44 protein-coding genes, 4 tRNA genes, 3 rRNA genes and 1 riboswitch (2 of these 52 cut by a window edge) are annotated in these 57,671 nt (G+C 59.4%); of the genes, 14 read left to right on the forward strand and 37 right to left on the reverse strand.

Features of this window, described 5'->3' with window-relative positions; genetic code table 11:
• Together rho and trxA are read right to left on the reverse strand one after the other, a co-directional pair.
• Positions 1-369: the beginning of a transcription termination factor Rho gene (gene rho / locus C1N62_RS16695; RefSeq protein ID WP_137764678.1), read on the reverse strand. Its footprint begins 891 nt before the window's first position; 369 of the gene's 1,260 nt are visible here — the first part of the coding sequence; it begins with the start codon at positions 367-369; its stop codon lies off the left edge, out of view.
• A gap of 450 nt (positions 370-819) precedes the next feature.
• Positions 820-1,146 carry a thioredoxin TrxA gene (trxA, locus tag C1N62_RS16700; protein WP_137764679.1) on the reverse strand — a complete coding sequence of 109 codons (327 nt, stop codon included), beginning with the start codon at positions 1,144-1,146 and terminating at the stop codon, positions 820-822.
• A 118-nt stretch (positions 1,147-1,264) separates the two neighbouring features.
• On the opposite strand from trxA, the gene rhlB reads away from it, so the two are divergent.
• Together rhlB and gppA are read left to right on the forward strand one after the other, a co-directional pair.
• The gene (gene rhlB, locus C1N62_RS16705; protein ID WP_137764680.1) at positions 1,265-2,557 is read left to right on the forward strand and encodes an ATP-dependent RNA helicase RhlB; all 1,293 of its coding nucleotides are present in this window, start codon (positions 1,265-1,267) and stop codon (positions 2,555-2,557) included.
• 5 nt (positions 2,558-2,562) lie between these two features.
• On the forward strand, positions 2,563-4,050 hold the full coding sequence (gene gppA / locus C1N62_RS16710; RefSeq protein ID WP_137764681.1) for a guanosine-5'-triphosphate,3'-diphosphate diphosphatase: 1,488 nt from the start codon (positions 2,563-2,565) through the stop codon (positions 4,048-4,050).
• A gap of 49 nt (positions 4,051-4,099) precedes the next feature.
• Here gppA and rep read toward each other — a convergent pair whose 3' ends face one another.
• The gene (rep, locus tag C1N62_RS16715; RefSeq protein WP_137764682.1) at positions 4,100-6,121 is read right to left on the reverse strand and encodes a DNA helicase Rep; all 2,022 of its coding nucleotides are present in this window, start codon (positions 6,119-6,121) and stop codon (positions 4,100-4,102) included.
• A gap of 153 nt (positions 6,122-6,274) precedes the next feature.
• Here rep and ppiC point away from each other — a divergent pair, with 153 nt between their 5' ends.
• Positions 6,275-6,556, forward strand: coding sequence for a peptidylprolyl isomerase PpiC (ppiC, locus tag C1N62_RS16720; RefSeq protein WP_137764683.1), 282 nt, complete (start codon positions 6,275-6,277; stop codon positions 6,554-6,556).
• Positions 6,557-6,615: 59 nt separating this feature from the next.
• Here the strand turns inward: ppiC and ilvC are convergent, their stop codons facing one another.
• Entirely contained in the window at positions 6,616-8,094 is a 1,479-nt protein-coding gene (gene ilvC / locus C1N62_RS16725; protein WP_137764684.1) for a ketol-acid reductoisomerase, read from the reverse strand.
• A 173-nt stretch (positions 8,095-8,267) separates the two neighbouring features.
• Here ilvC and ilvY point away from each other — a divergent pair, with 173 nt between their 5' ends.
• Positions 8,268-9,149, forward strand: a complete 882-nt coding sequence (gene ilvY / locus C1N62_RS16730) for an HTH-type transcriptional activator IlvY (protein ID WP_137764685.1) — start codon at positions 8,268-8,270, stop codon at positions 9,147-9,149.
• A gap of 33 nt (positions 9,150-9,182) precedes the next feature.
• On the opposite strand, the gene ilvA is transcribed toward ilvY, so the two are convergent.
• From ilvA to C1N62_RS23205, 7 genes are all read right to left on the reverse strand, one after another.
• Positions 9,183-10,730 (reverse strand): threonine ammonia-lyase, biosynthetic, encoded by a 1,548-nt coding sequence (gene ilvA, locus C1N62_RS16735; RefSeq protein ID WP_206057793.1) that lies wholly within the window; start codon positions 10,728-10,730, stop codon positions 9,183-9,185.
• Between the two features lie 2 nt (positions 10,731-10,732).
• Positions 10,733-12,583: a dihydroxy-acid dehydratase gene (ilvD, locus tag C1N62_RS16740; protein ID WP_137764687.1), complete on the reverse strand. Its 1,851-nt coding sequence runs from the start codon at positions 12,581-12,583 to the stop codon at positions 10,733-10,735.
• A 63-nt stretch (positions 12,584-12,646) separates the two neighbouring features.
• Positions 12,647-13,576, reverse strand: coding sequence for a branched-chain amino acid transaminase (locus C1N62_RS16745; protein ID WP_137764688.1), 930 nt, complete (start codon positions 13,574-13,576; stop codon positions 12,647-12,649).
• Between the two features lie 22 nt (positions 13,577-13,598).
• Entirely contained in the window at positions 13,599-13,856 is a 258-nt protein-coding gene (ilvM, locus tag C1N62_RS16750) for an acetolactate synthase 2 small subunit (protein WP_137764689.1), read from the reverse strand.
• A complete protein-coding gene (gene ilvG, locus C1N62_RS16755) occupies positions 13,853-15,499 on the reverse strand; it encodes an acetolactate synthase 2 catalytic subunit (protein ID WP_137764690.1) in 1,647 nt (548 codons plus the stop codon). Before ilvG ends, ilvM begins: the two co-directional genes overlap by 4 nt.
• A gap of 150 nt (positions 15,500-15,649) precedes the next feature.
• Complete coding sequence (gene ilvL, locus C1N62_RS16760) at positions 15,650-15,748, reverse strand: ilv operon leader peptide (protein ID WP_072931242.1); 99 nt, start codon at positions 15,746-15,748, stop codon at positions 15,650-15,652.
• 131 nt (positions 15,749-15,879) lie between these two features.
• Positions 15,880-16,035: a hypothetical protein gene (locus C1N62_RS23205; protein ID WP_168195873.1), complete on the reverse strand. Its 156-nt coding sequence runs from the start codon at positions 16,033-16,035 to the stop codon at positions 15,880-15,882.
• Positions 16,036-16,459: 424 nt separating this feature from the next.
• On the opposite strand from C1N62_RS23205, the gene C1N62_RS16765 reads away from it, so the two are divergent.
• On the forward strand, positions 16,460-17,983 hold the full coding sequence (locus C1N62_RS16765; protein ID WP_137764691.1) for a YifB family Mg chelatase-like AAA ATPase: 1,524 nt from the start codon (positions 16,460-16,462) through the stop codon (positions 17,981-17,983).
• 29 nt (positions 17,984-18,012) lie between these two features.
• On the opposite strand, the gene C1N62_RS16770 is transcribed toward C1N62_RS16765, so the two are convergent.
• The gene (locus tag C1N62_RS16770; RefSeq protein ID WP_137764692.1) at positions 18,013-18,351 is read right to left on the reverse strand and encodes a DUF413 domain-containing protein; all 339 of its coding nucleotides are present in this window, start codon (positions 18,349-18,351) and stop codon (positions 18,013-18,015) included.
• 119 nt (positions 18,352-18,470) lie between these two features.
• Here C1N62_RS16770 and hdfR point away from each other — a divergent pair, with 119 nt between their 5' ends.
• Entirely contained in the window at positions 18,471-19,298 is an 828-nt protein-coding gene (gene hdfR / locus C1N62_RS16775) for an HTH-type transcriptional regulator HdfR (RefSeq protein ID WP_137764693.1), read from the forward strand.
• Here hdfR and yjfF read toward each other — a convergent pair.
• The 13 genes from yjfF to btuB form a co-directional block, all read right to left on the reverse strand.
• Positions 19,295-20,293: a galactofuranose ABC transporter, permease protein YjfF gene (yjfF, locus tag C1N62_RS16780; RefSeq protein ID WP_137764694.1), complete on the reverse strand. Its 999-nt coding sequence runs from the start codon at positions 20,291-20,293 to the stop codon at positions 19,295-19,297. The genes hdfR and yjfF overlap by 4 nt on opposite strands.
• Complete coding sequence (gene ytfT / locus C1N62_RS16785; RefSeq protein WP_137764695.1) at positions 20,293-21,312, reverse strand: galactofuranose ABC transporter, ATP-binding protein YtfT; 1,020 nt, start codon at positions 21,310-21,312, stop codon at positions 20,293-20,295. Before ytfT ends, yjfF begins: the two co-directional genes overlap by 1 nt.
• A gap of 10 nt (positions 21,313-21,322) precedes the next feature.
• Positions 21,323-22,828, reverse strand: coding sequence for a galactofuranose ABC transporter, ATP-binding protein YtfR (gene ytfR, locus C1N62_RS16790; protein WP_137764696.1), 1,506 nt, complete (start codon positions 22,826-22,828; stop codon positions 21,323-21,325).
• A 67-nt stretch (positions 22,829-22,895) separates the two neighbouring features.
• Positions 22,896-23,852, reverse strand: a complete 957-nt coding sequence (gene ytfQ, locus C1N62_RS16795) for a galactofuranose ABC transporter, galactofuranose-binding protein YtfQ (protein WP_137764697.1) — start codon at positions 23,850-23,852, stop codon at positions 22,896-22,898.
• 430 nt (positions 23,853-24,282) lie between these two features.
• Positions 24,283-24,358, reverse strand: a tRNA-Trp gene (locus C1N62_RS16800).
• A gap of 8 nt (positions 24,359-24,366) precedes the next feature.
• Positions 24,367-24,443: transfer RNA gene (locus C1N62_RS16805), tRNA-Asp, on the reverse strand.
• Positions 24,444-24,524: 81 nt separating this feature from the next.
• Positions 24,525-24,640, reverse strand: a 5S ribosomal RNA gene (rrf, locus tag C1N62_RS16810).
• A gap of 87 nt (positions 24,641-24,727) precedes the next feature.
• Positions 24,728-27,637 (reverse strand): 23S ribosomal RNA (locus C1N62_RS16815).
• A gap of 201 nt (positions 27,638-27,838) precedes the next feature.
• Positions 27,839-27,914 (reverse strand) — tRNA-Ala (locus C1N62_RS16820).
• A gap of 22 nt (positions 27,915-27,936) precedes the next feature.
• Positions 27,937-28,013, reverse strand: a tRNA-Ile gene (locus C1N62_RS16825).
• A 69-nt stretch (positions 28,014-28,082) separates the two neighbouring features.
• Positions 28,083-29,624 (reverse strand): 16S ribosomal RNA (locus tag C1N62_RS16830).
• The 16S, 23S and 5S rRNA genes sit together here with 4 tRNA genes alongside, the layout of an rRNA operon.
• A 396-nt stretch (positions 29,625-30,020) precedes the next feature.
• Positions 30,021-30,887, reverse strand: coding sequence for a glutamate racemase (gene murI / locus C1N62_RS16835; RefSeq protein ID WP_137764698.1), 867 nt, complete (start codon positions 30,885-30,887; stop codon positions 30,021-30,023).
• The gene (gene btuB / locus C1N62_RS16840; RefSeq protein ID WP_137764699.1) at positions 30,832-32,679 is read right to left on the reverse strand and encodes a TonB-dependent vitamin B12 receptor BtuB; all 1,848 of its coding nucleotides are present in this window, start codon (positions 32,677-32,679) and stop codon (positions 30,832-30,834) included. The genes murI and btuB overlap by 56 nt, the downstream gene beginning before the upstream one ends.
• A 67-nt stretch (positions 32,680-32,746) precedes the next feature.
• Positions 32,747-32,947, reverse strand: a riboswitch (cobalamin riboswitch).
• A 130-nt stretch (positions 32,948-33,077) separates the two neighbouring features.
• On the opposite strand from btuB, the gene trmA reads away from it, so the two are divergent.
• A complete protein-coding gene (gene trmA, locus C1N62_RS16845; RefSeq protein ID WP_137764700.1) occupies positions 33,078-34,184 on the forward strand; it encodes a tRNA (uridine(54)-C5)-methyltransferase TrmA in 1,107 nt (368 codons plus the stop codon).
• 55 nt (positions 34,185-34,239) lie between these two features.
• Here the strand turns inward: trmA and C1N62_RS16850 are convergent, their stop codons facing one another.
• Both C1N62_RS16850 and fabR read right to left on the reverse strand, forming a co-directional pair.
• Entirely contained in the window at positions 34,240-34,608 is a 369-nt protein-coding gene (locus C1N62_RS16850) for a YijD family membrane protein (protein ID WP_137764701.1), read from the reverse strand.
• Positions 34,609-34,662: 54 nt separating this feature from the next.
• Positions 34,663-35,295 (reverse strand): HTH-type transcriptional repressor FabR, encoded by a 633-nt coding sequence (gene fabR / locus C1N62_RS16855; protein WP_168195874.1) that lies wholly within the window; start codon positions 35,293-35,295, stop codon positions 34,663-34,665.
• A gap of 211 nt (positions 35,296-35,506) precedes the next feature.
• Here fabR and sthA point away from each other — a divergent pair, with 211 nt between their 5' ends.
• Positions 35,507-36,910 (forward strand): Si-specific NAD(P)(+) transhydrogenase, encoded by a 1,404-nt coding sequence (gene sthA, locus C1N62_RS16860; RefSeq protein ID WP_137764703.1) that lies wholly within the window; start codon positions 35,507-35,509, stop codon positions 36,908-36,910.
• On the opposite strand, the gene oxyR is transcribed toward sthA, so the two are convergent.
• On the reverse strand, positions 36,893-37,810 hold the full coding sequence (oxyR, locus tag C1N62_RS16865; protein WP_137764704.1) for a DNA-binding transcriptional regulator OxyR: 918 nt from the start codon (positions 37,808-37,810) through the stop codon (positions 36,893-36,895). The genes sthA and oxyR overlap by 18 nt on opposite strands.
• A 151-nt stretch (positions 37,811-37,961) precedes the next feature.
• Between oxyR and C1N62_RS16870 the strand changes: the two genes are divergently transcribed.
• From C1N62_RS16870 to C1N62_RS16880, 3 genes are all read left to right on the forward strand, one after another.
• On the forward strand, positions 37,962-38,693 hold the full coding sequence (locus tag C1N62_RS16870) for a glutathione peroxidase (protein WP_137764705.1): 732 nt from the start codon (positions 37,962-37,964) through the stop codon (positions 38,691-38,693).
• 137 nt (positions 38,694-38,830) lie between these two features.
• Positions 38,831-40,279 (forward strand): dihydrolipoyl dehydrogenase, encoded by a 1,449-nt coding sequence (locus tag C1N62_RS16875; RefSeq protein ID WP_137764706.1) that lies wholly within the window; start codon positions 38,831-38,833, stop codon positions 40,277-40,279.
• A gap of 335 nt (positions 40,280-40,614) precedes the next feature.
• Positions 40,615-42,711 (forward strand): carbohydrate-binding protein, encoded by a 2,097-nt coding sequence (locus C1N62_RS16880; protein WP_137764707.1) that lies wholly within the window; start codon positions 40,615-40,617, stop codon positions 42,709-42,711.
• A 382-nt stretch (positions 42,712-43,093) separates the two neighbouring features.
• On the opposite strand, the gene argH is transcribed toward C1N62_RS16880, so the two are convergent.
• The 4 genes from argH to argC form a co-directional block, all read right to left on the reverse strand.
• On the reverse strand, positions 43,094-44,467 hold the full coding sequence (argH, locus tag C1N62_RS16885; RefSeq protein ID WP_137764708.1) for an argininosuccinate lyase: 1,374 nt from the start codon (positions 44,465-44,467) through the stop codon (positions 43,094-43,096).
• Positions 44,468-44,562: 95 nt separating this feature from the next.
• Positions 44,563-45,777: an argininosuccinate synthase gene (locus C1N62_RS16890; RefSeq protein ID WP_137764709.1), complete on the reverse strand. Its 1,215-nt coding sequence runs from the start codon at positions 45,775-45,777 to the stop codon at positions 44,563-44,565.
• Between the two features lie 46 nt (positions 45,778-45,823).
• On the reverse strand, positions 45,824-46,597 hold the full coding sequence (gene argB / locus C1N62_RS16895; protein WP_137764710.1) for an acetylglutamate kinase: 774 nt from the start codon (positions 46,595-46,597) through the stop codon (positions 45,824-45,826).
• A gap of 72 nt (positions 46,598-46,669) precedes the next feature.
• Complete coding sequence (gene argC / locus C1N62_RS16900) at positions 46,670-47,674, reverse strand: N-acetyl-gamma-glutamyl-phosphate reductase (protein WP_137764711.1); 1,005 nt, start codon at positions 47,672-47,674, stop codon at positions 46,670-46,672.
• A 220-nt stretch (positions 47,675-47,894) separates the two neighbouring features.
• Here argC and argE point away from each other — a divergent pair, with 220 nt between their 5' ends.
• Complete coding sequence (gene argE / locus C1N62_RS16905; protein WP_137764712.1) at positions 47,895-49,046, forward strand: acetylornithine deacetylase; 1,152 nt, start codon at positions 47,895-47,897, stop codon at positions 49,044-49,046.
• A 221-nt stretch (positions 49,047-49,267) separates the two neighbouring features.
• The gene (gene ppc / locus C1N62_RS16910; protein WP_137764713.1) at positions 49,268-51,904 is read left to right on the forward strand and encodes a phosphoenolpyruvate carboxylase; all 2,637 of its coding nucleotides are present in this window, start codon (positions 49,268-49,270) and stop codon (positions 51,902-51,904) included.
• Positions 51,905-52,001: 97 nt separating this feature from the next.
• Here ppc and metF read toward each other — a convergent pair whose 3' ends face one another.
• The 4 genes from metF to C1N62_RS23625 all read right to left on the reverse strand — a co-directional run bounded on the left by metF (position 52,002) and on the right by C1N62_RS23625 (position 56,931).
• Entirely contained in the window at positions 52,002-52,907 is a 906-nt protein-coding gene (gene metF / locus C1N62_RS16915) for a methylenetetrahydrofolate reductase (RefSeq protein ID WP_137764714.1), read from the reverse strand.
• Positions 52,908-53,141: 234 nt separating this feature from the next.
• Positions 53,142-55,577, reverse strand: a complete 2,436-nt coding sequence (locus C1N62_RS16920; protein WP_137764715.1) for a bifunctional aspartate kinase/homoserine dehydrogenase II — start codon at positions 55,575-55,577, stop codon at positions 53,142-53,144.
• A gap of 2 nt (positions 55,578-55,579) precedes the next feature.
• The gene (gene metB, locus C1N62_RS16925; RefSeq protein WP_137764716.1) at positions 55,580-56,740 is read right to left on the reverse strand and encodes a cystathionine gamma-synthase; all 1,161 of its coding nucleotides are present in this window, start codon (positions 56,738-56,740) and stop codon (positions 55,580-55,582) included.
• Between the two features lie 131 nt (positions 56,741-56,871).
• Positions 56,872-56,931, reverse strand: coding sequence for a hypothetical protein (locus C1N62_RS23625; protein ID WP_370465602.1), 60 nt, complete (start codon positions 56,929-56,931; stop codon positions 56,872-56,874).
• Positions 56,932-57,054: 123 nt separating this feature from the next.
• On the opposite strand from C1N62_RS23625, the gene metJ reads away from it, so the two are divergent.
• A complete protein-coding gene (metJ, locus tag C1N62_RS16930; protein ID WP_137764717.1) occupies positions 57,055-57,372 on the forward strand; it encodes a met regulon transcriptional regulator MetJ in 318 nt (105 codons plus the stop codon).
• A gap of 98 nt (positions 57,373-57,470) precedes the next feature.
• Here metJ and rpmE read toward each other — a convergent pair whose 3' ends face one another.
• On the reverse strand, positions 57,471-57,671 hold the 3' portion of the coding sequence (rpmE, locus tag C1N62_RS16935; RefSeq protein WP_137764718.1) for a 50S ribosomal protein L31. The gene runs 15 nt beyond the window's last position; the window shows 201 of its 216 coding nt (coding positions 16-216); the start codon falls outside the window, past its right edge; the stop codon is at positions 57,471-57,473.

Raw genomic sequence — 57,671 nt, forward strand, 5'->3', positions numbered from 1 at the left:
CTTGTCGTAGTTGACTTCGTTGACTTTCAGCAGCGCAAAGTAACGCTCACCCTCTTTCGGGGGACGAATCTTACCGGAAATGGTGTCACCGGTACGAAGGTTGAAGCGGCGGATTTGGCTGGGGGAAACGTAGATGTCATCAGGACCGGCGAGGTAGGAGCTGTCTGCAGAGCGGAGGAAGCCGAAGCCATCCTGCAATATCTCCAGTACGCCATCGCCGAAGATATCCTCACCACTCTTCGCATGCTGCTTGAGAATGGAGAAGATGATATCTTGCTTGCGCATACGGGCCAGGTTTTCCAGCCCCATGTTTTCGCCGAGAGTAATCAGCTCAGAAACCGGCGTGTTCTTTAATTCGGTAAGATTCATAGTGGTGGGTTCTTAAACTCGGGGTATGTCTCGAACTTGTCGTGAATGGTATGGCAGCGTATTCCGTGCCTGTTTACTGGCATTCAATCTCAGTGCATTCATCAGAAGAGAGACCGTGAGCATTACGGTATTCATGAAAATTTGGCAGACTGAGAACGAAAATGCCTAAATGATTTTAGCAAAACCGTATGACTGTCAAACGCATCGTAAATCGTGCCGCTTGGAAAAATAACGTGCGGTGATTGTGCCGTGCAGGAAAGCGATGCTTTTAACACAGAGCGAAGCTGGAAGGGTATTCGCCAGGATTCACGCTGTTTTTAGGATTCAAACTACAGGTAAGTTCTATATGCAGTAGAGGTAAACTTAACACGCTTCGTGGCAGGCGTCTAGCGGCCAACGTGAATTTCACATTCCCCGCTAAACACCCGACTTATCGGACATCCGTGCCGATTACATATTGGCGGTCAGGAACTCTTTCAGCTGACCTTTAGACAGCGCGCCCACCTTGGTGGCAGCGACTTCACCGTTCTTGAACAGCAACAGAGTAGGGATACCGCGAATGCCATATTTCGGCGCGGTGCCCGGGTTGTCATCGATGTTCAGCTTAGTGATGGTCAGTTTGCCGTCAAATTCTTGCGCAATTTCATCCAGAATCGGAGCAATCATCTTACAAGGACCACACCACTCAGCCCAGAAGTCGACCAGCACTGGCCCTTCGGCTTTCAGTACATCGGTATCGAAACTGTCATCAGTCAGGTGAATAATTTTATCGCTCATGTTTTACTCCAAAGGATTATGTCTACCTAGTTGATGTAGCATTAACCAACATTAGGTTGACTTTATTTCACCGGATACGCTTTCGTAAAGCAATAGTTAGCTGATATTCTACCACACTATGAGCAAAACACACTTAACCGAACAGAAGTTTGCCGACTTCGCCCTGCACCCTCTCGTTATTGAAGCTCTTGAAAATAAAGGGTTTCATAACTGCACGCCTATTCAGGCATTAGCCCTGCCGATCACGGTCTCCGGACGGGATGTGGCGGGCCAGGCGCAAACCGGTACCGGCAAGACGCTGGCGTTTCTGGCGTCCACTTTCCACTATTTACTCTCCCACCCTGCTGACGCCAACCGCCAAATCAACCAGCCGCGCGCGCTGATCATGGCGCCAACCCGCGAGCTGGCCGTGCAGATCCATGCCGACGCGGAAGCGCTGTCACAGACGACCGGCCTGAAACTCGGCCTGGCCTACGGCGGTGACGGTTACGACAAACAGCTTAAAGTGCTGGAGAGCGGCGTTGATATCCTGATCGGCACCACTGGCCGTCTGATTGACTACGCCAAGCAGAACCACATTAACCTGGGCGCTATCCAGGTAGTGGTGCTGGATGAAGCCGACCGCATGTTCGATCTGGGCTTCATTAAAGACATCCGCTGGCTGTTCCGCCGGATGCCGCCAGCCGCCCAGCGCCTGAACATGCTGTTCTCCGCCACCCTCTCCTACCGCGTGAAGGAGCTGGCGTTCGAGCACATGAACAATGCCGAGTCCATTGAGGTGGAACCGGAGCAGAAGACTGGCCACCGTATTAAGGAAGAGCTGTTCTACCCCTCCAATGAAGAGAAGATGCGCCTGCTGCAGACGCTGCTCGAAGAGGAGTGGCCGGATCGCTGCATCATTTTCGCCAACACCAAGCACCGCTGCGAAGACATCTGGGGCCACCTGGCTGCCGATGGCCACCGCGTTGGCCTGCTGACCGGCGACGTGGCGCAGAAAAAACGCCTGCGCATCCTGGAGGATTTCACCCAGGGCAACCTGGACATCCTGGTGGCGACCGACGTGGCGGCCCGTGGCTTGCACATCCCGGCCGTGACCCACGTGTTCAACTATGACCTGCCGGATGACTGCGAAGACTACGTGCACCGCATTGGCCGTACTGGCCGTGCCGGTGCCAGCGGCCACTCCATCAGCCTGGCCTGTGAAGAGTACGCGCTGAACCTGCCGGCGATTGAGGCCTATACCGGCCACAGCATCCCGGTCAGCAAGTACAACAGCGACGCGCTGCTGAACGAGCTGCCGCCGCCGAAGCGTCTGGCCCGCACCCGCACCGGCAGTGGCCCGCGCCGCAATAGCTCCGCGCCGCGCCGCAACAGCGGGGCACCACGCACCAACCGCAAACGTTCAGGCTGATAACTATGCTCGGCTCCTCACTCTACGCCGCCATCGATCTTGGCTCCAACAGCTTCCATATGTTGGTGGTACGTGAGGTGGCCGGCAGTATTCAGACCCTGGCGCGCATCAAGCGCAAAGTCCGGCTGGCAGCCGGGCTGGACAAAGACAACCACCTGTCACACGAGGCGATGCAGCGCGGCTGGCAGTGCCTGCGGCTCTTTTCGGAGCGTTTGCAGGACATCCCGCGCGATCAGGTGCGGGTAGTGGCGACTGCCACCCTGCGGCTGGCCCGCAACAGCGATGAGTTCCTCGGCACGGCACAGGCGATCCTCGGCTGCCCTATCCAGGTGATCAGCGGTGAAGAGGAAGCGCGCCTGATCTACCACGGCGTGGCGCACACCACCGGCGGCCCTGACCAGCGGCTGGTAGTAGACATCGGCGGCGGCAGCACCGAACTGGTGACCGGCACCGGCGCGCAATCCACCGCGCTGTTCAGTTTGTCGATGGGCTGCGTCACCTGGCTGGAGCGCTACTTCACCGACCGCAACCTTGGCCAACAGAATTTTGACCAGGCAGAGCTGGCGGCGCGGGAGATGATCCGCCCGGTGGCCGCGGCGCTGATGGAGAAGGGCTGGCAGATCTGCGTGGGCGCCTCTGGCACCGTGCAGGCGTTGCAGGAGATCATGGTGGCGCAGGGCATGGATGAGCGCATCACCCTGCCGAAGCTGGAGCAGCTACGCCGCCGTGCCATCCAGTGCGGCAAGCTGGAGGAGCTGGAGATTGAGGGGCTGACGCTGGAGCGCGCGCTGGTCTTCCCGAGCGGGCTGTCGATCCTTATCGCCATCTTCAAAGAGCTACAGATTGAGGGCATGACGCTGGCGGGCGGCGCGCTGCGCGAAGGGCTGGTCTACGGTATGCTGCACCTGCCGGTCGAGCAGGAGATCCGCCATCGCACCCTGCGTAACCTGCAACGCCGCTATCTGCTGGATGGCGAGCAGGCGCAGCGCGTGGCGCAACTGGCCGAGGATTTCGCCGGGCAGGTGGCAGAGGTCTGGCAACTGGATGCCCTTAGCCGCGAACTGCTCAGCAGCGCCTGCCTGATCCATGAGATTGGCCTCAGCGTCGATTTCCGTCAGGCTCCCCAACACGCCGCCTATCTGGTGCGCCACCTGGATCTGCCCGGCTTTACCCCAGCGCAGAAAAAGCTGTTGGCGACCCTGCTGCAAAACCAGAACAACACCATTGATCTGGCGCTGCTCAGCCAACAGAACGCCCTGCCGCCCCGTCAGGCCCAACGTCTTTGCCGCCTGCTGCGTCTGGCGATCATCTTCGCCAGCCGCCGCCGCGACGACACCCTGCCAGCGGTACGGCTGCGTGCCAACGATGACGCGCTGACGGTGACGCTGCCGCCCGGCTGGCTGGAGCAGCACCCGCTGCGGGCCGAAGAGCTGGAGCACGAGAGCCACTGGCAGAGTTATGTCCACTGGCCGCTGGAAGTCGAAGAGGCGTAGCACCCAATAAAAAAGGCCGGTTTATAACCGGCCTTTTTTTATGCGCGCATCAACTGCCGCGCGCCTTCGCCAGCATCTCGCGGATGCTCGCCAGATTGCTCTGGCCCTTCTGCATCCGCTCCTGCGGGCTGACCACCTTGCGCTCCGTCTCCCACGCCAGATCGTCCTGCGGCAGTTCCAGCAGGAAGCGGCTCGGCTCCGGCCGCACCAACTCGCCATACTGGCGGCGCTCGCGGCAGAGGGTGAAGATCATCTCACGCTGGGCGCGGGTGATGCCAACGTAGGCCAGCCGACGCTCCTCCTCAATGTTGTCCTCATCAATGCTGCTCTGGTGCGGCAACAGCCCCTCCTCCATGCCAACCAGAAACACATAGGGGAACTCCAGACCTTTGGAGGCGTGCAGCGTCATCAGTTGCACCTGATCCAGCTCCTCCTCGCTCTCGCCGCGCTCCATCATGTCACGCAGCGTGAAGCGGGTGACCACCTGCGCCAGCGTCATCGGCTCGTCCAGATCGTTGCCCTCGAGCATCTCGGTCATCCAGCTGAACAGCTGGTTGACGTTCTTCATCCGCATCTCCGCCGCCTTGGCGCTCGGCGAGGTCTCATACAGCCAGCTCTCGTAGTCGATGCCGTGGATCAAGTCCCGCACCGCCGCCACCGGGTTGCGCTCCGCCAGATCGGCCACTCCTTTCAGCCAGTGGGTGAAGCGCTGCAACGCCTCCAGCCCACGGCCGGTCAGGTACTGGCTCAGCCCCAGATCAAAGCTGGCGGCAAACAGGCTTTTGTTGCGCTGGTTGGCCCACTCCCCCAGCTTTTGCAGCGTCGCCGGGCCGATTTCGCGCTTCGGCGTGTTGACGATGCGCAGGAAGGCGCTGTCATCCCCCTCGTTGGTCAGCACGCGCAGGTAGGCGAGCAGATCCTTGATCTCTGGCCGTGAGAAGAAAGAGGTGCCGCCGGAGATGCGGTACGGGATGCGGTTCTGCATCAGCATCTTCTCAAACAGGCGCGACTGGTGGTTGCCGCGGTAGAGGATGGCGTAGTCGCTGTACTGGGTCTTCTTCACGAAGCGGTGGGCGATCAGCTCGCCAACCACCCGCTCCGCCTCGTGGTCTTCGTTGTTGGCGGTCACCACTTTCAGCGCCTCGCCATAGCCCAGCTCGGAGAAGAGGCGCTTCTCAAACACGTGCGGGTTGTTGGCGATCAGGATGTTGGCGGCCTTCAGGATGCGGCCGGTGGAGCGGTAATTCTGCTCCAGCTTGATCACCTGCAACGCCGGGAAATCCTCTTTCAGCAGCACCAGATTCTGTGGCCGCGCGCCGCGCCAGGAGTAGATGGACTGGTCGTCATCGCCCACCACGGTAAAGCGCGCCCGCGCGCCGACCAGCAGCTTCACCAGTTCGTACTGGCTGGTGTTGGTGTCCTGATACTCATCCACCAGCAGGTAACGGATACGGTTCTGCCAGCGCTCGCGCACCTCGGCGTTGCGTTGCAGCAGCAGCGTCGGCAGCAGGATCAGGTCGTCAAAATCGAGCACGTTGCAGGCGCGCAGGTGGTCGTGGTACAGCCCGTAGCAGTGGGCGAACAGCTTCTCCCGCTCGGATCGCGCACGCGTTGCCGCGCCCTGTGGATCCACCAGATCGTTTTTCCAGTTTGAGATCGTCGAGATCAACTGCTGGAGCAGCGCCTTGTCATTCTCCAGCCACTTCTCCGTCAGCTCTTTCAGCAGCGCGAGCTGGTCCTGGTCATCGAACAGCGAGAAGTTGGACTTCATGCCGAGGGCGGCGTACTCGCGCTTGATGATATCCAGCCCCAGCGTGTGGAAGGTGGAGATCATCAGCCCCCGCGCCTCTTTGCGCCCCAGCGTCTGCGCCACGCGCTCCTTCATCTCACGCGCTGCCTTGTTGGTGAAGGTCACGGCGGCGATGTGGCGCGCCTGATAGCCGCACTGGCGGATCAGGTGGGCAATTTTGTTGGTGATGACGCGGGTCTTGCCCGATCCCGCCCCGGCCAGCACGAGGCAAGGCCCGGTAACGAATTCGACGGCGTGTTGTTGGCTGGGGTTTAATCGCATGGCGCTTTTTTGCTCACTGGGATGACGGGCGGCGATTGTATCAGAAAGGCGGACGGAGATTGACCGCCTTTACCTTTCAATTTGCCCTGCCGGGTCTACATCCGGCGCGCCGGGTGGTAGAGTAGCGCGGACACATTTATGAAGGGTTCTATTATGGCGAATACCGCATCGGCGCTGCATATCCTGGTGGATACCGAGCAGCAGGCCAAAGAGATTCTGGACAAACTGGCGAAGGGCGCTGATTTCCAGGAGATGGCACGCAAGCACTCCACGTGCCCCTCCAAGCGCTCCGGCGGCTCGCTGGGCGAGTTCCGCAAGGGCGACATGGTGCCGTCCTTTGACAAGGCTGTCTTCAGCTGTGAATTGCTGAAACCTTATGGGCCAGTGAAGACCCAGTTTGGCTACCACATCATCAAGGTGCTTTACCGCAACTGATGGCCGCCAGGCAGCAAAAAGGGCACCCCGTGGGGTGCCCTTCTTTTTATTCCGACCGGTTAGCCCGCAACCGCGATGCGTTTCATGTCGGTCATGTAGCCGCGCAGCTTGCGGCCCACCGCCTCAATCGGGTGGTTGCGGATCGCTTCGTTGACGTCACGCAGCTGGGCGTTGTCTACCGCCGTGCCGGTGGTGGCCTTGCCCAAGTCACCGGTTTGCAGCGAGGCCATGAAGGCTTCTTGCAGCAACGGCACCGCCGCATTGGCGAACAGGTAGTTGCCGTACTCCGCGGTGTCAGAGATGACCACGTTCATCTCGTACAGACGCTTACGGGCGATGGTGTTGGCGATCAGTGGCAGCTCATGCAGCGACTCGTAGTAGGCTGACTCTTCGATGATGCCGGAGTCCACCATGGTTTCGAACGCCAGTTCCACCCCGGCCTTCACCATCGCAATCATCAGCACGCCGTGGTCAAAGTACTCCTGCTCGGCGATTTTGCCCTCCTGCTGCGGCGCGTTCTCAAACGCGGTCGCGCCGGTCTCTTCACGCCAGGTCAGCAGTTTCACGTCATCCTCTGCCCAGTCAGCCATCATGCCGCTGGAGAAGGCGCCGGAGATGATGTCATCCATGTGTTTCTGGAACAGCGGTGCCATGATGCCTTTCAGCTGCTCGGAGAGCGCGTTGGCACGCAGTTTCGCCGGGTTGGAGAGGCGATCCATCATCAGGGTGATGCCGCCCTGCTTCAGCGCCTCGGTGATGGTCTCCCAGCCGAACTGGATCAGTTTTTCCGCGTAAGCCGGATCCGCGCCGTCAGCCACCAGCTTGTCGAAGCAGAGCAGCGAACCGGCCTGCAACATGCCGCACAGGATGGTCTGCTCGCCCATCAGGTCAGACTTCACCTCGGCCACGAACGAGGACTCCAGCACGCCAGCACGGTGGCCGCCGGTGGCCGCTGCCCATGCCTTGGCGATGGCCATGCCCTCACCCTTCGGATCGTTCTCCGGGTGTACCGCGATCAGCGTCGGTACGCCAAAGCCGCGTTTGTACTCTTCACGCACTTCGGTGCCCGGACATTTCGGCGCCACCATCACCACGGTGATGTCTTTGCGGATCTGCTCGCCCACTTCTACGATGTTGAAGCCGTGGGAGTAACCCAGCGCCGCGCCATCTTTCATCAGCGGCTGCACTGCCTGCACCACGGCGCTGTGCTGTTTGTCTGGGGTCAGGTTCACCACCAGATCCGCCTGCGGCACCAGCTCTTCGTAAGTGCCCACCTTGAAGCCGTTCTCGGTCGCCTTGCGCCAGGAGGCGCGTTTCTCGTCAATTGCCTCTTTGCGCAGCGCATAGGCGATGTCCAGGCCGGAGTCACGCATGTTCAGCCCTTGGTTCAGGCCCTGCGCGCCACAGCCGACAATCACCACCTTTTTCCCTTTCAGGTAGCCAGCTTCGTCAGCGAATTCGTCGCGGGACATGAAGCGACATTTGCCCAATTGTGCCAGCTGCTGGCGCAGGTTCAGGGTGTTGAAGTAGTTAGCCATGGTGGGACTCCGTCGATGTTGTGTTCGCTGTTATTTTCACTGCCCACCCTCTCTGGGGAGGCGTCGTTGAATCCACTATATGCTATGCGTGGCATTGCTTAAATTGATATATTGAGAATCTGTCATTGCATAAAATGCAATGTGAACCCCGTCATTGTTGAGAGCGCCGCCTGATGGATATCCGCGATCTGAAACTGTTCCTGCACCTGACCGAAAGCCGCCACTTTGGCCGCACCGCCAAGGCGATGCACGTCAGCCCCTCCACCCTGTCGCGCCAGATCCAGCGGCTGGAGGAGAGCATCGGCCAGCCGCTGTTTTTGCGCGACAACCGCACCGTGCAACTGACCGACGCTGGCGAGCAGGTGCGCGGCTTTGCCCAGCATACGCTGCTGCAATACCAGCAGTTGCGCCACGCGCTGGGGCAGAAGGGGCCGTCGCTGACCGGCGAACTGCGCCTGTTCTGTTCGGTGACGGCGGCCTACAGCCACCTGCCCGCCATCCTTGACCGCTTCCGCGCCCAGCATCCCTTGGTGGAGATCAAGCTGACCACCGGCGACGCGGCGGACGCGGTGCAGAAGGTGCAGTCCAACGAGGCGGATCTGGGCATCGCCGGGCGGCCGGAAGCCCTGCCGACCAGCATCGGCTTTACCAAAATCGGCGAGATCCCGCTGGTGCTGATCGCCCCGGCGCTGCCCTGCCCGGTACGCAGCCAGGCGATCGCGCCGCAGCCGGTCTGGTCTGACATTCCGTTTATCTTGCCCGAGCACGGCCCGACGCGGCGGCGCATCGACGCCTGGTTCCGCCGCCACCGCATCAGCAACCCGCAGATCTACGCCACCGTCTCCGGCCATGAGGCGATTGTTTCGATGGTGGCGCTGGGGTGCGGCATCGCGCTGATTCCGGGGGTGGTGCTGGAGAACAGCCCCGAGTCGATGCGTAGCCGCATCTCGGTGCTGGATCACATCTCGCTGGTCGCGCCGTTTGAACTGGGGGTGTGCGTGCAGAAGAAGCGCCTGAGCGAGACGCTGATTGAGGCATTTTGGAGTTTACTGTAGCGAAAGCAGGGGCCGCCGCGGCGGCCCCACAGGTCAGCCGGCGAGGAAGAAGCGGAACGCCGGGTTGTCGGTTTCGTCATGGCAGACGTAGCCGAGCGCCGTCAGGTGGCGGTCGAACTCTGGCTCACGCTCGCCCAACTCAAACGCCGCCAGCACCCGGCCATAGTCAGTGCCGTGGCTGCGGTAGTGGAACAGCGAGATGTTCCAGTGGGTGCCGAGGGTGTGCAGGAACTTGAGCAGCGCGCCCGGCGACTCCGGGAACTCAAAGCTGAACAGCCGCTCGCGCAGTGGCTTGCTGGGACGGCCACCCACCATGTAGCGCACGTGCAGCTTGGCCATCTCATCATCAGAGAGATCCATCACCTGATAGCCACCGGCCACCAGTTCGTCGATGATCTCGCGCCGCTCGCTGTGGCCGCGCGTCAGCCGCACGCCGACAAAGATATTGGCGTTGTCGGCATCGGCGTAGCGGTAGTTGAACTCCGTTACCGCACGGCCGCCCAGCAACTGGCAGAAGGTCAGGAAGCTGCCCTTCTGCTCCGGGATGGTGACCGCCAGCAGCGCCTCACGCTGCTCGCCCAGCTCGCAGCGCTCCGAAACGTAACGCAACCCGTGGAAGTTGAGGTTGGCGCCGGAGAGCACGTGCGCCAGCCGCTCGCCACGAAGGTTATGCTGCTGCACATACTTCTTCATGCCCGCCAGCGCCAGCGCGCCGGAGGGTTCGGCGATCGCCCGCACATCCTCAAACAGATCCTTGACCGCGGCGCAGATGGCATCGCTGTCGACGGTAATCACATCATCCAGGTACTCACGGCAGAGGCGGAAGGTCTCGTTGCCGATGCGCTTCACCGCCACGCCCTCAGCGAACAGCCCGACGCGCGGCAGGTCAACCGGCTCGCCAGCATCCAGCGCCGCGCGCAGGCAGGCGGAGTCCTCCGCCTCCACGCCAATCACCTTGATCTGCGGCATCAGCTGCTTGATCAGCACCGCCACCCCGGCCGCCAGCCCGCCGCCGCCCACCGGCACGAACACCCGGTCAAGGTGCGCGTCCTGTTGCAACAGCTCCAGCGCCAGCGTGCCCTGCCCGGCGATCACCGCCGGGTGGTCGAAAGGCGGCACGAAGGTCATGCCCTGCTGTTCAGACAGCTCGATCGCCCGCGCTTTGGCCTCATCAAAGTTCGCACCATGCAGCAGCACCTCGCCGCCAAAGTTGCGCACCGCGTCCACCTTGATGTCGGCGGTTGCCACTGGCATCACGATCAGCGACTTGATGTTGCCGCGCGTGGCGGAGAGCGCCACCCCCTGCGCGTGGTTGCCCGCCGAGGCGGTTACCACGCCACGGGCTTTCTGCTCCTCGGTGAGGCTGGCGATCATCGCGTAGGCCCCGCGCAGCTTGAAGCTGTGCACCGGCTGGCGATCCTCGCGTTTCACCAGCACGGTATTGCCCAGCCGGGCAGAGAGTTTGTCCATCGCCTGCAACGGGGTGACCTGTGCCACCTCGTAGACCGGCGCACGCAGCACCGCCCGTAGGTACTCGGCACCGCACGGGGTGCCGGAAAGGGGTTGTGATTCCGCCATCAGCCTTAGCCTCCCAGCTTGCTCTTGTCGCGTACCGCGCCCTTGTCAGCGCTGGTGGCCAGTGTGGCGTAAGCGCGCAGCGCGAAGGAGACCTGACGCTCACGCGCCTGTGGCGTCCAGGCCTGATCGCCCCGTGCCTGCTCGGTTTCACGGCGGGCGGCCAGCTCGCTGTCAGCCACATCCAGCACGATGCCACGGTTCGGGATGTTGATGTCGATGATGTCGCCATCCTTCACCAGACCGATCAGGCCACCGTTGGCCGCCTCTGGTGAGACGTGGCCGATGGAGAGGCCGGAGGTGCCGCCGGAGAAGCGGCCATCGGTGATCAGCGCGCAGCTCTTGCCGAGGCCCATCGACTTCAGGTAGGTAGTCGGGTAGAGCATCTCCTGCATCCCCGGCCCGCCTTTCGGCCCCTCGTAGCGGATCACTACCACGTCGCCCGCCACCACTTTGCCGCCGAGGATCGCCTCAACCGCATCGTCCTGGCTCTCGTAGACCTTGGCCGGGCCACGGAAGGTCAGGCTCTCCTTGTCCACGCCAGCGGTTTTGACGATGCAGCCATCTTCCGCCACGTTGCCGTAGAGCACCGCCAGCCCGCCATCCTGACTGTAGGCGTGCTCACGGGTGCGGATGCAACCCTCCTGGCGGTCGGTGTCCAGCGACTCCCAGCGGCAATCCTGGGAGAAGGCCTGCGTAGTGCGGATGCCCGCTGGGCCTGCGGAGAACATCTTTTTCACCGCGTCGTTGTCGGTGACCATCACGTCATACTCCGCCAGCGTCTGCGGCAGGGTCTGCATCAGGACGTTGTTCACCTCGCGGTTCAGCAGGCCAGCGCGATCCAGCTCGCCGAGGATGCCAATCACGCCGCCAGCGCGGTGCACATCCTCCATATGGTACTTCTGGGTGCTCGGCGCGACCTTGCAGAGGTGCGGCACCTTGCGCGACAGGCGATCGATGTCGGACATGGTGAAGTCCACCTCGCCCTCCTGCGCCGCCGCCAGCAAGTGCAGCACGGTGTTGGTGGAGCCGCCCATCGCGATATCCAGCGTCATGGCGTTCTCAAACGCCGCCTTGTTGGCGATGTTGCGCGGCAGCACGCTCTCATCGTCCTGTTCGTAATAGCGTTTCGCCAGACCGACGATGCGTTTGCCCGCGTTGATGAACAGATCCTTGCGGTCGGCGTGGGTCGCCAGCAGCGAGCCGTTGCCCGGCTGGGAGAGGCCGAGCGCCTCGGTCAGGCAGTTCATTGAGTTGGCGGTAAACATCCCGGAGCAGGAGCCGCAGGTCGGGCAGGCGGAACGCTCAATCTGGTTGCTCTCCTCATCGGACACCTTCGGGTTGGCACCCTGGATCATGGCGTCGATCAGGTCGAGCTTGATGATTTTGTCGGAGAGCTTGGTTTTCCCGGCTTCCATCGGGCCGCCCGACACAAAGATCACTGGGATGTTGAGGCGCAGTGAGGCCATCAGCATTCCGGGGGTGATCTTGTCGCAGTTGGAGATACAGACCATGGCGTCGGCGCAGTGCGCGTTCACCATGTACTCCACGGAGTCAGCGATCAACTCACGTGAAGGCAGCGAGTAGAGCATACCACCGTGGCCCATGGCGATGCCGTCATCAACGGCGATGGTGTTGAACTCTTTCGCCACGCCGCCGGCGGCTTCAATCTGTTCCGCCACCAGCTTGCCCAAATCGCGCAGGTGCACGTGGCCCGGCACAAACTGCGTGAAGGAGTTGACCACCGCGATGATCGGCTTGCCGAAATCGTCGTCGGTCATCCCGGTGGCGCGCCACAGCGCGCGGGCGCCGGCCATGTTGCGGCCGTGGGTGGTGGTAGCGGAACGGTACTTAGGCATGCTCATTTACTCCAATTATGCTGAAAAGCAGGCGGGGAACGGCCGCCTGCCGTGTCTGTCTGCTTATTGTGGGTTCACTGGATCCAGCCAGCCGTATTTGTCTTCTGTCTCGCCGGTGAACAGGCCGAAGAACGCTTGCTGGATGCGCTTGGTGACCGGGCCACACTTGCCGATGCCCACCTGGATGTCATCCACGCTGCGTACCGGGGTGATCTCTGCCGCGGTGCCGGACATGAACACTTCGTCCGCCAGGTAGAGGGATTCGCGTGACAGCACCTGCTCACGCACTTCGATGCCCAGATCTTTCGCCAGCTTGATGATGGCGTCACGGGTGATGCCCGGCAGCGCGGAGGAGGTGAATGGCGGGGTGAACAGGATGCCGTCTTTCACTTCGAACAGGTTTTCGCCCGCGCCTTCAGAAACATAGCCGTGGACGTCCAGCGCGATGCCCTCTTGGTAGCCCTGACGGCGCGCTTCGCTGCCCACCAGCAGGGAGGAGAGGTAGTTACCGCCCGCTTTCGCGCCGGTCGGGATGGTGTTGGCCGCCACGCGGTTCCAGGAGGAGACCATGGCGTCGATGCCCTGCTCCAGCGCCTCTTCACCCAGGTATGCGCCCCACGGGAAGGCGGCGATGATAACGTCAGTGGTGTAACCGGCCGGCGGGTTGACGCCCATGCCCACGTCGCCCACGAACACCAGCGGACGGATGTAGGCGCTGGTCAGGTTGTTTTTGCGCAGGGTTTCGCGGCAGGCTTCCATCAGCTCATCCACGCTCTGGGAGACCGGGAAACGGTAGATTTTGGCGGAGTCACGCAGACGCTGCATGTGCTCGCGGTGGCGGAACACCACCGGGCCGAGGTGGGACTGGTAGCAACGCACACCCTCAAAGACGGAGGTGCCGTAGTGCAGCGCGTGGGACATCACGTGAACCTTGGCCTCTTCCCACTTCACCATCTCGCCATTGAACCAAATATAATCCGCTTTCTTCGTCATGCTTCTCTTCCTTTCGTACGCCTTAGGCGCGTATTTGTTGTGATGTGTGTTGTTGGATCTCGACGCAGGCGACATCCATCAGTTTGCTTAACTGACTAGACAGTAAATCCACCGGCCGTTGGCTGGCAACGGTCAATTCAATATTAATGTTGTCGCTGTTCGCGCTCTGGTCCATGTTCATCGCGCAAACCTGAAAACCGCGGTGGCGCACCACGCGCAGGACACGTTCTAACATCTCTGGGCGGAAGCGGGCTTGGATGGAAACCTGATGCTGCATCATGACATTTTCTCCAACATGGATTCGTTGCCTGCGCCCGGCGGCACCAGCGGCCAGACGTTCTCGTTTTCGTCGATGGAAACCTGGAGCAGATAGGGGCCGGTGCTCTGGTAGAGGGCATCCAGGGCGGCATCGACCTCCTCTTTACGGCTGATACGCTGCCCCGGAATGCCGAAGGCAGAGGCCAGCGTCAGGAAATCAGGGTTGTCGGACAGGTTGGTCTCGCTGAAGCGGCCATCAAAGAACAGCTCCTGCCACTGGCGCACCATGCCGAGGCGCTGGTTGTCCAGCAGCACGATCTTCAGCGGCAACTGCTTGCGCTTGATGGTGCCCAGCTCCTGCACGTTCATCATGAAGGAGCCGTCGCCAGAGACGCAGATTGCCATGTCATCCGGGCGCGCCACCTGAGCGCCCACCGCCGCTGGCACACCGAAACCCATGGTGCCGAGGCCGCTGGAGGTAATGAAGTTCTCCGGGCGGTCGAAGGTCATGTGCTGGGCTGTCCACATCTGGTGCTGGCCGACGTCAGTGGTCACCACGGTGTTGGCTGGCATCCGGTCGGAGAGCTGCTTCAGGAACAGCGGCGCGTAGATCGCCTCGCCGGGGTGGTCATAGCGCCAGCCGTTGGCCGCTTTCAGCGCCATCACCTCGTGCCGCCAGCCGTCGATCGCCAGCGGCTGTTGCAGTGCTGGCAGCAGGGTTTTCAGGTCGCCCTGCAACGCCACATGCGCCTGACGCAGCTTGTTCATCTCCGCCGGGTCGATGTCCATGTGGATCACCTTGGCGTGGGGAGCGAAAGCGTTCAGCTTGCCGGTCACCCGGTCATCAAAGCGCGCGCCGACGGCAATCAGCAGGTCGCAGGACTGCACCGCCAGATTGGCGGCCTTGGTGCCGTGCATCCCCAGCATCCCCAGATAGCAGGGGTGGGCGGCATCCGGCGCGCCCAGCCCTTTCAGGGTGGCAACGGTAGGGATATCAGTCGTGGCGATGAAATCACGCAGCGCTGGCACGGCCTGCGCCATGCCCACGCCGCCACCCACGTAGAGGATCGGCTGGCGCGCCTGCGCCAACAGCGCGCGCGCCTGCTCCAGCTCGGCGGCCGGATGGGCGGTCTGCTCTTCTACCGGCACCAAGTGCGGGGCCAGATCACCTACCGCCAGCTGGATATCTTTCGGGATGTCGATCAGAACCGGGCCGGGGCGGCCGCTGGCGGCGATAGCAAAGGCCTCGGCCATGATGCCGGGCAATGCCTCCAGCGACTCCACCAGGAAGCTGTGTTTGGTGCAGGCCAGTGACAGGCCGAGGACGTCAATCTCCTGGAAGGCGTCAGTGCCGATCAGCGCTGAACCGACCTGGCCGGTGATAGCGACGATCGGCACTGAATCCAACAGGGCATCCGCCAGGCCGGTGATCAGGTTGGTGGCACCGGGGCCAGAGGTGGCGATGCAGACGCCCACTTTGCCGGTGGCACGGGCATAGCCAATGGCAGCCATCGCCGCGCCCTGCTCATGGCGACACAGCAGGTGTTCGACACCGCCGTCATACAGCGCATCGTATACCGGCATGATCGCGCCGCCCGGGTAGCCGAATACCGTGTTCACTCCCTGTGCGCGCAACGCTTGTACAACCCACTGTGCACCATTCATGGTTATTCCCCCGCCTTTGTGCGGGAAGCGCAGAATATTATGCTGTTGTTCATCTTCTGTCCTCGCTTCACTGATTGCTCTTTACACCGGCCATAAAAAAACCCCCGGACCGTGAGGTGCGGGGGTTCTCTTTCGTTTCAGACTTGTTTTCTAAGCCTTTCTTCGTCCAAGTGCAGCCCCGCACGGTGGGATAATAATCACCACCACGCTAATCACGACTAGGCTAACAACTTGGAATAGGGCTTTCATAAACGGGTCTGACACTCTATCTGTCGAATTAATGTCTACAGAGTTATCACAGCCTTCAGCCGCCTGACAATACTTTTTTTGCGTTACCATTAATCAAACATTAGTTAACATTTTAATAATCTCTTATGAAATCAAGCATTAGCCTGCTGCTTAGTTGACGCACTTTTCGCAGATGAATTTTTTGCATCTTTGCTCATCATCACCAGAATGCTGCCGGAGAAGGCACAAGGCGCAATCAAGAGTGGCATGTTTGAAATAACACGCCTCACCACCGCTTTACGAGCCATGCTCGCTATTCGCACGTCCAAAAAAAGAGAGCCGGGAAATGGCAAGATAGTGTCGCTATCGGCATCGATAGCGGCATGAAATCGCGCTTAACGTGTAGGCGTTCCAAATAACGCGCGAGTGAGCCGTCGCGAAAAACAGGCAAGCCATCACCCGGCAGGGGAAAATCAGTCACTCCTGCCAAAAAAGCGAATAAATGCCAGCATAAGGTAGGTAACGGCACCGATCAGGGTGATGAACGATTTATAAAGATCTCAGGGTATTTCGCTTTGTAGAAAGTGGCCCGTGCTGGGCGCCGGCTCGCAAAACGTTTGGTAACGCGGCAACCCCTAACGCTTTGCTGGAAAGCACTTCCCAACACGAAAACAGGTGGCTTGGCTTGCGCCCAGCGGGGCGGCATGATGCGCTTTTCTGCAAGGAGGCAATATGACCCTGGCCATTGTCGCGACCCGCGCCACGCTTGGCATTCAGGCCCCGGCGGTGACGATTGAGGTGCACATCAGCAACGGCCTGCCCGCCCTGACGCTGGTGGGCCTGCCGGAGACCACCGTCAAGGAGGCACGTGACCGGGTACGCAGCGCGCTCATCAACAGCGGGTTTGAGTTTCCGGCCCGGCGCATCACCGTCAACCTTGCGCCAGCTGACCTGCCCAAGGAGGGCGGCCGCTACGATTTGCCGATTGCCCTGGCCATCCTGATTGCCTCGGAGCAGCTTAAGGCTGAGCGGCTGGCGCACTATGAATTCCTTGGGGAGCTGGCGCTCTCCGGTGACTTACGCGGCGTGAACGGCGCCATTCCGGCGGCACTGGCAGGGGTAAAGGCTGGTCGGCAGCTGATCCTGCCAGCTGACAACGGGGCGGAGATGGCGCTACTGGCCGAAGGGAGCGCGCTGGTGGCGACCTCCCTGTTGCAGGTGTGCCACTTCCTGCAAGGGAGTACCACCCTGCCCGGCGTGCAGCCGTCGGCCCTGCCAGAAAGCCCACCCGACGCGCCGGATCTCAATGAGATCATCGGGCAGGAGCAAGCCAAGCGTGCGCTGGAGATCGCGGCCGCAGGCGGCCATAACTTGCTGCTGCTGGGGCCGCCCGGCACTGGCAAAAGTATGCTGGCGGCCAGGCTGGCAGGGCTGCTGCCGCCTTTAACCGAAAGCGAGGCACTGGAGAGCAGTGCCATCGCCAGTCTGGTGGGCAGTACCCATACCGCCCACAACTGGCGAGTGCGCCCGTTCCGTGCGCCGCACCATAGCGCCTCGGCAGCGGCGCTGGTCGGGGGTGGCTCCCTGCCGCGTCCCGGCGAGATCTCACTGGCCCACAATGGCGTGCTGTTTCTGGATGAATTGCCGGAATTTGAGCGCCGGGTACTGGATGCGCTGCGCGAGCCGCTGGAGTCTGGGGAGATCGTAATTTCGCGGGCGCGGGCAAAAATTTGCTTCCCGGCCCGCGTACAGCTGATTGCCGCCATGAACCCCAGCCCAACCGGCCACTATCGGGGCATCCATCACCGGACTTCCTCGCAGCAAGTTCTGCGTTATCTGGGGCGGCTCTCCGGCCCCTTCCTCGACCGCTTCGACCTGTCGATTGAGGTGCCACTGTTGCCGCCCGGCACCTTGAGCGGCCAGCGGCCGGTGGGGGCCAGCAGCCAGGAGGTGCGCCAGCGGGTGCTGGCGGCCCGTGAGCGCCAACTGGCGCGGGCTGGCAAGATCAATGCCCTGCTGGGCAACCGCGAGATTGATCGCGACTGTATGTTGCCTGCGGCGGATGCCGCGTTTCTTGAGGGGGTGCTCAATAAACTCGGGCTTTCCGTGCGCGCCTGGCACCGCATTTTGAAGGTGGCCCGCACGCTGGCCGATTTGGAGGGGCTGCCCGCGATCGCTCGCACACATCTGGCCGAGGCGCTCAGCTATCGCTGCATGGATCGACTACTCTTAACCCTGCACCAACAGAGCGCATAAAAAAACGGGGCCACTGGCCCCGTTGATGCTTAGTCGTCGCTTTCGGTGTAGTCTTCGACGGTATCCATCTGCGGCTTACCGCCAGACAGCGTATGGAAACGCTTCGGACGCCGGATACGGGTCACGTATTTCGTCCACACCTTTTCAGCTTCTGACGTCGGCTCACGCTCGCCGCGGCACACTGCGACAAACTGCACCTCTTCGTCAGTGACTGGATCGCGGCTCCCCAGGTCCAGCTCGTTGAAAGCATGGCCGTGGCGTTCTAGCAATTGCGCCTCTTTAATGGTGAAATCGCCGTGGCGGGAGAACCCGCGCGGGTAGTGTTTGTTATCAAAAAATCGATTTGTCGTGGTGAAGCTTTCCGCCATCTGACACGCTCCTAATTCTCTCATGGCCGTGCTGTTTATGGCGCGGAGTATTAGTTAGGCTTGACATCCTGTAAAACAAAACATTTAAATCTATACGACAAAAAATATTGGAGATGGGTGTGGACACGGAATTACTGAAAACCTTTCTGGAGGTCAGTAGAACTCGCCATTTTGGTCGGGCGGCGGAATCTCTCTATCTAACCCAGTCAGCGGTCAGTTTTCGCATTCGCCAGCTGGAAAATCAGCTCGGCGCGAATCTGTTTACCCGCCACCGCAATAACATCCGTCTGACGCCCGCCGGCGAACGGCTGCTGCCCTACGCAGAGAGCCTGATGAGTACCTGGCAGCAGGCCAAGAAAGAGGTGGTGCGTTCGCTGCACCATGCGGAGCTCTCCATTGGCGCCACAGCCTCGCTGTGGGAGGCGTTCTTGACCTCCTGGCTGCAGACCCTTTATCAGGCGCACAACTCCCTCCAGCTGGAGGCGCGCGTTGCCTTGCGCCATTCGCTGGTGAAGCAGTTGCATGAGCGGGAATTAGATCTGCTGATTACGACGGAGCAGCCGAAGATGGATGAGCTATCCAGCCAGCTGCTGGGCAACTTCTCATTGCGCCTGTTCACCGGCGCGCAGAGTGGCCCGCCAGCGCGCAAGCACTACATCCGTCTGGAGTGGGGCGCGGACTTCACCCAGCATGAAAATCGGATTATCTCCAATGATCAGGAGCCGATGCTGACCACTACCTCGGCCCACCTGACTCGCCAGTTGCTGGAGAGCAACGGCGGCTGCGCCTTCCTGCCGAGCCACTGGGCCAGACTCTACCCACGGCTGGAGATCAATGACGACGTGCCGACGCTGGTTCGCCCGCTCTACGCTGTCTGGTTGCAGAACAGCGACCAACATGCGCTGATCCGCCTTTTGCTCAAAAGCCCGGTGAAAACTGAAGTCTAGGGCGTGGCGGCCTTGGGCCGCGGATGGCGGGGTTTTGCCCGTCGCGCCGCCCAAAAGACGCTCAGCCCCTTCTGCAAGCCGATAAAGGCAAACAGCAGAATGCCAATGACGATTTTGGTCCACCAGGAGCTGAGCGTGCCATCAAAGGTGATATAGGTCTGGATCAGGCCCTGAATCATCACACCGAACAGGCTGCCCAGTACCGTGCCCACCCCGCCGCTCAACAGCGTGCCACCAATCACTACCGCCGCGATGGCATCCAATTCAACGCCGCTGGCCGCCAGCGCATAGCCCGCCGAGGTATAGAGCGAGAAGACAATGCCAGAGAGCACCGCTAGCGTGCTGGAGAGCATGTAGATATAGATGGTGGTCTTTCTGACCGGCACGCCCATCAGCGCTGCCGACAGCGCGTTGCCGCCGATGGCGTAAACGTTGTTGCCGAACCGGGTGCGGTGCGCCAGCACAATGCCGATCGCCACGACCAGCAGCATCACCAGCGCCAGCAGCGTAAAGCGCCCACCGCCGGGCATCTTCCAGGCGAAACTCGCCAGTGCGCTATAGACTGGGTGATCGATAGGCAGTGACTCCTCGGAGACGATAAAACTCATGCCGCGGATAAAGAACATGCCCGCCAGCGTGATGATAAAGGCTGGCAGTTTCAGGGTGTCGATGATCCACCCCATCAGGCCGCCAAACATCGCCCCCATCACCAAGACTATGCCGAACGCGACAAAGGGATTGATGCCCATATCACCAATCAGTTTGGCCAGCAGGACACCGGTAAAGGCGATGACAGACCCCACAGAGAGATCGATGCCGCCAGAGAGAATGACAAAGGTCATGCCCACCGCCACGATGCCGAGGAAGGCGTTGTCTGTCAGTAGGTCGCCAATGACGCGCGTGGAGGCGAAGCCCGGGAACTGGCTCAGGCAGTAGGCATAGCCAAGAACAAAGACCACAATGGTGATCAGCAGGGGAAAGTTGCGCTTGAGCATCAGGGCTTTCTCCGTAACAGGTTGCGCAGGGAGACGCGCGGTGACTGCACTACCAGTACCGCCAGCACCACCAACGCTTTCAGCACCAGATTGAATTCCGGTTTGAAGCCGGAGAGTAAGATCCCGGTATTCATCCCTTGGATGATCAGCGCGCCAATCACCGACAGCAGCAGGTTGAAGCGGCCACCCAATAGCGAGCCGCCGCCAATCACCACCGCCAGGATGGCGTCCAATTCCAGCCATAGGCCGGCGTTATTGGCATCCGCGCCACGAATGTCTGCCGTGACAATCACCCCGGCCACGGCGGCACAGATACCGCAGATCACATACACGGCCACCAACACCAGCCGGGTATTGACGCCAGCATTGTAAGCCGAGCGTAAGTTGATGCCGACCGACTCAATAAACAGCCCCAGCGCGGTTTTGCGCGTCAGTACCCAGACGGCGATCAGCATGGCGAATGCGATGATGATCGGCATTGGCAGGGTGAACAGCGCCCCACTGCCGAGGTGCGAGAGCGCGCCGCTCTCAAAGGTGACAATTTGCCCTTCGGTGATCAGCTGGGCGATGCCCCGGCCCGCCACCATCAGCATCAGGGTGGCGACAATCGGCTGGATTTGCAGTACCGCCACCAGAAAGCCGTTCCATAGCCCGCAGATTGCCCCGACCGCCAGCGCCGCAGGCAACACCATGCCGAGTGGATAACCGTGGCTGGTCAGGGTGGCGGCGGTGGCACCGGCGATTGCCATCACTGCCCCGACCGAGAGGTCAATGCCGCCGGTGGCGATCACCAGCGTCATGCCCAGTGCCAGCAATGCCACCGGCGCGCCACGGTTGAAGATGTCCACCAGACTGCCAAACAGGCGGCCATCCTGGATATGAATAGAGAAAAAGTGCGGCGCAACCAGGCTATCAATCAATAGGATGATGGCCAGCGCCCCAAACTGCGTCGCGCCTTTGGGCAGTACCCAGCGTATTTTGCGAGGATTGCCGGTCATCGGTACGCTCCTGTGGCTCATGGTAGGCTCCTTACTGGACGGCAATGGCTTGCATGATGGCCGGAACGCTGATGTCTCGCTGTTCCAGCTGGGTGATGTGGCGGTGGTCACGCAGGACCACAATACGGTCTGCATAGCCAGCCAGCTCCTCCAGCTCTGAGGAGATCACCAGCAGCGCCAGCCCGTCGGCGCACAGCTTTTCAATCAGCCGGATAATCTCGGCATGGGCACCAACGTCAATGCCGCGCGTTGGCTCATCCAGGATCAGGAATTTGGGTTGGGTCGCCAACCAGCGTGAGAGCAGCACCTTTTGCTGGTTGCCGCCAGAGAGATACTGGATCTCCTGTTCCGGGCCGGGGGTACGGATGCCCAACAACTTAATGAAGTGCGTCGCCAGTTGCTGCTGCTCTTTGAGGGGAATGGGTCGCAGCCAACCGCGTTGCGCCTGAAGCGCCAGAATGATGTTCTCACGAACCGTAGCCGCGCCAATGATGCCATCGGTCTTGCGATCCTCCGGGCAGTAACCAAAGCCTAGCCGCGCGGCCTTACGTGGGGTGGTGACCCGCACGGCCCGCCCCTTCACCTTGGCGTGGCCGGAGTCATGCTTTTTGATGCCGAAAATCAGTTGGGCGGTTTCGGTGCGCCCTGATCCGAGCAGGCCAGCCAGACCGACAATTTCTCCCGGCCGTACCGCCAGATCAAAATTCTCTATCAAACCGCGACGGCCATACTGGCTAAACTCCACTAACGGCTCGCCCTGTACGGCATCATGCTCACCACGCTTAAGCAGTGATTCATCAAAGCTGTGTCCCAGCATCATCTGTACCAGCTCCAGCCGCGGCAGTTCCGCCGTATTGCGGGTGCCGACCAGCGAGCCATTGCGCAGCACCGTGATGCGATCGCTGATGCGGTAGACCTGATCGAGAAAGTGCGTCACAAAAATCATCGCCAAACCGCGATCGCGCAGTTGCGCCAGGATCCCCAGCAGCATGGTGACCTCTTTGGCATCCAGGCTGGCGGTCGGTTCATCCAGAATCAGTACCTTGGCGGAGAGATCCACCGCCCGGGCAATCGCCACGATTTGTTGGATGGCAATTGAGTAGGTGGAGAGCGGCTGGCTAACGTCAAGATGCAGACCATAACCCGCCAGTAGTTCACGCGCCTGGCGCTCCATTTTGCCCTGATTGACCATGCCGAAACGGGTTGGCTCGCGGCCAATAAACAGATTGGCGGCCACCGAAATATTCGGCAGCAAATTCACCTCCTGATAGACCGTACCGATGCCCAGCACCTGTGCCTGCGCGGTACTGAGCGGTTCCACCGGCTCGCCTTCCAGGAGAATAGTGCCCTCCGAGCGGCGATAGACACCGGTCAGGGCTTTAATCAGGGTGGACTTCCCCGCACCATTCTCTCCCAGCAGGGCGACAATCTCCCCACGCCTCAAACTGAAATCAACCTGTTGCAGGGCTTTGACGCCCGGAAATTCAACGGATAAGCCGCGAACCTCCAGTAAAAGCTCATGTTGAGGATTCGCCATGCTTCCCCCTGGTGTTGGTGCAAATGAGGTCAAAGGCGCCGGCATGGTCGGCCATGCCGGCAACCCATCAGTAGCCCATGTCCTTTTTCAGGTCATACTCTTTTTGCGCGGTATCGGGCAACATCAGGGTAGAAGCGGTCTGGATAAATTTGGGCGGCTGGGTGCCCTTCTCTTTCAGCGCCAGCAGCGCGTCAAAGGCTGGCCCCGCCATATTGGGGGTAAGTTCCACCGAGGCATTGGCCTCGCCATTCAGCATGGCTTTGTAGATGTCTGGCACGCCATCAATCGACACCACTTTAATCTGTGAACCGGGCTTCAGGCCCGCCTCTTTGATGGCCTGAATGGCGCCGATTGCCATGTCGTCGTTATGCGCATACACCGCGCAGATATTCTTGCCGTTCTGCTCAGCTTTGATAAAGCTCTCCATCACCTCTTTCCCCTTACTGCGGGTAAAGTCGCCGGATTGGGAGCGAATAATCTTGATGTCTGGCGCGGAAGCGATGCCCTCGGCAAACCCTTTCTTGCGGTTAATCGCTACGCTGGCACCCACGGTGCCTTGCAGTTCGACCACATTACAGGGCTTGCCAGCCACCTCTTTCACCAGCCATTGGCCTGCCACTTCGCCTTCGTGAACGCTGTCAGAGGCGATGGCTGCGGTGTACAGGGAGGGATCGCTGACTTCAATAGTACGATCCAGCAGGAAGACCGGAATATTGGCCTCTTTGGCTTCGGTAAGTACTGGCGCCCAGCCTGTCGCCACCACGGGCGCGATGAAAATGGCGTCAACGCCCTGGGCAATGAAGGAGCGCACCGCTTTAATCTGGTTCTCTTGCTTCTGTTGGGCATCCGCGATCTTTAACGTGATGCCACGCTTCTCCGCTTCCAGCTTGGAGACTTTAGTCTCGGCAGAGCGCCATCCAGATTCAGATCCTATTTGGGAAAAACCTACCACCAGTTTTTCCGCTTGTGCGGTACCACAAAGCGCGGATGCTACCGCAGCCGCTATCAGTAATCGCCTGTACATATTTTTCTCCTTGCGGGTAGTCTTTGGCTACGCTGTTTATCATGGTGTTGGGTACATCAGATATTCATCGCTCAGCAAGGTCTGGCGCTGTCGCGTCAGGCCGGAAAAACGGGCGAGGATCCCGTTTCCAAAGGCGCACTGACTCAGGATGATGATTAGTTCTAGTACATTGTGAGAAATGAATAATGAGCAGGATCACATCCCTATAGAACAATCGGTTTGTACATATCTTCAGCAAAAACAGGCTACAAAGGGAACGATACCGCACGCGGCAAAAGAGTGGGATGAACAAGAATAAAGCAATGTGCGGAGAAGATGAGCGGAGAAAGTAAAAAGAGAAGAGAGCGAAGGAAGAGAAATGAAAAGGCGCGATCCCATTGCCGATCGACAGACGAAAAAAAACCCTTCGCGTTAGCGAAGGGTTTTTATCTGGCAGGGGCGGAGAGACTCGAACTCCCAACACCCGGTTTTGGAGACCGGTGCTCTACCAATTGAACTACGCCCCTAAATAGGGTGGCGGTGCGGACGGGACTCGAACCCGCGACCCCCGGCGTGACAGGCCGGTATTCTAACCGACTGAACTACCGCACCACCGATTCTTTTACGTTAACAGAGAGGTCATTCTGTTAACCGGTGTCACTGGTCTGTCTGTCGACAGACGCTAAATTGGATGCCTGGCAGTTCCCTACTCTCGCATGGGGAGACCCCACACTACCATCGGCGCTACGGCGTTTCACTTCTGAGTTCGGCATGGGGTCAGGTGGGACCACCGCGCTCGTGCCGCCAGGCAAATTCTGTGCTCTGACCGCCCATCGGGCCATCAGATATCTGAACCAAGCTGAATATCGCGTCTCTAAAAACACCTTCGGTGTTGTAAGGTTAAGCCTCACGGGTCATTAGTACCGGTTAGCTCAATGCATCGCTGCACTTACACATCCGGCCTATCAACGTCTTCGTCTTAAACGTCCCTTCAGGGGACTCAAGGTCCCAGGGAAGACTCATCTTGAGGCAAGTTTCGCGCTTAGATGCTTTCAGCGCTTATCTTTTCCGCACTTAGCTACCGGGCAGTGCCATTGGCATGACAACCCGAACACCAGTGGTGCGTTCACTCCGGTCCTCTCGTACTAGGAGCAACCCCTCTCAATCTTCCAACGCCCACGGCAGATAGGGACCGAACTGTCTCACGACGTTCTAAACCCAGCTCGCGTACCACTTTAAACGGCGAACAGCCGTACCCTTGGGACCTACTTCAGCCCCAGGATGTGATGAGCCGACATCGAGGTGCCAAACACCGCCGTCGATATGAACTCTTGGGCGGTATCAGCCTGTTATCCCCGGAGTACCTTTTATCCGTTGAGCGATGGCCCTTCCATTCAGAACCACCGGATCACTAAGACCTGCTTTCGCACCTGCTCGAGCCGTCACTCTCGCAGTCAAGCTAGCTTATGCCTTTGCACTAACCTCACGATGTCCGACCGTGATTAGCTAACCTTCGTGCTCCTCCGTTACTCTTTAGGAGGAGACCGCCCCAGTCAAACTACCCACCAGACACTGTCCTCACCCCGGATAACGGGGCCGAGTTAGAACATCAAACATTAAAGGGTGGTATTTCAAGGTTGGCTCCATGCAGACTGGCGTCCACACTTCAAAGCCTCCCACCTATCCTACACATCAAGGCTCAATGTTCAGTGTCAAGCTATAGTAAAGGTTCACGGGGTCTTTCCGTCTTGCCGCGGGTACACTGCATCTTCACAGCGAGTTCAATTTCACTGAGTCTCGGGTGGAGACAGCCTGGCCATCATTACGCCATTCGTGCAGGTCGGAACTTACCCGACAAGGAATTTCGCTACCTTAGGACCGTTATAGTTACGGCCGCCGTTTACCGGGGCTTCGATCAAGAGCTTCGCGTTGCCGCTAACCCCATCAATTAACCTTCCGGCACCGGGCAGGCGTCACACCGTATACGTCCACTTTCGTGTTTGCACAGTGCTGTGTTTTTATTAAACAGTTGCAGCCAGCTGGTATCTGCGACTGGCTTCAGCTCCGGGAGCAAGTCCCTTCACCTACGCGCCAGCGTGCCTTCTCCCGAAGTTACGGCACCATTTTGCCTAGTTCCTTCACCCGAGTTCTCTCAAGCGCCTGAGTATTCTCTACCTGACCACCTGTGTCGGTTTGGGGTACGATTTCGTGTTACCTGGAGCTTAGAGGCTTTTCCTGGAAGCAGGGCATCAGCTACTTCACCACCGTAGTGGCTCGTCATTGCGCCTCAGGGTTAACAAGAAAGCGGATTTACCTGCCTTCTCCCCCTACACGCTTAAACCAGGACAACCGTCGCCTGGCCAGCCTAGCCTTCTCCGTCCCCCCTTCGCAGTAACACCAAGTACAGGAATATTAACCTGTTTCCCATCGACTACGCTTTTCAGCCTCGCCTTAGGGGTCGACTCACCCTGCCCCGATTAACGTTGGACAGGAACCCTTGGTCTTCCGGCGAGCGGGCTTTTCACCCGCTTTATCGTTACTTATGTCAGCATTCGCACTTCTGATACCTCCAGCAGACCTCACAGTCCACCTTCGCAGGCTTACAGAACGCTCCCCTACCCAACAACGCCTAAGCGTCGCTGCCGCAGCTTCGGTGCATGGTTTAGCCCCGTTACATCTTCCGCGCAGGCCGACTCGACCAGTGAGCTATTACGCTTTCTTTAAATGATGGCTGCTTCTAAGCCAACATCCTGGCTGTCTGTGCCTTCCCACATCGTTTCCCACTTAACCATGACTTTGGGACCTTAGCTGGCGGTCTGGGTTGTTTCCCTCTTCACGACGGACGTTAGCACCCGCCGTGTGTCTCCCGTGATAATATTCTTCGGTATTCGCAGTTTGCATCGGGTTGGTAAGCCGGGGTGGCCCCCTAGCCGAAACAGTGCTCTACCCCCGAAGATAAATTCACGAGGCGCTACCTAAATAGCTTTCGGGGAGAACCAGCTATCTCCCGGTTTGATTGGCCTTTCACCCCCAGCCACAAGTCATCCGCTAATTTTTCAACATTAGTCGGTTCGGTCCTCCAGTTAGTGTTACCCAACCTTCAACCTGCCCATGGCTAGATCACCGGGTTTCGGGTCTATACCTTGCAACTAGACGCCCAGTTAAGACTCGGTTTCCCTACGGCTCCCCTATACGGTTAACCTTGCTACAAAATATAAGTCGCTGACCCATTATACAAAAGGTACGCAGTCACCCTGATAAATCAAGGCTCCCACTGCTTGTACGTACACGGTTTCAGGTTCTATTTCACTCCCCTCGCCGGGGTTCTTTTCGCCTTTCCCTCACGGTACTGGTTCACTATCGGTCAGTCAGGAGTATTTAGCCTTGGAGGATGGTCCCCCCATATTCAGACAGGATGTCACGTGTCCCGCCCTACTCATCGAACTCACAACTTGTGTATTTTTGTGTACGGGACTATCACCCTTTACTGTGCGACTTTCCAGACGCTTCCACTAACACACAAACTGATTCAGGTTCTGGGCTGTTCCCCGTTCGCTCGCCGCTACTGGGGAATCTCGGTTGATTTCTTTTCCTCGGGGTACTTAGATGTTTCAGTTCCCCCGGTTCGCCTCACTGCACTATGTATTCATGCAGAGATAGTGTGACGTATCACACTGGGTTTCCCCATTCGGGTATCGTCGGGTATAACGCTTCATATCAGCTTACCGACGCTTATCGCAGATTAGCACGCCCTTCATCGCCTCTGACTGCCTAGGCATCCACCGTGTACGCTTAGTCGCTTAACCTCACAACCCGAAGATGTTTCCATCAGGGTGTGATTATTTGAGAGACTCTCTTACATGCGCCATCTCTCAAGACTTCTACGGAGAGAGACAGGGCTGTAAGGTTTCAATTTTCAGCTTGTTCCAGATTGTTAAAGAGCAAATACTTCACAGCATACTGTTGCCAGTATACTCAGAACTATTATTTATGCAGACCGTACGAGATGGTGGAGCTAAGCGGGATCGAACCGCTGACCTCCTGCGTGCAAGGCAGGCGCTCTCCCAGCTGAGCTATAGCCCCGTGCAGTCTTAAGATACCTTTGTGGTAGGCCTGAGTGGACTTGAACCACCGACCTCACCCTTATCAGGGGTGCGCTCTAACCACCTGAGCTACAAGCCTATAAAGGTATTTCTGCTCGAATTTCATCAGACAATCTGTGTGAGCACTGCACAGTCAAATATCTCTAGGTAAGGAGGTGATCCAACCGCAGGTTCCCCTACGGTTACCTTGTTACGACTTCACCCCAGTCATGAATCACAAAGTGGTAAGCGCCCTCCCGAAGGTTAAGCTACCTACTTCTTTTGCAACCCACTCCCATGGTGTGACGGGCGGTGTGTACAAGGCCCGGGAACGTATTCACCGTGGCATTCTGATCCACGATTACTAGCGATTCCGACTTCATGGAGTCGAGTTGCAGACTCCAATCCGGACTACGACGCACTTTATGAGGTCCGCTTGCTCTCGCGAGTTCGCTTCTCTTTGTATGCGCCATTGTAGCACGTGTGTAGCCCTACTCGTAAGGGCCATGATGACTTGACGTCATCCCCACCTTCCTCCGGTTTATCACCGGCAGTCTCCTTTGAGTTCCCGACCGAATCGCTGGCAACAAAGGATAAGGGTTGCGCTCGTTGCGGGACTTAACCCAACATTTCACAACACGAGCTGACGACAGCCATGCAGCACCTGTCTCAGAGTTCCCGAAGGCACCAAGGCATCTCTGCCAAGTTCTCTGGATGTCAAGAGTAGGTAAGGTTCTTCGCGTTGCATCGAATTAAACCACATGCTCCACCGCTTGTGCGGGCCCCCGTCAATTCATTTGAGTTTTAACCTTGCGGCCGTACTCCCCAGGCGGTCGATTTAACGCGTTAGCTCCGGAAGCCACGCCTCAAGGGCACAACCTCCAAATCGACATCGTTTACAGCGTGGACTACCAGGGTATCTAATCCTGTTTGCTCCCCACGCTTTCGCACCTGAGCGTCAGTCTTCGTCCAGGGGGCCGCCTTCGCCACCGGTATTCCTCCAGATCTCTACGCATTTCACCGCTACACCTGGAATTCTACCCCCCTCTACGAGACTCTAGCTTGCCAGTTTCAAATGCAGTTCCCAAGTTAAGCTCGGGGATTTCACATCTGACTTAACAAACCGCCTGCGTGCGCTTTACGCCCAGTAATTCCGATTAACGCTTGCACCCTCCGTATTACCGCGGCTGCTGGCACGGAGTTAGCCGGTGCTTCTTCTGCGAGTAACGTCAATCGGTAAGGTTATTAACCTTACCGCCTTCCTCCTCGCTGAAAGTACTTTACAACCCGAAGGCCTTCTTCATACACGCGGCATGGCTGCATCAGGGTTTCCCCCATTGTGCAATATTCCCCACTGCTGCCTCCCGTAGGAGTCTGGACCGTGTCTCAGTTCCAGTGTGGCTGGTCATCCTCTCAGACCAGCTAGGGATCGTCGCCTAGGTGAGCCATTACCCCACCTACTAGCTAATCCCATCTGGGTTCATCTGATGGCGCGAGGCCCGAAGGTCCCCCGCTTTGGTCTTGCGACGTTATGCGGTATTAGCTACCGTTTCCAGTAGTTATCCCCCTCCATCAGGCAGATCCCCAGACATTACTCACCCGTCCGCCGCTCGCCGGCAAAGTAGCAAGCTACTTTCCGCTGCCGCTCGACTTGCATGTGTTAGGCCTGCCGCCAGCGTTCAATCTGAGCCATGATCAAACTCTTCAATTAAAAGCTTGATGTGCTACACAAGGTAGCGATGCTCAAAGGTTACTGTTTGAATTTTACTTCAGTTAGTCACTCTTCAAGACTTAATATTTTGTGCATCCGAGGATGCTTGATATTGTCTTGTGAGTGCCCACACAGATTGTCTGATAAATTGTTAAAGAGCAGTCGTTACCGTTTCGTTTCGGTAACGTGGGAGGCACATATTACGCTTTCCCACCGGAGAGTCAAGCACTATTTTCTAGTGTTTTCAGCGTTTCCGCTGAGGGCCTCTCCGCTGACCCGGCGACGTGTTGGTCGTTGTTCCCGGTCAGTGGAGGCGCATTATAGGGAGTTCTCGGCAGGCCGCAACCCCTAATTTTAAAAAATTATTCAACCGCTCAACAAATAATCAACACGCTGCTAAAGTGACAACTTTTCGATGCTTTTGAAACCATAATCGGCCAAAACCGGCCGCAGCGAGTCAATTTCTGTGGTGAACGCCATGCAGTACGCCAGATTCTCTTCTACTGATAAAGAGGCATTTTCTTGGTTGGCGAGCAGCCAGGCAGTTCGCCGGGCGATAGCCGCGCCAGAATCCACCAGCCGGGTGCCATCCGGCATGACCAGTTTCAGCTCGTCTGCTAATAGAGGAAAGTGGGTGCAGCCCAATACCACGGTATCTGGCGGCTCCGGGCGACGCAGCCACGGCCGCACAATCTTCTTCAGCGCCTCCAGCGATACCTCTTTACCATGCAGCTTCGCTTCCGCCATCTCCACCAGCTCCGCCGATCCCAGCATCAGGATTTCGCAATCTGTGGCGAAGCGCGCCACCAGATCGTGCGTATAGGGGCGTTGCACAGTGGCGCGGGTCGCCAACAGCCCGACCACACCATTGCGGGTCAGCTTGGCTGCGGGCTTGATGGCGGGCACCACGCCCACGACCGGGCAGCTAAAACGCTCCCGTAGGGCTGGCAGGGTGACGGTGCTGGCAGTATTGCAGGCCACGATAATAATAGAGAGAGGATGGCGCTGGGCGATCGCGGAGGTAATGGCCACCACGCGTTCGACAATAAACTCTTCTGACTTCTCCCCATAGGGAAACGCCACATTGTCGAAGGCATAGATATAGTGGAGATCCGGCAGCAGTTGCCGAATCTCCTGATAGACCGATAGCCCCCCGACGCCGGAGTCAAAGACCAGGGCGGTTGGCCGGGGGGTTATTGAAAGGGTGTCAGAAGGTATAGCTGCCAGTGAGGTAGTATTCACGTCCTGGTGTTTCGTAGCCATAAACCGTCTCATAATCTTTATCAAACAGGTTGGCAATTCTACCACGAACGGTCAGGTGCGATGTAACCGGATAGGAGGCCGCGAGATCCCACAGGCTGACGCCACCCAGACGTTTTCGCTCATAGTTACTGAAGTCAGTATCATAGCGCTTACCGAGGTAGTGGTAGGTCAGTGACCAATCCAGTTCCTCCACTTGCCAATCAAGCTGATACTTCACCTGCTGTTTCGCACGGCGCGCCAGCACTTCATTGGTATCGGCGTCACGCGGGTCGAGGTACTCCAGCGTCAACTGGTGCTGCAGTGGGCCAGTCTCCAGCGAGCCGGTCCACTCGACGCCCTTGATTCGCACTTTGCCAACATTGTAGTAGCGGTTGTTTTCGTAATCGATCATCTGGTCGATGTCATTACGATAGGCGGAGAGGCGCCAGCTCAACGGGCCGGTCAGCCCTTCCAGCCCCCCTTCCCACTCTTTACTCTCTTCCGGGTTCAGGTTTGGGTTGCCATAACTGCTATAGAGCTGGCTGAGGTAAGGCGCCTTGAAAGCGGTACCGTAGGAGGCGATCAGGCGGTAGCCGTCGATGAACTCCCACGCGGCGCTGGTTTGCCAGGTGGAGTGCCAGCCAAACTGGGAGTTGTCATCCCCACGGAGTGCCCCCTCAAGCGTGACATCGCTGATCTGCTGTTGCGCCGTCAGGTAGAGGCCGGTGTTGCGCTGGTTATAGCCATTGGCCAGATAGCCGGTGCCTGGCTCGGTGGTCAGCTTCTGCCAGTCCAGCCCAGCGCTGACGGAACCCAGCCCCAGTTGGAAGGTATTACCCCATTGCAGGTTGTACTGCTGGGAGTCATCCAGTGAGGCGGAGGCGGCATAGCGCCCCTGACGCGGATCGTAGTTGTAGTCCTTGGTATGGCTATAGCTGCCGATCAGCTGCGTGGCGTAGATCCCTTCCTGATAGCGCAGGCCAGCATCCCAGGTCTGGTTATAGAGCTGGCGAGTGTCCACCAGCGAATCGTTGTCAGAGTTGTAGGCGGCGTCATAGTCGGTGCGGTTGTCATAGCCATAGCCGCGCACAAAGCCGCTGACGCTCTCATTGAACTGGTGCTGGAGCGAGCCGAAGAGGGTTTTGCTCATGTAGCCGTCGCGATCTTGCTGGCTCTGCGCGCCGGTGTTGCCGTAGGCAACCACGTCATACCCTTTGGTATAAGTATAGTTGCCGGCCAGCGTGCCAATGGTGTCTTCGCCCAGTTGCTGCTGGGTGGCGGCATCGTAGGACTGGTAGCCATTGGAGCCAAGGCCCGCGTTGAGCGTGGTGCCGCTCTTCTCACGGGTAGTGATGATGTTGACCACGCCACCGAGGGCATCGGAACCATAAACAGCGGAGCGCGGCCCACGGACATACTCAATGCGTTGCACCAGCGAAAGCGGGATCTGGCTGAGGTCGGTGGCCCCGCTGATGCCGGCCTGATTGAGGCGGATGCCATCCATTAGCACCAGCACATGGCTGGAGTTGGTGCCGCGGATGAACAGCGAGCTGAGCTGCCCCATGCCACCACTCTGCCCGACATCCACACCCGGCAGGCGGCGCATCACATCAAGCAGCGTGGTGGATTGCCAGCGATCGATCTCATCGCGCGTCACAACCGTGGTCGGTGCCAGCACGGAGGAGACCGGCTGGGCGAAGCGGTTAGCGGTGACGACCAGGGTATCGTTATTATTTGCCGGCGATGCTTGCGCCCAGGCAGAAGAGACCGTGGCGAACAGCGAAGTCCACAGCAAGGATTTTTTCATTGTCATGCGAAACGCATCCAAAAATTGGCAGGATGCCGCAGGGAGCCATCCACGTATACGCGACGGGGATGAGTAGTGCGACGGATACTCCGGCAGGTCTTCGGACTTGGGATCCGTATGGAGCCTGCTCCACACGCCGGGCGATGACTTCCCACCTAACAGGCAGTGTCTACTTGCTACGCCGTGACTTCCCCTTACCGCTGCGCGTCAGTTCCGGATTTACACCGGATTCCCTTTTAACTCATTGATTGAGGCCGGATCGCAATGCTACGATCAACCCATATGGAAGTCTAGACTTCCACCCCCGACGCCAGGAATAAACGCAACAAAACTGGACTTAACCCGCACTTTCCCTACAATCCCCGCAAAACACGCTTTTTCCCCCGATCCAGACGAGAGATGCCATGACCCCTGACATTCTGCCAATTGAACAGTATGACGACCAACTGGCGGAAAAGACCGCCCGTCTCAAGACGCTGATGTCGCCCTTCGCCGCGCCGGAGCCGGAAGTGTTCTGCTCGCCGAAACAGCACTACCGTATGCGGGCGGAGTTCCGCGTCTGGCACGACGAGGACGATCTTTTCCATATCATCTTTGATCAGCAGACCAAGCAGCGTATCCGCGTGGATCAGTTCCCGGCCGCCAGCGAGCTGATCAACCGCCTGATGATCGCGCTGATCGATGAGCTGAAGCCACAGCCGCTGTTGCGCCGCAAGCTGTTCCAGATTGATTACCTCTCCACCCAGAGCGGCAAGATTATCGCCTCCCTGCTCTACCACCGTAAGCTGGATGAGGCGTGGCAGCAGGCCGCGACAGAGATGCGTGACCGCCTGCGGGCGCAGGGCTTTGACCTGCAACTGATTGGCCGCGCCTCGAAAACCAAAATCATGCTGGATCAGGACTATGTGGACGAGTGCCTGCCGGTAGCGGGCAAAGAGATGATCTACCGCCAGGTAGAGAACAGCTTTACCCAGCCGAACGCCGCGATGAACGTGCAGATGCTGGAGTGGGCGCTGGATGTCACGCGCGGCTCACAAGGCGATCTGCTGGAGCTGTACTGCGGCAATGGCAACTTCTCGCTGGCGCTGGCGCGCAATTTCCGCCGGGTGCTGGCGACCGAGATCGCCAAGCCTTCGGTGGCGGCGGCGCAGTACAACATTGCGGCCAACCAGATCGACAACGTGCAGATCATCCGTATGGCCGCCGAAGATTTCACTCAGGCGATGAATGGCGTGCGCGAGTTCAACCGCCTGAAGGGCATCGACCTGAGCAGCTACCAGTGCGAAACCATTTTTGTCGATCCGCCGCGCAGTGGTCTGGATGATGAAACCGTCAAGCTGGTACAGGGCTATCCGCGCATCCTCTATATCTCCTGCAATCCGGAGACGCTGTGCGACAACCTGCATACCCTGCACCAGACCCACAACGTGACCAAACTGGCGCTGTTTGACCAGTTCCCCTACACCCACCATATGGAGTGCGGTGTGCTGCTGGAGCGGCGTGACGCCTGATCTTCCCCATAAAAAAGGCCCTCATTTGAGGGCCTTTTTTTTACCGCCGGACGGCTTACACTTCTGAATTAACCGCCGTCTTGCGCGCCTTGACCTTCACACCAATCCAGAAGACCAGTGCTACGGAGAGGATCGCCGGCAGGAAGTTGGAGCCAATCTGCGGGTATTCGGCGCGGACAATGGTGCTATAGAGCAGCAGGCCGAGCATAAAGCAGGCGGCGGCCAGTGACGGCATCCCCTTTGGCATCGCCCGGTTCAGGTAGCGCTGGTGCAGGCAGTAGACGGCCAGCACCAAGGCAATCAATGGGAAAATGGAGAACGGCACCACCGAGCTGAAGAGCGCGGTAAAGGAGCCGCTGATGGATAAGCCAGCGATCAGGGCGAGAATCAGGGTGCCATTTTCGCGGCGCGGGTGTTCTGTCATCTTTTTTACCTATCTGTCGTGGGTTTAAAGGAAAACGTAGGGAGTGGGTGGGCGTCAGTTCTGCGACAGCGCCATCCGCTCCTGCTCACGGCGATACCAGTAGTATGCGCCCTTGGAAATCATGCGGAGTTGCAGCACCAGCCGCTCCTCCAGCTGCCGACGCTGCTCGGGGCCGACATCCAGCGCCTCGGCGCCAGCGCTAAAGACAATGGTGACCATCGCATCAGCCTGCGCCTCGGTAAAGCTGCGCGGCATGTGGCTCTCCTGCTCCAGGTAGTCAGCCAGTTCCGCGATGAAGTGCTGGATCTCACGGGCGACGGCGGCACGGAACGCGGCGGAGGTGCCGGAGCGCTCCCGCAGCAGCAACCGGAAGGCGTTGGGGTTATTGCCGATGAACTCCATAAAGGTCGAGACCGACGTGCGGATCACGCTGCCGCCCTTGGCGATGCGCTGGCGCGCCTGACGCATCAGCTGGCGCAACATCAGGCCGCTTTCGTCCACCATGGTCAGTCCCAGTTCATCCACATCACGGAAGTGGCGATAGAAGGAGGTGGGCGCGATCCCCGCCTCGCGGGAGACCTCCCGCAGGCTCAGGCTGGCAAAGCTCCGCTCCGCGCTGAGCTGGCTGAACGCCGCCTCAATCAACGAGCGCCGGGTGCGTTCCTTCTGTTGTGCTCTTACGCCCATAACCCTTCCCAAAAAGTGTCCAGACAAACGATTTGCCGGCCATCACCGCACTATATCAAACTTTTTCGGTAGCATGCTTCTACAAACATGCAACAGTCAATGACGGTGAAAAAATGCCACCGCCCCACGAAATGACTACGGCAAATTGGGGATTCGCGCCTATGATGTTACAATCTCGTTGTATTTTTGTATAAGAATAGGTGTCTTCGACATGCAACAGCACTTCCATTTTGATGCCATTGTCATCGGTTCCGGCCCTGGCGGCGAGGGAGCCGCAATGGGCCTGGTGAAACAGGGCGCACGGGTTGCGGTGATAGAACGCTTCAACAACGTCGGCGGCGGCTGTACCCACTGGGGCACCATCCCCTCCAAAGCCCTCCGCCACGCGGTCAGCCGCATTATCGAATTCAATCAAAACCCGCTCTACAGTGACACCACCTCCCGGTCTCTCAGCTCCACTTTCCCCGACATCCTGCGCCATGCCGACTCCGTGATTAACCAGCAGACGCGTATGCGCCAGAGTTTCTATGAGCGCAACCAGTGCCAGCTCTTCTCCGGTGACGCCAGCTTCATCGACGCCAACACCGTGCGCGTGCGCTACCCGGACGGCACCCATGACGAGCTGACCGCCGGGCAGATTGTGATCGCCTGCGGCTCCCGCCCCTATCGCCCGGCGAACGTCGATTTCAACCACCCGCGCGTCTATGACAGCGACTCGATCCTGCAACTGGACCACGCGCCACGCCACGTGCTGATCTACGGTGCCGGGGTGATCGGCTGTGAATATGCCTCGATCTTCCGCGGACTGAACGTCAAAGTTGACCTGATCAACACCCGTGACCGCCTGCTGGCCTTCCTCGATCAAGAGATGTCAGACGCCCTCTCCTACCACTTCTGGAACAATGGCGTGGTGATTCGCCATAACGAAGAGTACGAGAAGATCGAAGGGGTGGAGGATGGCGTGATTGTCCATCTGAAATCTGGCAAGAAGGTGAAGGCCGACTGCCTGCTCTACGCCAACGGCCGCACCGGCAACACCGATGGGCTGGGGCTGGAGAACATTGGCCTCCAGGCTGACAGCCGTGGCCTGCTGAAAGTGAACAGCATGTACCAGACCGCGTTGTCGCATATCTATGCGGTGGGCGATGTGATTGGCTACCCGAGTCTGGCGTCCGCCGCCTACGATCAGGGGCGCATTGCCGCGCAGGCGATGATTCAGGGCGAATCGAAAGTACATTTGATTGAGAACATCCCGAGCGGCATCTACACCATCCCGGAGATCAGTGCGGTTGGCAAAACTGAGCAGGAGCTGACGGCGATGAAGGTGCCGTACGAGGTGGGTCGCGCGCAGTTCAAGCATCTGGCACGCGCACAGATTGCCGGGATGAGCGTGGGCAGCCTGAAGCTGCTGTTCCACCGCGAGACCAAGCAGATCCTGGGGATTCACTGCTTTGGCGAGCGCGCGGCGGAGATCATCCATATCGGCCAGGCCATCATGGAACAGAAGGGGGAAGGCAATACCATCGAGTATTTCGTCAATACCACCTTCAACTACCCCACGATGGCGGAAGCCTACCGCGTGGCAGCGCTGAACGGCTTAAACCGCCTGTTTTAAACCAGCGGTGAACAGCGTCTGCATGTGATCTTTGATGGACTCTGCCAGCTGCTCATAGCGGCCGCGCAGGGGGGAGCCGGGGCGGTAGACCAAAGCCACGGTACGCTTCGGCTCCGGCTTGATGCACTGCATGTAACTCACGCCATCACGCTGGCGCTCATTCGGCACCGCCAGTGACGGCAGCAGGGTGATGCCGCTACCGGCGGCCACCATGTTGCGCAGCGTTTCAAGGCTGGTGGCGCGGAAGTGGGTGTCCTCGTCCGCACCGGCCTGGAAGCAGAAGCCCATCGCCTGATCGCGCAGGCAGTGGCCATCCTCCAGCATCAGCAACTTTTCACCAGACAGCTCCGCCATCGCCACGCGATCGCGCCCGGCCCACGGGTGATCGCTATAGACCGCCAGCTTCATTGGCTCATCAAACAGCGGCACCTCGATAAAGGCCTCCGACTCCTTCACCAGTGCCAGAATGGCACAATCCAGCTTGCCGCTGTCGAGTTGCGCCAGCAACTGGTGGGTCTGCGCCTCATGCAGGTACATCTCCAGCTTTGGGAAGGTCTGGTGCAGCATCGGGATGATGTGCGGCAACAGATAGGGGCCAAGCGTCGGGATAAGCCCGATATGCAGCGGCCCGGACATGGTTTCGCCCTGCTGGCTCGCCATCTCCTTCAACACTTTCACCTCTCGCAGCACCGTGCGTGCCTGCTCCACCAGCAACAGCCCGGCCTGGGTAAACAGCACCTTACGGCTGGTACGCTCCAGCAGCATCACGCCCAGCTCATCTTCCAGCTTGCGGATCTGGCCACTCAGGGTGGGCTGGCTGACGTGGCAGGCATCTGCCGCACGCCGAAAGTGACGGAATTCCGCCAGGGCAACCAAATACTCTAAATCGCGAATGTTCATTAAATTCCTCCGACCCCATGATAGCTCATGGCAATGAATAAGATAGCAATCAACGATTAGAACTATCAAGCCCCAGCATGAATAATGTACACCAACAAGCGAAGACACCCGCAGCAATAAAAAATTATCAATTCTTTTTAAGAGGTTATCGATGTTCGCAAGCCAAGAAGGTAAGCAAGTACCACAGGTAGTATTCCATACTCGTCAAGGCGACCAGTGGGTAGATGTGTCTACTGACGATCTGTTCAAAAACAAAACCGTCATCGTATTCTCGCTGCCGGGCGCCTTCACCCCAACCTGCTCCTCCAGCCACCTGCCGCGTTACAACGAGCTGGCCAGCGTATTCCGCCAGCACGGCGTGGACAGCATCCTGTGTGTCTCCGTGAACGACACCTTCGTGATGAACGCCTGGAAATCTGAGCAGCGCGCAGAAAACATCACCTTCATCCCGGATGGTAACGGCGAGTTCACCAAGGGCATGGAGATGCTGGTCGAGAAAGCTGACCTGGGCTTTGGCCCGCGCTCCTGGCGTTACTCCATGCTGGTACGCAACGGCGTGGTTGAGAAGATGTTCGTTGAGCCGAACAAACCGGGCGACCCGTTTGAAGTCTCTGACGCGGATACCATGCTGAAGTACCTGGCCCCTGAGTTCAAAATCCAGGAGTCGGTCTCGGTCTTCACCAAGCCGGGCTGCCCGTTCTGCGCCAAAGCCAAACAGATGCTGCAAGACCGCGGCATCCAGTATGAAGAGATCGTGCTGGGCAAAGACGCGACCACCGTCAGCCTGCGTGCTGTCTCTGGCCGCGCCACGGTTCCGCAGGTCTTCATCGGCGGTCGCCACATCGGCGGCAGCGATGACCTGGAAGTGTTCCTGACTGCCTAAGATCGCGTAAGAGATAAGCCATCCCTGCGTATTAACAATAAGAAAAGCCAACGTGAAGTTTGGCGGGCTACGGCCCGCCTTTTTTCTTTCCGGTTCGACCATCGCGTTTTATACAGCAACAGCAAAAGAGGCATCACATGAAACAACTGAACGTAGACGTTGCCGTCATTGGCGGCGGGACTGCTGGCCTGGGTGCGTATCGCGCCGCGAAACTCTCCACCCCTAGCGTGGTGATGATTGAGGGCGGCCCGTTTGGTACTACCTGCGCGCGGGTAGGCTGTATGCCCTCCAAGCTGCTGATTGCGGCGGCGGAAGCCGTCCACCAGATTGAACGTGCGCCGGGCTTCGGCGTGCATCCGCAGGGCGAAACCCTGATCAATGGCCGTGAGGTGATGGATCGCGTCAAACGCGAGCGCGACCGCTTTGTCGGTTTCGTGCTGGAAGGGGTGGAGAGCATCCCGGCGCGTGACAAAATCGCTGGCTATGCCCGCTTCATCGATGACAACACGCTGATGGTGGATGACCACACCCGCATCGTCGCGCAGCGCATCGTGATCGCCACCGGCTCCCGCCCCACCTGGCCGACGGCCTGGGACTCGCTGGGCGATCGCCTGATCATCAATGATGACGTCTTCAACTGGGACGACCTGCCGGCCGCCGTGGCGGTGTTCGGCCCCGGCGTGATTGGTCTGGAGCTGGGGCAGGCGCTGCACCGCCTCGGCGTGAAGGTCAATGTCTTCGGCGTGGGTGGCGCGGTCGGCCCGCTGACTGACCCACGGGTGCGTGAATATGCCGCCCAGACGCTGGGCAGCGAGTTCCCGCTTGATGCCGACGTAAAGGTAGAGATGATGCAGCGGGAGGGCGATCGCGTCTTCATCCGCTATCTCGACAAGCAGGGCCAGCCGCAGGAGATCATGGTGGATTACGTGCTGGCCGCCACTGGCCGCCGCCCGAACACCGACCGGATTGGCCTGGAGAACACCTCGCTGGCGCTAGACGCGCGCGGCGTGCCGGTGGCTGACCGCCTGACCATGCAGACCAGCGTGCCACACATCTTCATTGCCGGTGACGCCAGCAACCAGCTGCCGCTGCTGCATGAGGCGAGCGATCAGGCGCGCATTGCTGGCCATAACGCCGGCGCGTTCCCGGAAGTGACCCCCGGCCTGCGCCGCAGCACCCTGTCGGTGGTCTTCTCCGATCCGCAGATTGCGATGGTCGGCGCCTCCTACCGTGAGCTGAACAGCGCGCTGGGAGACTGCAACTGCTTTGCTATCGGCGAGGTCTCCTTTGAGAATCAGGGCCGTTCCCGCGTCATGCTGCGTAACCAAGGCGTGCTGCGCGTCTATGGTGAGCAGGGTAGCGGCCGCTTCCTGGGTGCCGAGATGATGGGGCCGGATGCCGAGCATCTGGCGCACCTGCTGGCTTGGGCGCACCAGCAACAGATGACCATCAGCCAGATGCTGGATATGCCGTTCTACCATCCGGTCATTGAAGAGGGGCTGCGTACCGCCCTGCGTGACCTGAATGCCAAATTACGTCTTGGCAATGATGAAATTGAGCGCTGCCAACGCTGTCCTGGCGAATAATCATTTTTTATAAAAAAACCGGGCCAATGCGCCCGGTTTTTTTATTCCTATTTCTATAGCTGCATTACCTAATTAACACCTGCCATATTACCTTCACACTATTCTTTAATCTTTAACACCTAATTTGACCCTATAAAAAAGCCAACCCCCCGCAACGCCATAAAATATAAAAAATATTTTTATGTTAAAAATTGAATAATTCGTTAATTATCAAATTAATAATTAAATACATCACGCCTCTTAAAATCATGTTTAAATAAAACAATCATCCTCTTTTGATATTATCTTTCCGGTTCGACCATCCTTTATTTCAATGTCAGTAAAATGGAATTATCATGAAACTTAATATTATTTCTAAGTCGCTCATTGCACTCGGAATGGGTGCCTGTGCGGTCAATGCTTTTGCCCTGGAGGCCTGGAGTGGTCAAGAGGGTGGTACCACCTATGAGGTGATTTTTGACGGCGATGTCTACACCAATGCCTGGTGGGTCGGCGCCTCTAATTGCCCGAAAGATGCCAGCAACGACCAAGCAAACAACCCGTGGCGTTATCAGCGTGACGCGACTGCCGCAGAGATCGCGCAGTACGGTAACCCGACCTCCTGTGATATCAACGGCGGTGAAACCCCTACCTATGAGAACTTCAGCGTTGAGAAAAGCTACGCTGAAGGGACTATCGTAATCTGGCAGGATGCGACCTGGCAGGCAAAAGGCGCGATGGGGGCTTACTCCTTCACGCCGGGTGCCGGCAGCCCGTGGCAGCTCTACAAAGCAACCGAAACCTGGAACGCCAGCAAAACCTATAACAAAGGTGATGTGGTAACCATGAATGGCCAGAGCTATGAAGCGCTGTTCTACACCATCGGTGACAACCCGTCCGTGGCTGGCAACCAGAACCCGAACGGCAACAACGGCCGTCCGTGGAAACCGCTTGGCGCAACCAAGACCTACAGCGAGCAAGAGCTGAAAAAAGCACCGCAATTTAACGCCAAAACGCGTTACAGCGCTGGCCAGCTGGTTCAGTTCCAAGGCCAGCCGTATGTCTCCCAGAATACCGTACAGGCTGTCTCACCGACTGATGCGAACCTGTGGGCAAACTATAACGACTGGAGCGGCACCAAAGAGCGCGTAGGTACAGCGAAATCTCCGTGGCCGGCCCACGTCTACGCCCCGTACGTTGACTTCACCCTGAATTCCATCCCGGATCTGGCGACCCTGGCGCGTGAGCAGAACATCAACCACTTCACCCTGGCGTTCGTGGTTGCGAAAAATGCAGACACCTGTCAGCCGACTTGGGGTACTGCCTACAACATGCACGACTATGCGCAGTACAGCAAAATCAAGGCACTGCGTGAAGCAGGCGGCGACGTCATGGTCTCCATTGGCGGCGCAAACAACGCCCCGCTGGCTGCGGCCTGTAAGAACCCGGATGACCTGCAGAAGCTCTACTACGACATCGTTGATAACCTGAACCTGAACGTGCTCGACTTCGACATCGAAGGTACTTGGGTTGCTGACCATGACTCGATCCAGCGCCGCAACGAAGCAGTGAAAGCCGTTCAGGATCAGTGGAAAGCAGAAAAACGCACGGTGGCACTGTGGTACACCCTGCCGATCCTGCCGACCGGCCTGACCGCTGAAGGGCTGTATGTGCTGGAAGATGCACGCGCCAAGGGCGTGGAACTCTCTGGCGTGAACGTTATGACCATGGACTACGGCAACGCTATCTGCCAGTCTGATAATACCGAAGGTCAGAACATCCACGGTCAGTGCGCCACCTCCGCCATCGACAACCTGTTCAAACAGCTGAAAGCGATCTGGCCGGAAAAATCTGACGCACAGATCAACGCCATGATGGGCACCACGCCGATGATTGGCTACAACGACGTACAGGGCGAGGTGTTCTACCTCTCTGACGCCGATATGGTCATGAAACAGGCGCAAGAGCGTAACATGGGCATGATTGGTATCTGGTCGATGGCCCGTGACCAACCGGGTATAGCGAAACAGGTTAGCCCGGAGCACAGCGGCATGACGCCAGCGCAGGCACCGCAGTATGCCTACAGCAAAGTGTTCGCACCGTTTACCAACAACGTGGTCTATCCAGAAGGCATTAACTACTTCGGCATCGAAGTCGTTAAAAACAAGCCTGAGGTTGACTTGGTAATGCAAAAAGAGGTCGCGGCTGGCAAGAACGACTTCCGCATCTACCAAAACGGTACCTATATTGGTGAGTACTACAATGGCAAAGCCTATTACGGCGTCCATAAAGCCGACCCGGTCACCGGTGCAGTAACTGCCCGTTATGGCATTCCGATGGTGGCTGGCGATGTCATTGAACTGTATAAAACCAATGTGAAGCCGAGCTACCAGGGTAAAAATACTCTGCTGTATAGCCTGACTGTCACGCAGGATATGCTCGACAAGCGTTAATGATGTGAAGCCAGAAAAGGTAAAATCTTTCACGCTGGCTGATAACGCGATTAAAACCTTGGGCAGCGCCGCTGTCCAAGGGTGAAAACCGCGTTATGGTGTACAAAAATAATAAATATATGCGCGCCACGCTGGCAAAGGTTATTACAGCAGCGTGGCCCATAACGGTAATGACGTTACTCTCTTCTGCGGAGATAAAAATATCAACGCAGGCGAACAGTATAAGGTTATGTTGAGTTTTGGCGTCCCAGATGGGAAGAGAGAGCCAGCATAGAGTTCAAAGCCGTAACCGCGAAATAATTCCATTTATTTTATTACGCCATAAAAAAATAAAGCCCTGCATTGCAGGGCTTTTTTTATGGCGCAACGTTCGAACGCTTAATTACGCCAGACGCTGTTTCGCTTCCTGGATCGCCTGCGCAACCTGTTGCGGCGAGACACCGCCTTTGGCGGCACGCTTGTCCAGACAGGATTGCAGCGACAGGATCGGGTAGACGTCCTCGCCAATCACGCTGCTGAACTGTTGCAGGTCGGCAAGCGGCAGCGCTTCCAGCGCCACGCCCTGACGGATGGCTTCCACCACCGCCTCACCCACGATGTGGTGCGCCTCACGGAACGGGATGCCCTTCGCGACCAGATAGTCCGCCAGCTCGGTGGCGTTGGCGTAGCCCTGCTCCGCCGCCTCCTTGGTGCGCGGGCGTTTTACCTGAATGCCATCCAGCACCAGCGCCGCCATGTTCAGGCAGTCGAACCAAGTCTCGAGCGCGTCGAACAGCCCCTCCTTGTCCTCCTGCATGTCCTTGTTATAGGCCAGCGGCAGTCCCTTCATGGTCATCATGATGCCAGCCAGCGCACCCTGCACCCGCCCGCACTTGCCACGGATCAGTTCCAGCGCATCCGGGTTCTTCTTCTGCGGCATCAGCGAGGAGCCGGAGGTCACGCGGTCTGACAGCTCCACAAAGCCTGCCTCGCCGGTGTTGAAGAAGATCAGGTCTTCTGCGAAGCGCGACAGGTGCACCATGCTGATGGCGGCGTTGGAGAGCAGCTCCATCACGTGATCGCGGTCAGAGACGCTGTCCAGGCTGTTGCGGGTCGCCGAGGCGAAACCGAGCCAGCCGGCCAGTTGCTCACGGTCAATCGGGTAGGCAGTACCGGCCAGCGCGCCACAGCCCAGCGGGCTGACGTCGAGGCGCTTCAAGGTGTCATGCAGGCGGCTTTCGTCACGCGCCAGCATCTCCACGTAGGCCATGCACCAGTGGGCGAACGTCACTGGCTGGGCGCGTTGCAGGTGGGTATAGCCCGGCATTACCGCGTCCTGATTGGCTTCTGCCGTCGCCACCAGCGCCTGTTGCAGGTTCTGCAACGACAGCAGCAGTTCGGCGATCTGCGCCTTGCACCACAGCTTCAGGTCGGTGGCGACCTGATCGTTACGGCTACGGCCGGTGTGCAGCTTCTTGCCGAGATCGCCCACCTTGTTGATCAGCTTCTGCTCTACCCAACTGTGGATATCCTCGGCATCGCTCTGCACGATGGCTTCCGGGTTGGCGCGCACCTCTTCCAGCAGGAACGTCAATGCCTCCTCCAGTCGCTGCTGCTCATCCTGCGTCAGCACGTTGACCGTCACCAGCGCCTTCGACCACGCGACCGAGCCGACAATATCCTGCTCGGCCAGCCGGTAATCAAAGCGCAGGGAGTCATTGAGTTGTTTGAACCGTTGGTCTGCTGCTTGGGTAAAACGCCCGCCCCAAAGTGCCATAGTGTCCGTCCTTCTGTTTCATGCTGTGACTGACAGGGCGCCGTGGCGCCCTGTTAAAAAATTGGCTGACAGGGGCCGCTACCGGCCCCTGACGATTACTGCTTCTTCGCGTTCAGCGCACGGATGCGGGAAGAGAGCGAGAAGAGACGGATGAAGCCGCCAGCGTGGCTGTGGTCGTACACCTCATCTTCACCAAAGGTGGCGAACTCTTCTGAGTAGAGGCTGTTGGCAGACTGCTTCTGGATAGCGGTGGCGGTGCCTTTGTAGAGTTTCACCACCACTTCGCCATTCACCTCTTCTGCCAGCGTCTCCGCCGCAGCCTGAATGGACTGACGCAGCGGGGCGAACCAGCGGCCGTCATACACCACGTAGGACATCTCGTGGCCCAGCTGCTCACGCCATTTGAAGCTGTCACGGTCCAGCACCAGCTGCTCAACGCCACGCAGTGCTGCCATCATGATGGTGCCCCCTGGGGTTTCGTAGCAGCCGCGGGACTTGATGCCCACCAGACGGTTCTCGACGATGTCGATACGGCCCACGCCGTGCTTCACGCCCAGCTCGTTCAGTGCTTCCAGACACTTGAACGGGCTTAGCTCTTGGCCGTTTACGGCCACCACGCAGCCCTTCTCAACCTTGACGGTCACCAGCTCCGGCTGATCCGGTGCCTCTTCCGGGTCTACGGTCCAGGCCCAGCAATCTTTGTTGGCCGCGTTCCACGGGCTTTCCAGCACGCCACCTTCGGTGGAGATGTGCCACGCGTTCTCGTCACGGCTGTAGATCTTCTCCAGCGACGCGGTGGTCGGGATATCACGCTCTTTCAGGTAGGCCAGCAGCGCCTCACGGGAGCGCAGATCCCACTCACGCCACGGTGCCACCACTTGCAGCTGCGGGGCCAGTGCGGTGTAGGTGGTTTCGAAACGCACCTGATCGTTGCCCTTGCCGGTTGCGCCGTGGCACAGGGCGTCTGCGCCCACTTTCAGTGCCAGTTCCACCTGCGCCTTGGCGATCAGCGGACGCGCCATGGACGTCCCCAGCAGGTAGCTGCCTTCGTACAGGGCACCGGTTTGCAGCACCGGGTAGACGTAATCCTTGATGAACTCTTCACGCAGATCCACCACATGGCACTCTGACGCGCCGGTACGCAGGGCTTTTTTCTCAATCCCTTCCAGATCGCCGCGCTCCTGGCCGATATCAGCGACGAACGCCACCACTTCGCAATCGTAGTTCTCTTTCAGCCACGGAATGATTGCAGAGGTGTCCAGACCGCCGGAGTAGGCCAGAACGATTTTTTTGATGCCTTTGGTTTGCATGATGATTTCCTTGAAACAGAGTCGATATATTCGTTATAAGCCCGGATTAAGCCAGGATGCGGGTGCCGATGGCCACGCCGTTAAACAGGGCCGGCAGCTTTTCGGTGTTGCGCCAGCTGGCGATATCCACCGGGCGGCCCAGGGTGCGCGCCGCGTCCAGCGCGGCATTCACTTTCACCACCATGCCGTCGGTGATGATGCCCTGAGCGATCAGCTGCTCCGCTTTTTCTGCGGTCATCTCAGCGATGCGCTGTCCTTTGCCATCCAAAATGCCGCTGACGTCGGAGAGCAGAATCAGGTCTGCGCCCAGCGTTTCCGCCAGCGCGGTCGCCGCCTGATCGGCATTGATGTTCATCAGCTCGCCGCTCGCGGTGATGCCGATGGAGCTGACAATCGGCAGGTAGCCGGCCGCCAGCAGGGTGTTGAGCAGGTCAGGGTTGCCGGGCGCGGCTTTGCCGACATGGCCCAGCTCCTCATCCAGCGGGGTCACGCTGACCGCGTTGCCGTCGGCGAGGCTCAGGCCCACGGCATTGATGTTGTTTTTCAGCGCCCAGGCCAGCAGGGTTTTGTTGGCGGTGCCAGCCAGCGCACCGGTGATGATGTCGATCTGGTCAGCTGGCGTGACGCGCAGCCCCTGCTTCTTCACCACCGGCAGGGAGAGCTTCTTCATCAGCTCATCCACCAGACAGCCGCCGCCGTGGACGATCACTAGCGGGCGCTGATGCGCCTGCCGGTAGGCCACCAGCGCGCCAAACAGGCGCTCCAGCGCCTCTTCGCTGTCCAGCAGCACGCCACCGAGTTTGATAATTAATGGATTCATCGTTCGCCCCTCAACCTGTTGAAATCTTTTTGTCCAATATGTCCGGGCGCCGCCATGCGGCACCACTGGGAATTACAGCAGCGACTGGGTCTCCGGGAAACCGAAGCGCAGGTTCAGGCACTGCACCGCCTGGGCAGAGGCCCCTTTCAACAGGTTGTCCTCCGTGGCAACGACAATCAGATGCTCGCCCTGCACGGCAAAGCCGATATCGCAGAACGGCAGGCCGACCACATCCTTCAGCGCCGGCACCCCTTTCTCATAGAGGCGCACCAGCGGCTTGTGGTGGTAAGCCGTGTGGAACGCTTCCGCCACGTCCTGCGCCGTGACGCCCGGTTTCAGGCGGCAGGTGATGGTCTCCAGAATGCCGCGCGGGAAGTTGCCCAAATGCGGCGTGAAGATCACCTGACGGCCAAGGTGGCTGGCGATCTCGGGCTGGTGGCGGTGGGTAAAGATGCCGTAGGGCTGGAGGCTGGTCTCACAGACGCTGCTGGCGAGGCTGGCCTTGCGGCCCGCGCCGCTGACGCCGCTGGTGGCGTTGATCACCGGCCACTGCGCCAGATCGAGCAGGTCGTTGTCGATCAGCGGCTTCAGCGAAAGCTGCGCCGCCGTCGGGTAGCAGCCCGGCACCGCGATCAGCTGGGCATCTTTCAATGCCTCGGTGTTCCACTCCGCCAGGCCATAGACCGCCTTTTCCAGCCAGTCGAGGTGCTGGTGCTCAAAGCCATAGAATTCACTGTAGAAGGCCGGATCCTGTACGCGATAGGCGCCGGAGAGGTCGAATACCACACAGCCCGCGGCCAAAAACTGCGGGGCCAGATCGTGGCTGACCGCATGGGCGGTGGCGAGGAACACCACGTCCACGCCCTGTGCGGCGGCGGCGACATCCTCCAGCGGCTGCACCGGCAGATCGATGATGCCTTTCAACTGCGGGTGCAACTCGGAGAGCAATTTTCCTGCATCTGCACTTTGCGCTGAAACCATCAAACCGGTTATGTTCGTATGCGGATGACGATTCAGGTAGGTCGCGAGTTCCGCACCGGCATAACCACTGGCTCCAACAATCAGCGTATTCAACATGAGGGCCGTTCACCTTCTTAGTGATGGATGGCTGACGCAGCACGTCAGACGCTAATACAGGGTAGCGGGTTGCCAGCACTCTGTTGCCGTTCACCCGTGGCGTTGAGCCGGCGGTTTTTTGACCGGGCCGTTACCGGTTTCTTTCCGCTCAGGCTTACTGTATTTTTATTCAAAATAAATGCATGAATATTGATACTATCCTAACAAAGGGCTGTCAACAGTGAAGATGAAATTACCTCCTTTTATTGAGCTATACCGGGCGCTGATCGCCACGCCATCCATCAGCGCCACCGACAGCGCCCTCGACCAGAGCAATGAGGGGTTAATCACTCTGCTTGCTGGCTGGTTCCGCGATTTGGGCTTTGAGGTAGACATCCAGCCGGTGCCGGATACGCACAATAAATTCAATATGATAGCCAGCATCGGCAGTGGCAGCGGCGGCCTGCTGCTGGCTGGCCACACCGACACCGTGCCCTTTGACGATGGCCGCTGGACGCGCGACCCCTTCACCCTGACCGAGCATGAAAACCGCCTCTATGGCCTCGGCACCGCCGATATGAAGGGTTTCTTCGCCTTTATCCTTGATGCGTTGCGCGACATCGACCTGAGCAAACTGAATAAGCCGCTCTATATCCTCGCGACGGCGGATGAGGAGACCACCATGGCTGGCGCGAGCTATTTCGCCCGCTCCACCACGCTGCGACCGGAGTGCGCCATCATCGGTGAACCGACCTCGCTGAAGCCGGTGCGCGCCCATAAGGGGCACATGTCGAGCGCCATCCGCATCACCGGCCAGTCCGGCCACTCCAGCGACCCGTCGCGCGGCGTCAACGCCATCGAACTGATGCATGAGTCCATCACCCAGCTGATGGGGCTGCGCAACGCGCTGAAAGAGCGCTACCACCACGACGGCTTCGTCATTCCCTACCCGACGATGAACTTCGGCCACATCCACGGCGGCGATGCCTCCAACCGCATCTGCGCCTGCTGCGAACTGCATATGGACATGCGCCCGCTGCCGGGGCTGACGCTGTCAGACCTGAATGAGATGCTGAACCTGGCGCTCGAGCCGGTCAGCCAGCGCTGGCCGGGGCGGCTGACCGTCACTGAACTGCACCCGCCGGTGCCGGGCTATGAGTGCCCGGCGGAGCATCCGCTGGTCAAGGTGGTGGAGAAACTGCTCGGTACGCGCACCGAGATCGTCAACTACTGCACCGAGGCGCCCTTCATCCAGCAGATCTGCCCGACGCTGGTGCTCGGCCCCGGCTCCATTGAGCAGGCGCACCAGCCGGATGAGTATCTGGACATGGGCTTCATCCAGCCGACGCGCACGCTGCTAACCCAGGTGATCCACCACTTCTGCCACGGCTGACCGCCACGGCATGGCGCGCAGATTAGTCAGGCTGATAACCGGCGCGCTGTAATTAAATTTCAACAGATTTGCCGCCAAAGGGCGTTTTAGGAGTAAGGAAAACGCCGCTTTTAAGGTACATATAGGGGTAGGCTGCGCGGCCGATGACGTGATGCACGGGCGAGGCCTTACGGGTGAAAGTTACTTACAAAACAAGAAACGAGAGAAACAGGTCAGGGTCTATGAACGAACAATATTCTGCAATGCGAAGTAATGTCAGTATGCTCGGCAAACTGCTCGGTGAAACCATTAAGGAAACACTGGGCGAACACATTCTGGATCGCGTCGAAACCATCCGTAAGCTCTCCAAGTCATCCCGCGCCGGCAATGAGGAGCATCGCCAGAAACTGCTCTCCACCCTGCAAAACCTCTCCAATGAGGAGTTGTTGCCGGTCGCCCGCGCCTTCAGCCAGTTCCTTAACCTGACCAACACGGCGGAGCAGTACCACAGCATCTCGCCGAACGGCGAGGCCGCCAGCAACCCGGAGGCGCTGGCCCGTTTGCTCACGCGCCTGAAAGAGAACAGCGTCACGCAGGATCAGCTGCGCGACGCGGTGGACAACCTCTCCATTGAACTGGTGCTGACCGCGCACCCGACCGAGATCACCCGCCGCACCCTGATCCACAAGATGGTTGAGGTGAACACCTGCCTGAGCCAGCTCGACCACAACGATCTGGCCGACTACGAGCGCAACAAAATCATGCGCCGCCTGCGCCAGCTGATCGCCCAGTCCTGGCACACCGATGAGATCCGCAAACACCGCCCGTCGCCGATTGATGAGGCCAAGTGGGGCTTTGCGGTGGTGGAAAACAGCCTGTGGGAGGGCGTGCCGGCCTTCCTGCGCGAACTGAATGAGCAACTGGAGAGCGCCATCGGCTACCAACTGCCGGTGGAGGCCAACCCGGTACGCTTCACCTCCTGGATGGGTGGCGACCGCGACGGCAACCCGAACGTGACCGCCGAGATCACCCGCCGCGCCCTGCTGCTGAGCCGCTGGAAAGCCGCTGACCTGTTCCTGCGTGACATCGCGGTGCTGGTGTCGGAGTTGTCGATGTCCGAGTGCACGCCCGAACTGCGCGCCCGCGCTGGCGGCGATGAGGTACTGGAGCCGTACCGCGAGATCGTCAAGGGCGTGCGTAGCCAGCTCACCAAAACCCAGACCTATCTTGAGGCGCGCCTCAAGGGCGAGCACGCGGTGCGTCCGCATGACCTGCTGGTGCAGAACGAACAGCTGTGGGAGCCGCTCTACGCCTGCTACCAGTCGCTGCACGCCTGCGGCATGGGCATCATCGCCAACGGCCAGTTGCTGGACACCCTGCGCCGCATCCGCTGTTTCGGCGTGCCGCTGGTGCGCATCGACGTGCGTCAGGAGAGCACCCGCCACACCGAGGCGATCGCCGAGATCACCCGCTATCTGGGGCTGGGCGACTACGAAAGCTGGTCAGAGGCGGACAAGCAGGCCTTCCTGATCCGCGAACTGAACTCCAAACGCCCGCTGGTGCCGCGCCAGTGGGAGCCAAGCGCCGAGACGCTGGAGGTGCTGGAGACCTGCAAGGTGATCGCCGAGGCACCGCAAGGCTCCATCGCCGCCTATGTCATCTCGATGGCGCGCACCCCGTCGGACGTGCTGGCAGTGCAGCTGCTGCTCAAAGAGGCGGGCTGCCCATTCCAAATCCCGGTCGCGCCGCTGTTTGAGACGCTGGATGACCTGAACAACGCCGACACGGTGATGACCCAGTTGCTGAACATCGACTGGTATCGCGGCTACATTCAGGGCAAGCAGATGGTGATGATTGGCTACTCTGACTCAGCCAAGGATGCTGGCGTGATGGCGGCCTCCTGGGCGCAGTACCGCGCGCAAGAGGCGTTGCTCAACACCTGCGAAAAAGCGGGCGTGGCGCTGACCCTGTTCCACGGACGCGGCGGCTCGATTGGCCGTGGCGGCGCACCGGCCCATGCTGCCCTGCTCTCCCAGCCGCCGGGCAGCCTGAAGGGCGGCCTGCGCGTTACTGAACAAGGCGAGATGATCCGCTTCAAGTTCGGCCTGCCAGAAGTGACCATCAGCAGCCTGGCGCTCTACACCGGGGCGATTCTGGAGGCCAACTTGCTGCCGCCGCCAGAGCCAAAACCGGAGTGGCGGCGTGTCATGGATCTGCTCTCTGACGTCTCCTGCACCATGTACCGCGGCTACGTGCGGGAAAACCCGGACTTCGTGCCCTACTTCCGCGCCGCCACGCCGGAACTGGAGCTGGGCAAACTGCCGCTCGGCTCGCGCCCGGCCAAGCGTCGTCCGAATGGCGGCGTGGAAAGCCTGCGCGCCATCCCGTGGATCTTTGCCTGGACGCAGAACCGCCTGATGCTACCGGCCTGGCTGGGCGCGGGCGCGGCGCTGCAAAAAGCGGTGGAAGAGGGCAACCAGGATGAGCTGGAGACCATGTGCCGCGACTGGCCCTTCTTCTCCACGCGCATCGGGATGCTGGAGATGGTGTTCGCCAAGGCTGACCTGTGGCTGGCGGAGTACTACGACCAGCGGCTGGTGGACACGTCACTCTGGCCGCTCGGCAAGCAGCTGCGTGACCAGCTGGCCAGCGACATCAACGTGGTGCTGACCATCGCCAATGACGATCACCTGATGGCTGACCTGCCGTGGATTGCCGAATCCATCGCGCTGCGCAACGTCTACACCGACCCGCTGAACGTATTGCAGGCGGAGTTGCTGCACCGCCTGCGCCAGCAGGAGGAGTCCGATCCGCAAGTGGAACTGGCGCTGATGGTCACCATCGCGGGCGTCGCCGCCGGGATGCGCAACACTGGCTAAACGGGTGGTTGAACGGCACAGGACGCCTGCGGGCGTCCTTTTTTATGCGCCAAAAACAGCCGGGGCCGCACATGGCGGCCCCGGTGGCAAGCGGGAATCAGGCGTGGGCTGGCACCGCCGCCGGGCGGATGCCCAGCGTGTGGCAGATGGCGTAGCTCATCTCGGCGCGGTTCAGGGTGTAGAAGTGGAAATCTTTCACACCCTCACGGCTGAGGATCTTCACCATGTCCATCGCGATGTTGGCGCCCACCAGCTTGCGCGTCTCCGGGTCATCATCCAGCCCTTCGAACATGTGGGTCATCCACTGCGGCACCCGCACGTTGGTCATGGTGGCGAAGCGCTGCAATTGCTTGAAGTTGGAGACCGGCAGGATGCCCGGCACAATCTCCACATCAATGCCAGCGGTGACGCAGCGGTCACGGAAGCGCAGGTAGCTCTCCACGTCAAAGAAGAACTGGGTGATGGCGCGGCTGGCACCGGCGTCGATTTTGCGCTTCAGGTTGATCAAATCCGCCTGCGCGCTTTTTGCCTCCGGGTGCACTTCCGGGTAGGCGGCCACCGAGATGTCGAACTCCCCCACCTCTTTCAGCAGCGCCACCAGATCGGTCGCGTACATCTCCGGCTTGCCGCCGTGCGGGGGCAGGTCGCCGCGCAGGGCCACAATGTGGCGGATGCCGCTCTCCCAGTAGTCGCGGGCGATCTGGCGCAACTCGTCGCGGCTGGCGTCGATGCAGGTCAGGTGCGGGGCGGCTTCCAGCCCGGTGCGATCCTTGATCCCTTTGATGATGCTGTGGGTACGGTCGCGCTCGCCGGAGTTGGCGCCGTAGGTGACGGAGACGAATTTCGGTTTCAGGCTGCTGAGGCGGTCGATGGAGCTCCACAACGTCTCTTCCATCTCGCTGGTACGCGGCGGGAAGAACTCAAAGGAAACATTAAATTGGCCCTGAAGCTCCGACAGGCTCTGGTTCAGCGCGTCCCGTTGGTTTGCGTGGAAAAAACTCATGCCCCTACCTCATCAATCACTGCGTTGTCGTTGTCACCGCTCTCTCATCGTTAGCGTCATAAGCGTCTAGACGTCTAAACGGATGGATAGAAAATGACGGAGATTGCTCAAAGAGTCAACTGAATAATGTGTAGTTTCCGTGATTAATCTTCACGCAAGTTGAAAAAAATTCAAGGGGAAATGGGCTGGGGAAGAAAACGCCTTCGGCCGCGCTGGCAGAAGGCGTTGAAAGGATTAGAGAAGTCGCGCGAGGCGATTGAGGTCAGACTGGATGGCCCCGGCGGTGACGTCACGGCCCGCACCCGGCCCGCGGATCACCAGCGGGTTATCGCGATACCAGCGGCTCTCAATCGCGAACACATTGTCGCACGGCAGCAGCGCGGCCAGCGGGTGCTCCGGGCGCACCGCTTCCACGCCGACGCGCGCCTTGCCGTTGGCATCGAAGCGGGCGACGTAGCGCAGCACCAGCCCCATCTCGTTGGCGGCCTCCAGACGCTGCACCATCTGCTCATTCAGCGCGTCGCCGTTCTCAAAGAACTGATCCACGCTACCGGCGGCGCAGTGGGGTGGCACCAGCGACTCCACGCGCACCTGATTCGGCTCGATGTCATAGCCCGCCTCACGCGCCAGAATCACCAGCTTGCGCATCACGTCCTGACCCGAGAGATCGTCACGCGGGTCTGGCTCGGTCAGCCCCTGCTGCCACGCCTGATCCACCAGCTCGGTGAAGGGCACGGTGCCATCAAATTGCAGGAACAGCCACGACAGCGTGCCGGAGAAGATGCCGCTGAGCGCCAGAATGGAGTCACCGCTGTCACGCAGGTCACGCACCGTGTGGTTGACCGGCAGGCCCGCGCCGACCGTGGCGTTGTAGAGCCAGCGGCTGCCGGTCTTGGCGAAGGCATCGCGGATCTGGCGATAGTTGTCGCTGCACGACGCACCAGCCAGTTTGTTGGCGCTGATGACGTGGAAGCCGTAGCTGGCGAAATCCAGGTACTGGTTGGCGAGGTTCTCGCTGGCGGTGACATCCAGCACCACCAGATCGTCGTAGGGGTGGGCGCGCATCCAGAGGAACAGCGACTCCTCATCGTGCTCGCGCGCCTCATCATCAAAGAAGGCCAGCGCGCGGCTGGCGTCCAGCCCGTCGTAGCTCAGCAGGCTGCGGCGGCTGTCCACCACGCCAGCCAGCACAAACTCATAACCGCTGCGGGCAGAGATATTCTTCTGCTCCCGCGCGAACAGCTCCAGCCAGCGCGACCCGATGTTGCCTTTGCCAAACAGCATCAGGCCGATCTGCTTCTCGGCGCGGAACAGCGAGTGGTGCAGCCCTTGGATCAGGTGCTCGGTCGGGCCGACGCGCAGCACTGCCACCAGACTGATGCCATCCTCCGCCTGCCAGACAAACTCCACCGGCTGGTCTTTCAGCTCCTGATAGAAGCGGTGGCTGTGCAGCGGGTTCTTGCAGACGCCCGCCCCCACCAGCGCCACCATCGCCAGCCCCTCACGCAGGTGCAGTTGGCCCGGCAGGCCAGCATCCTCCAGTACGCGCAGGGCGCTGTTTACCACCTCGGAGGTGTAGCAGAGCTGCACCAGATTGCGATCCGGGTGCAGGCCGGTGGCCAGCGGCTTGATCTGCGCGCGCTTGAGCACCAGATCCAGCTCCCGCTGCGCCAGCGCGAAGTCATGCTGCGGCGGCACGTGGAACTCCACCAGACAGATGTCATCATGGCTGGTGACAATCTTTGCGCCGGTGCCGGAGGCCAGCACGCGCTCAATGCGGGTCGAACCCTGCTCCGGCTGATAGCTACAGCGCAGTTGCAGGTCGATGTCGCTGCCGGAGACCGGCTGTAGGGTGCGGGTGTGCAGCACCGGCGCGGCCAAGCGTGCCAGTTCGCTCGCCTCATCCAACCGCAGCAGCGGCAGCAGGCAGGCATCTTTTACCTTGCGCGGGTCGGCGCTGTAGACGCCAGCCACGTCGCTCCAGATGGTCACCCGGCTGACACCAGCCAGCGCGCCAATCTGCGTGGCAGAGTAGTCACTGCCGTTGCGGCCAAGCAGCACGGTTTCGCCCGCATCATTGCGGCAGATAAAGCCGGTCACCACCAGATACTGGTTCGGGTGTTGCACCAGCAACTGTTGCAGCAGCGGGTAGGAGCGCCCCTCGTCCACCTGTGGCTGTGCCGCCCGCTCGGCGCGCAGGAAGTCGCGCGCATCCAGCCAGGCTGCGGGGTGATCCAGCGTGTTGAGCACCGCCGCCATCAGGCGGGCCGACCAGATCTCGCCGTGGCCGACCACTTCGGCATAGACCGCGTCGGTGATGGTGCCATCCAGCAACCCCGCCAGACGCTCCAGATCATGAATGAATTGCGCCGTCAGCGCCTCGGCCTGCGCCGACGGCAACAGGCCGGCGATCAGCTCGCTCTGGTAACGGCGCAGCGCTTGCTGCACCTGATGGGCGGAGAGCCGATCGCTCTGGCTGAGTTTCAGCCAGCTAATTAGCTGGTTGGTGGTACTGCCCGCTGCCGATACCACCATCACGTCGCCCGGCCGCGCATACTCCGTCATGATCCCGGCGACGCGCAGGTAACACTTCGCATCCGCCAGGCTGCTGCCACCAAATTTGTGTAACTGCCGGCTTCCGGCCGGCGCTGCTACCGCAATTGCATTCATGTTTACCTCGTTGCCGCCGCCTGGAAGGCCTGTTCCAGATCGGCAATCAAATCTTCACTGTCTTCCAGCCCCACGGAGACGCGCAGCAGGCTGTCAGAGATCCCGGCTGCTTTACGCGCTTCTGGCGCCATGCCCGCGTGGGTCATGGTCGCGGTATGGGAGATCAGGCTCTCGACCCCGCCCAGCGACTCGGCCAGCGTGAACAGCTGCAGCGCTTTCAGGAAGCGGCGCAGCGTTGGCTCGTCGCCATCCAGCTCGAAGCTCAGCATCGCGCCAAAGCCCGACTGCTGGCGGCAGGCGATCTCATGCCCGGCATTCTCCGGCAGGGAGGGATGATACAGCTTTTTCACCAGCGGTTGCTGGGCTAAATAGTCAACGATCGCCTGCGCGTTGGCCTGCTGCTGCTTGATGCGCGGCGACAGGGTACGGATGCCGCGCAGCAACAAATAGCTGTCGAAGGCCGCGCCGGTGACGCCAATGTTATTGGCCCACCACGCCAGCTCGGTGGCCAGTGCCGGGTCTTTGGCGACTACCGCACCCGCCACCACGTCAGAGTGGCCGTTCAGGTATTTGGTGCAGGAGTGCACCACCAGATCCGCTCCCAGCGCCAGCGGCTGTTGCAGCGCCGGGCTGAGGAAGGTGTTGTCCACCACCGTCAGCGCGCCAGCCGCGTGGGCGGCCCGGCAGATTGCCTCGATGTCCACCACGCGCAGCAGTGGGTTGCTTGGGGTCTCAATCAGCACCAGTTTCGGCTGCTCCTGCAACGCCTCCGCCAGCGCCGCCTCATCACCCTGATCCACAAAACGCACCCGATACGCGCCGCGCTTGCTCAGGCTGTCAAACAGGCGGTAGCTGCCGCCGTAGCAGTCGTGCGGGGCCACCAGCAGGTCGCCGGGCTTCAGGAAGACGGTGCACACCAGGTGGATTGCCGACATGCCGCTGCTGGTCATCACCGCGCCCGCGCCGCCCTCCAATCCCGCCAGCGCGCGCTGCACCACATCGCGCGACGGGTTGCCGCGGCGAGAGTAGTCATGGGCGCGCGGCTCATTGAAGTCGGTGAAGTTGTAGGTGCTGGACAGATGGATGGGCGGGACAACGCAGCCATACTGCTCGTCATCGTTCAGGCCGCTGCGTACTGCGATGGTTGCTTGCTTATGCGTCATGTGGTCTCTCCCTGACGGGATGCTGAAGGATAGGGCCTAAAGATTAATCGCAGGCGCAATAGACGTCAATACATCTGGACATCTAAACTTCTTTGCGTATAGATTGAGCAGAGCAGGAATAACCGCTAAAATTATAGCGTTTTCAAATGTGCGTGGCATGACAGGCAGGTTTCATTCGGTCGGCGGCGCAACAGTGATGCAGCGCCAGATTGCGGCGATTTTTATCAAGATTGGTTTAGTGAGAACAGTGAAGATCGGGCATAATCAGCCGGTTTTTAGAATTTTATATTTTTCCGACAAATTTAAGGTGTCCCATGGCTGAGTGGAACGGCGAATATGTCAGCCCTTACGCTGAACACGGTAAAAAAAGCGAGCAAGTCAAAAAAATCACGGTGTCCATCCCGCTGAAAGTGCTGAAGATCCTGACGGATGAACGCACCCGTCGCCAGGTGAACAACCTGCGCCACGCCACCAACAGTGAGCTGTTGTGCGAGGCCTTCCTTCACGCCTTTACCGGCCAACCGCTGCCGAACGATGATGACCTGCGCAAAGAGCGCAGCGATGAGATCCCGGAAGAAGCGAAAGTGATGATGCGTGAACTGGGCGTGGACCCGGATACCTGGGAATATTGAGCCACACGGCGGGCCTGTCCTGCCGTGCTGCCAGCGTCGCTGGCCTCAGAAATGCAAAAAGGCGCCCAAGGGCGCCTTTTTCGTCGTACGGGCAGAACTTACTTCTTAACGCCCGGTACGCTGAAACGCTTGTTGAAGCGGTCAACACGACCACCGGTAGCCACGTCACGTTGCTTACCAGTGTAGAACGGGTGGCATGCGCTGCACACGTCCAGGTTCAGGTCGTGGCTCATGGTAGAGCGGGTTTTGATGACGTTACCACAGGTGCAAGTGATGGTAACGGCTTCGTATTTCGGGTG

Source organism: Nissabacter sp. SGAir0207 (assembly GCF_005491205.1).
Classification (GTDB): Bacteria; Pseudomonadota; Gammaproteobacteria; order Enterobacterales; family Enterobacteriaceae; genus Chimaeribacter.

Excerpts from the sequence above, each read along its gene's own strand:
- C1N62_RS16875 (WP_137764706.1), top strand. The coding sequence starts at position 38,831 with ATGAAACAACTGAACGTAGACGTTGCCGTCATTGGCGGCGGGACTGCT.
- fabR (WP_168195874.1), bottom strand. The coding sequence starts at position 35,295 with ATGGGCGTAAGAGCACAACAGAAGGAACGCACCCGGCGCTCGTTGATT.
- gppA (WP_137764681.1), top strand. The coding sequence starts at position 2,563 with ATGCTCGGCTCCTCACTCTACGCCGCCATCGATCTTGGCTCCAACAGC.
- ilvY (WP_137764685.1), top strand. The coding sequence starts at position 8,268 with ATGGATATCCGCGATCTGAAACTGTTCCTGCACCTGACCGAAAGCCGC.
- argC (WP_137764711.1), bottom strand. The coding sequence starts at position 47,674 with ATGTTGAATACGCTGATTGTTGGAGCCAGTGGTTATGCCGGTGCGGAA.
- ilvD (WP_137764687.1), bottom strand. The coding sequence starts at position 12,583 with ATGCCTAAGTACCGTTCCGCTACCACCACCCACGGCCGCAACATGGCC.
- argH (WP_137764708.1), bottom strand. The coding sequence starts at position 44,467 with ATGGCACTTTGGGGCGGGCGTTTTACCCAAGCAGCAGACCAACGGTTC.
- rep (WP_137764682.1), bottom strand. The coding sequence starts at position 6,121 with ATGCGATTAAACCCCAGCCAACAACACGCCGTCGAATTCGTTACCGGG.
- C1N62_RS16920 (WP_137764715.1), bottom strand. The coding sequence starts at position 55,577 with ATGAATGCAATTGCGGTAGCAGCGCCGGCCGGAAGCCGGCAGTTACAC.
- ilvL (WP_072931242.1), bottom strand. The coding sequence starts at position 15,748 with ATGAAAGCCCTATTCCAAGTTGTTAGCCTAGTCGTGATTAGCGTGGTG.
- C1N62_RS23205 (WP_168195873.1), bottom strand. The coding sequence starts at position 16,035 with ATGGCTCGTAAAGCGGTGGTGAGGCGTGTTATTTCAAACATGCCACTC.
- metJ (WP_137764717.1), top strand. The coding sequence starts at position 57,055 with ATGGCTGAGTGGAACGGCGAATATGTCAGCCCTTACGCTGAACACGGT.
- murI (WP_137764698.1), bottom strand. The coding sequence starts at position 30,887 with ATGGCTACGAAACACCAGGACGTGAATACTACCTCACTGGCAGCTATA.
- trxA (WP_137764679.1), bottom strand. The coding sequence starts at position 1,146 with ATGAGCGATAAAATTATTCACCTGACTGATGACAGTTTCGATACCGAT.
- rhlB (WP_137764680.1), top strand. The coding sequence starts at position 1,265 with ATGAGCAAAACACACTTAACCGAACAGAAGTTTGCCGACTTCGCCCTG.
- oxyR (WP_137764704.1), bottom strand. The coding sequence starts at position 37,810 with ATGAACATTCGCGATTTAGAGTATTTGGTTGCCCTGGCGGAATTCCGT.
- C1N62_RS16770 (WP_137764692.1), bottom strand. The coding sequence starts at position 18,351 with ATGGCGGAAAGCTTCACCACGACAAATCGATTTTTTGATAACAAACAC.
- yjfF (WP_137764694.1), bottom strand. The coding sequence starts at position 20,293 with ATGCTCAAGCGCAACTTTCCCCTGCTGATCACCATTGTGGTCTTTGTT.
- btuB (WP_137764699.1), bottom strand. The coding sequence starts at position 32,679 with ATGACAATGAAAAAATCCTTGCTGTGGACTTCGCTGTTCGCCACGGTC.
- C1N62_RS16765 (WP_137764691.1), top strand. The coding sequence starts at position 16,460 with ATGACCCTGGCCATTGTCGCGACCCGCGCCACGCTTGGCATTCAGGCC.
- metB (WP_137764716.1), bottom strand. The coding sequence starts at position 56,740 with ATGACGCATAAGCAAGCAACCATCGCAGTACGCAGCGGCCTGAACGAT.
- sthA (WP_137764703.1), top strand. The coding sequence starts at position 35,507 with ATGCAACAGCACTTCCATTTTGATGCCATTGTCATCGGTTCCGGCCCT.
- C1N62_RS16745 (WP_137764688.1), bottom strand. The coding sequence starts at position 13,576 with ATGACGAAGAAAGCGGATTATATTTGGTTCAATGGCGAGATGGTGAAG.
- ytfQ (WP_137764697.1), bottom strand. The coding sequence starts at position 23,852 with ATGTACAGGCGATTACTGATAGCGGCTGCGGTAGCATCCGCGCTTTGT.
- ilvM (WP_137764689.1), bottom strand. The coding sequence starts at position 13,856 with ATGATGCAGCATCAGGTTTCCATCCAAGCCCGCTTCCGCCCAGAGATG.
- C1N62_RS16880 (WP_137764707.1), top strand. The coding sequence starts at position 40,615 with ATGAAACTTAATATTATTTCTAAGTCGCTCATTGCACTCGGAATGGGT.
- ytfR (WP_137764696.1), bottom strand. The coding sequence starts at position 22,828 with ATGGCGAATCCTCAACATGAGCTTTTACTGGAGGTTCGCGGCTTATCC.
- argB (WP_137764710.1), bottom strand. The coding sequence starts at position 46,597 with ATGAATCCATTAATTATCAAACTCGGTGGCGTGCTGCTGGACAGCGAA.
- trmA (WP_137764700.1), top strand. The coding sequence starts at position 33,078 with ATGACCCCTGACATTCTGCCAATTGAACAGTATGACGACCAACTGGCG.
- C1N62_RS16870 (WP_137764705.1), top strand. The coding sequence starts at position 37,962 with ATGTTCGCAAGCCAAGAAGGTAAGCAAGTACCACAGGTAGTATTCCAT.
- C1N62_RS16890 (WP_137764709.1), bottom strand. The coding sequence starts at position 45,777 with ATGCAAACCAAAGGCATCAAAAAAATCGTTCTGGCCTACTCCGGCGGT.
- ilvC (WP_137764684.1), bottom strand. The coding sequence starts at position 8,094 with ATGGCTAACTACTTCAACACCCTGAACCTGCGCCAGCAGCTGGCACAA.
- ytfT (WP_137764695.1), bottom strand. The coding sequence starts at position 21,312 with ATGAGCCACAGGAGCGTACCGATGACCGGCAATCCTCGCAAAATACGC.
- ilvG (WP_137764690.1), bottom strand. The coding sequence starts at position 15,499 with ATGAATGGTGCACAGTGGGTTGTACAAGCGTTGCGCGCACAGGGAGTG.
- ppiC (WP_137764683.1), top strand. The coding sequence starts at position 6,275 with ATGGCGAATACCGCATCGGCGCTGCATATCCTGGTGGATACCGAGCAG.
- metF (WP_137764714.1), bottom strand. The coding sequence starts at position 52,907 with ATGAGTTTTTTCCACGCAAACCAACGGGACGCGCTGAACCAGAGCCTG.
- ppc (WP_137764713.1), top strand. The coding sequence starts at position 49,268 with ATGAACGAACAATATTCTGCAATGCGAAGTAATGTCAGTATGCTCGGC.
- C1N62_RS16850 (WP_137764701.1), bottom strand. The coding sequence starts at position 34,608 with ATGACAGAACACCCGCGCCGCGAAAATGGCACCCTGATTCTCGCCCTG.